This window comes from Corticibacter populi, from assembly GCF_004217315.1.
GTDB classification, from domain to species: domain Bacteria; phylum Pseudomonadota; class Gammaproteobacteria; order Burkholderiales; family Burkholderiaceae_C; genus Lampropedia; species Lampropedia populi.
On sequence record NZ_SGWR01000001.1, the window covers coordinates 401,817 to 459,487 of the forward strand.

The 57,671-nt window shown below is 64.9% G+C and carries 48 protein-coding genes (2 of these 48 cut by a window edge); 23 read left to right on the forward strand and 25 right to left on the reverse strand.

The annotated features are described in order from the left end of the window. The 4 genes from EV687_RS01740 to EV687_RS01755 form a co-directional block, all read right to left on the reverse strand. Positions 1-970 carry the 5' portion of a monovalent cation/H+ antiporter subunit D gene (locus EV687_RS01740; protein WP_122226165.1) on the reverse strand. Its footprint begins 761 nt before the window's first position, so the window shows 970 of its 1,731 coding nt (coding positions 1-970); it begins with the start codon at positions 968-970; the stop codon falls past the left edge of the window. Next, entirely contained in the window at positions 967-1,332 is a 366-nt protein-coding gene (locus tag EV687_RS01745) for a Na+/H+ antiporter subunit C (protein ID WP_122226166.1), read from the reverse strand. Before EV687_RS01745 ends, EV687_RS01740 begins: the two co-directional genes overlap by 4 nt. Beyond that, complete coding sequence (locus EV687_RS01750) at positions 1,323-4,352, reverse strand: monovalent cation/H+ antiporter subunit A (RefSeq protein ID WP_122226167.1); 3,030 nt, start codon at positions 4,350-4,352, stop codon at positions 1,323-1,325. The genes EV687_RS01745 and EV687_RS01750 overlap by 10 nt, the downstream gene beginning before the upstream one ends. Positions 4,353-4,742: 390 nt before the next feature. After that, on the reverse strand, positions 4,743-5,879 hold the full coding sequence (locus tag EV687_RS01755) for an aromatic ring-hydroxylating oxygenase subunit alpha (protein WP_122226168.1): 1,137 nt from the start codon (positions 5,877-5,879) through the stop codon (positions 4,743-4,745). Positions 5,880-6,301: 422 nt separating this feature from the next. On the opposite strand from EV687_RS01755, the gene xseB reads away from it, so the two are divergent. The 4 genes from xseB to EV687_RS01775 all read left to right on the forward strand — a co-directional run bounded on the left by xseB (position 6,302) and on the right by EV687_RS01775 (position 10,008). After that, positions 6,302-6,544: an exodeoxyribonuclease VII small subunit gene (gene xseB / locus EV687_RS01760; RefSeq protein ID WP_122226169.1), complete on the forward strand. Its 243-nt coding sequence runs from the start codon at positions 6,302-6,304 to the stop codon at positions 6,542-6,544. A gap of 145 nt (positions 6,545-6,689) precedes the next feature. Beyond that, positions 6,690-7,616 carry a polyprenyl synthetase family protein gene (locus EV687_RS01765; RefSeq protein WP_122226170.1) on the forward strand — a complete coding sequence of 309 codons (927 nt, stop codon included), beginning with the start codon at positions 6,690-6,692 and terminating at the stop codon, positions 7,614-7,616. Between the two features lie 88 nt (positions 7,617-7,704). Next, positions 7,705-9,627, forward strand: coding sequence for a 1-deoxy-D-xylulose-5-phosphate synthase (gene dxs, locus EV687_RS01770; protein ID WP_122226171.1), 1,923 nt, complete (start codon positions 7,705-7,707; stop codon positions 9,625-9,627). Between the two features lie 108 nt (positions 9,628-9,735). Next, complete coding sequence (locus EV687_RS01775) at positions 9,736-10,008, forward strand: putative hemolysin (protein WP_122226172.1); 273 nt, start codon at positions 9,736-9,738, stop codon at positions 10,006-10,008. A gap of 63 nt (positions 10,009-10,071) precedes the next feature. On the opposite strand, the gene EV687_RS01780 is transcribed toward EV687_RS01775, so the two are convergent. Then, positions 10,072-11,574 (reverse strand): Ppx/GppA phosphatase family protein, encoded by a 1,503-nt coding sequence (locus tag EV687_RS01780; RefSeq protein WP_122226173.1) that lies wholly within the window; start codon positions 11,572-11,574, stop codon positions 10,072-10,074. A 108-nt stretch (positions 11,575-11,682) separates the two neighbouring features. After that, entirely contained in the window at positions 11,683-12,846 is a 1,164-nt protein-coding gene (locus tag EV687_RS01785; RefSeq protein WP_122226174.1) for an iron-containing alcohol dehydrogenase, read from the reverse strand. A 253-nt stretch (positions 12,847-13,099) separates the two neighbouring features. Between EV687_RS01785 and EV687_RS01790 the strand changes: the two genes are divergently transcribed. Further along, a complete protein-coding gene (locus EV687_RS01790) occupies positions 13,100-14,071 on the forward strand; it encodes an alpha/beta hydrolase (RefSeq protein ID WP_242612408.1) in 972 nt (323 codons plus the stop codon). 105 nt (positions 14,072-14,176) lie between these two features. On the opposite strand, the gene ppsR is transcribed toward EV687_RS01790, so the two are convergent. Further along, complete coding sequence (ppsR, locus tag EV687_RS01795; RefSeq protein ID WP_122226176.1) at positions 14,177-15,013, reverse strand: posphoenolpyruvate synthetase regulatory kinase/phosphorylase PpsR; 837 nt, start codon at positions 15,011-15,013, stop codon at positions 14,177-14,179. A 439-nt stretch (positions 15,014-15,452) separates the two neighbouring features. Between ppsR and ppsA the strand changes: the two genes are divergently transcribed. Continuing rightward, positions 15,453-17,867: a phosphoenolpyruvate synthase gene (ppsA, locus tag EV687_RS01800; protein ID WP_122226177.1), complete on the forward strand. Its 2,415-nt coding sequence runs from the start codon at positions 15,453-15,455 to the stop codon at positions 17,865-17,867. 158 nt (positions 17,868-18,025) lie between these two features. Here the strand turns inward: ppsA and EV687_RS01805 are convergent, their stop codons facing one another. Further along, the gene (locus EV687_RS01805; RefSeq protein ID WP_122226178.1) at positions 18,026-19,003 is read right to left on the reverse strand and encodes an NADPH:quinone oxidoreductase family protein; all 978 of its coding nucleotides are present in this window, start codon (positions 19,001-19,003) and stop codon (positions 18,026-18,028) included. A gap of 559 nt (positions 19,004-19,562) precedes the next feature. Between EV687_RS01805 and clpB the strand changes: the two genes are divergently transcribed. Continuing rightward, on the forward strand, positions 19,563-22,154 hold the full coding sequence (gene clpB / locus EV687_RS01810; RefSeq protein ID WP_122226179.1) for an ATP-dependent chaperone ClpB: 2,592 nt from the start codon (positions 19,563-19,565) through the stop codon (positions 22,152-22,154). A gap of 145 nt (positions 22,155-22,299) precedes the next feature. Here the strand turns inward: clpB and EV687_RS01815 are convergent, their stop codons facing one another. After that, positions 22,300-22,920: a phosphoadenosine phosphosulfate reductase domain-containing protein gene (locus EV687_RS01815; RefSeq protein WP_122226180.1), complete on the reverse strand. Its 621-nt coding sequence runs from the start codon at positions 22,918-22,920 to the stop codon at positions 22,300-22,302. A 288-nt stretch (positions 22,921-23,208) separates the two neighbouring features. Between EV687_RS01815 and EV687_RS01820 the strand changes: the two genes are divergently transcribed. Both EV687_RS01820 and EV687_RS01825 read left to right on the forward strand, forming a co-directional pair. Further along, entirely contained in the window at positions 23,209-24,036 is an 828-nt protein-coding gene (locus EV687_RS01820) for an SDR family oxidoreductase (protein ID WP_122226181.1), read from the forward strand. Positions 24,037-24,072: 36 nt separating this feature from the next. Then, positions 24,073-25,056 (forward strand): quinone oxidoreductase family protein, encoded by a 984-nt coding sequence (locus EV687_RS01825; protein WP_122226182.1) that lies wholly within the window; start codon positions 24,073-24,075, stop codon positions 25,054-25,056. Positions 25,057-25,139: 83 nt separating this feature from the next. Here EV687_RS01825 and EV687_RS01830 read toward each other — a convergent pair whose 3' ends face one another. From EV687_RS01830 to EV687_RS19110, 8 genes are all read right to left on the reverse strand, one after another. Continuing rightward, entirely contained in the window at positions 25,140-25,883 is a 744-nt protein-coding gene (locus EV687_RS01830) for an SDR family oxidoreductase (RefSeq protein ID WP_122226183.1), read from the reverse strand. A gap of 15 nt (positions 25,884-25,898) precedes the next feature. Further along, entirely contained in the window at positions 25,899-26,948 is a 1,050-nt protein-coding gene (locus EV687_RS01835) for an NAD(P)-dependent alcohol dehydrogenase (protein WP_122226184.1), read from the reverse strand. A 30-nt stretch (positions 26,949-26,978) separates the two neighbouring features. After that, positions 26,979-27,296 carry a metallophosphoesterase family protein gene (locus EV687_RS01840; protein WP_122226185.1) on the reverse strand — a complete coding sequence of 106 codons (318 nt, stop codon included), beginning with the start codon at positions 27,294-27,296 and terminating at the stop codon, positions 26,979-26,981. Between the two features lie 55 nt (positions 27,297-27,351). Beyond that, positions 27,352-27,921 carry a cyclophilin-like fold protein gene (locus EV687_RS19100; RefSeq protein ID WP_242612409.1) on the reverse strand — a complete coding sequence of 190 codons (570 nt, stop codon included), beginning with the start codon at positions 27,919-27,921 and terminating at the stop codon, positions 27,352-27,354. 22 nt (positions 27,922-27,943) lie between these two features. Then, positions 27,944-29,077 (reverse strand): MFS transporter, encoded by a 1,134-nt coding sequence (locus EV687_RS01850; protein ID WP_207226387.1) that lies wholly within the window; start codon positions 29,075-29,077, stop codon positions 27,944-27,946. Positions 29,078-29,282: 205 nt separating this feature from the next. Further along, entirely contained in the window at positions 29,283-30,389 is a 1,107-nt protein-coding gene (locus EV687_RS01855) for a CocE/NonD family hydrolase (protein WP_122226187.1), read from the reverse strand. A gap of 48 nt (positions 30,390-30,437) precedes the next feature. Then, complete coding sequence (locus tag EV687_RS19105; RefSeq protein ID WP_242612411.1) at positions 30,438-30,698, reverse strand: SDR family oxidoreductase; 261 nt, start codon at positions 30,696-30,698, stop codon at positions 30,438-30,440. Between the two features lie 153 nt (positions 30,699-30,851). Beyond that, positions 30,852-31,088 (reverse strand): Rossmann-fold NAD(P)-binding domain-containing protein, encoded by a 237-nt coding sequence (locus tag EV687_RS19110; RefSeq protein WP_242612412.1) that lies wholly within the window; start codon positions 31,086-31,088, stop codon positions 30,852-30,854. A 205-nt stretch (positions 31,089-31,293) separates the two neighbouring features. Here EV687_RS19110 and EV687_RS01865 point away from each other — a divergent pair, with 205 nt between their 5' ends. Continuing rightward, positions 31,294-32,217: a LysR family transcriptional regulator gene (locus EV687_RS01865; RefSeq protein ID WP_122226188.1), complete on the forward strand. Its 924-nt coding sequence runs from the start codon at positions 31,294-31,296 to the stop codon at positions 32,215-32,217. 298 nt (positions 32,218-32,515) lie between these two features. On the opposite strand, the gene EV687_RS01870 is transcribed toward EV687_RS01865, so the two are convergent. Then, positions 32,516-32,782, reverse strand: a complete 267-nt coding sequence (locus EV687_RS01870; RefSeq protein WP_122226189.1) for an SWIB/MDM2 domain-containing protein — start codon at positions 32,780-32,782, stop codon at positions 32,516-32,518. A 534-nt stretch (positions 32,783-33,316) separates the two neighbouring features. Between EV687_RS01870 and EV687_RS01875 the strand changes: the two genes are divergently transcribed. The 4 genes from EV687_RS01875 to EV687_RS01890 all read left to right on the forward strand — a co-directional run bounded on the left by EV687_RS01875 (position 33,317) and on the right by EV687_RS01890 (position 37,437). After that, a complete protein-coding gene (locus tag EV687_RS01875) occupies positions 33,317-34,300 on the forward strand; it encodes a siderophore ABC transporter substrate-binding protein (RefSeq protein WP_122226190.1) in 984 nt (327 codons plus the stop codon). A 73-nt stretch (positions 34,301-34,373) separates the two neighbouring features. Beyond that, a complete protein-coding gene (locus EV687_RS01880; RefSeq protein WP_122227093.1) occupies positions 34,374-35,393 on the forward strand; it encodes an ABC transporter permease in 1,020 nt (339 codons plus the stop codon). A 15-nt stretch (positions 35,394-35,408) separates the two neighbouring features. Beyond that, a complete protein-coding gene (locus EV687_RS01885) occupies positions 35,409-36,455 on the forward strand; it encodes an iron chelate uptake ABC transporter family permease subunit (protein ID WP_122226191.1) in 1,047 nt (348 codons plus the stop codon). Between the two features lie 223 nt (positions 36,456-36,678). Next, positions 36,679-37,437, forward strand: coding sequence for an iron ABC transporter ATP-binding protein (locus EV687_RS01890; RefSeq protein WP_122226192.1), 759 nt, complete (start codon positions 36,679-36,681; stop codon positions 37,435-37,437). Between the two features lie 30 nt (positions 37,438-37,467). On the opposite strand, the gene EV687_RS01895 is transcribed toward EV687_RS01890, so the two are convergent. Beyond that, complete coding sequence (locus EV687_RS01895) at positions 37,468-37,650, reverse strand: hypothetical protein (RefSeq protein WP_122226193.1); 183 nt, start codon at positions 37,648-37,650, stop codon at positions 37,468-37,470. A gap of 454 nt (positions 37,651-38,104) precedes the next feature. On the opposite strand from EV687_RS01895, the gene EV687_RS01900 reads away from it, so the two are divergent. Next, complete coding sequence (locus tag EV687_RS01900) at positions 38,105-38,752, forward strand: DUF6806 family protein (protein WP_122226194.1); 648 nt, start codon at positions 38,105-38,107, stop codon at positions 38,750-38,752. 42 nt (positions 38,753-38,794) lie between these two features. On the opposite strand, the gene murI is transcribed toward EV687_RS01900, so the two are convergent. Together murI and EV687_RS01910 are read right to left on the reverse strand one after the other, a co-directional pair. Continuing rightward, positions 38,795-39,631, reverse strand: coding sequence for a glutamate racemase (gene murI / locus EV687_RS01905; protein ID WP_122226195.1), 837 nt, complete (start codon positions 39,629-39,631; stop codon positions 38,795-38,797). 110 nt (positions 39,632-39,741) lie between these two features. Then, entirely contained in the window at positions 39,742-40,566 is an 825-nt protein-coding gene (locus tag EV687_RS01910) for a PP2C family protein-serine/threonine phosphatase (RefSeq protein WP_122226196.1), read from the reverse strand. 189 nt (positions 40,567-40,755) lie between these two features. Here EV687_RS01910 and yoaA point away from each other — a divergent pair, with 189 nt between their 5' ends. Further along, positions 40,756-42,873: a DNA repair helicase YoaA gene (gene yoaA / locus EV687_RS01915; RefSeq protein ID WP_122226197.1), complete on the forward strand. Its 2,118-nt coding sequence runs from the start codon at positions 40,756-40,758 to the stop codon at positions 42,871-42,873. 120 nt (positions 42,874-42,993) lie between these two features. Here the strand turns inward: yoaA and EV687_RS01920 are convergent, their stop codons facing one another. Continuing rightward, positions 42,994-43,797: an outer membrane protein assembly factor BamD gene (locus EV687_RS01920; RefSeq protein ID WP_122226198.1), complete on the reverse strand. Its 804-nt coding sequence runs from the start codon at positions 43,795-43,797 to the stop codon at positions 42,994-42,996. A gap of 235 nt (positions 43,798-44,032) precedes the next feature. Here EV687_RS01920 and dnaE point away from each other — a divergent pair, with 235 nt between their 5' ends. The 5 genes from dnaE to EV687_RS01945 all read left to right on the forward strand — a co-directional run bounded on the left by dnaE (position 44,033) and on the right by EV687_RS01945 (position 50,304). Next, positions 44,033-47,575 (forward strand): DNA polymerase III subunit alpha, encoded by a 3,543-nt coding sequence (gene dnaE, locus EV687_RS01925; RefSeq protein ID WP_122226199.1) that lies wholly within the window; start codon positions 44,033-44,035, stop codon positions 47,573-47,575. A 112-nt stretch (positions 47,576-47,687) separates the two neighbouring features. Beyond that, on the forward strand, positions 47,688-48,302 hold the full coding sequence (locus tag EV687_RS01930; protein WP_122226200.1) for a DUF1415 domain-containing protein: 615 nt from the start codon (positions 47,688-47,690) through the stop codon (positions 48,300-48,302). Continuing rightward, on the forward strand, positions 48,299-49,246 hold the full coding sequence (locus EV687_RS01935) for a class I SAM-dependent methyltransferase (protein ID WP_122226201.1): 948 nt from the start codon (positions 48,299-48,301) through the stop codon (positions 49,244-49,246). The genes EV687_RS01930 and EV687_RS01935 overlap by 4 nt, the downstream gene beginning before the upstream one ends. Before the next feature lie 45 nt (positions 49,247-49,291). Further along, positions 49,292-49,570 carry a DUF4282 domain-containing protein gene (locus EV687_RS01940; RefSeq protein ID WP_122226202.1) on the forward strand — a complete coding sequence of 93 codons (279 nt, stop codon included), beginning with the start codon at positions 49,292-49,294 and terminating at the stop codon, positions 49,568-49,570. A gap of 26 nt (positions 49,571-49,596) precedes the next feature. Next, the gene (locus EV687_RS01945) at positions 49,597-50,304 is read left to right on the forward strand and encodes a transposase (RefSeq protein ID WP_122226203.1); all 708 of its coding nucleotides are present in this window, start codon (positions 49,597-49,599) and stop codon (positions 50,302-50,304) included. Between the two features lie 31 nt (positions 50,305-50,335). Here the strand turns inward: EV687_RS01945 and gspF are convergent, their stop codons facing one another. After that, on the reverse strand, positions 50,336-51,556 hold the full coding sequence (gene gspF, locus EV687_RS01950; protein ID WP_122226204.1) for a type II secretion system inner membrane protein GspF: 1,221 nt from the start codon (positions 51,554-51,556) through the stop codon (positions 50,336-50,338). A gap of 270 nt (positions 51,557-51,826) precedes the next feature. Here gspF and EV687_RS01955 point away from each other — a divergent pair, with 270 nt between their 5' ends. Continuing rightward, positions 51,827-54,268, forward strand: coding sequence for a YgiQ family radical SAM protein (locus EV687_RS01955; RefSeq protein ID WP_122226205.1), 2,442 nt, complete (start codon positions 51,827-51,829; stop codon positions 54,266-54,268). A 462-nt stretch (positions 54,269-54,730) separates the two neighbouring features. Here EV687_RS01955 and EV687_RS01960 read toward each other — a convergent pair whose 3' ends face one another. Continuing rightward, positions 54,731-55,831: a 3-deoxy-7-phosphoheptulonate synthase gene (locus EV687_RS01960; RefSeq protein ID WP_122226206.1), complete on the reverse strand. Its 1,101-nt coding sequence runs from the start codon at positions 55,829-55,831 to the stop codon at positions 54,731-54,733. A 114-nt stretch (positions 55,832-55,945) separates the two neighbouring features. Continuing rightward, the gene (locus tag EV687_RS01965) at positions 55,946-56,518 is read right to left on the reverse strand and encodes a thermonuclease family protein (RefSeq protein WP_122226207.1); all 573 of its coding nucleotides are present in this window, start codon (positions 56,516-56,518) and stop codon (positions 55,946-55,948) included. Positions 56,519-56,814: 296 nt separating this feature from the next. Here EV687_RS01965 and EV687_RS01970 point away from each other — a divergent pair, with 296 nt between their 5' ends. After that, positions 56,815-57,671, forward strand: the 5' portion of a protein-coding gene (locus EV687_RS01970; protein ID WP_122226208.1) for a Re/Si-specific NAD(P)(+) transhydrogenase subunit alpha. Its footprint extends 274 nt past the window's final position; only the first 857 of its 1,131 coding nucleotides appear in the window; its start codon is at positions 56,815-56,817; the stop codon falls past the right edge of the window.

Sequence of the window (57,671 nt, forward strand, 5' to 3'; positions counted from 1 at the left end):
AGGAGACGATGGCGCTGTAGCCGGCCATGTTGCCGAGCTTCTGCGAGCTCATCACGCCCAGCGAGCCGACGGCGATCGTGGCCATGCCGCCGTAGATCAGCCATTGGCTGCCATATTGGGTGGAAATGCCGGCGTCATAGCCGAAGATCATGGTCCAAAGACGCAGGATGGCGTAGATGCCGACCTTGGTCATGACGGCGAACAAGGCCCCGGCGGGAGCCGTTGCGGCACTGTAGGCCGGCACCAGCCAGAAGTTGAGCGGCCAGACCGCGGCCTTGATCAGCACCGCCACGCCGAACACGCCTGCCGCGACATGCAGCAGCGCGCGGTCCTCCTCCAGCACGTGCGGCACGATGCGGGCCAGGTCGGCCATGTTCAGGGTGCCGGTGATGCCGTAGAACATCGAGATGCTGATCAGCAGCAGCGAGGAGGCGGCCAGGTTGATCGCAATGTAGTGCAGGCCCGCTTGCACGCGCGGGCGGCCCGAGCCATGCAGCAGCAGCCCGTAGGAGGCGGCCAGCAGGATCTCGATGAAGACGAACAGGTTGAACAGGTCGCCGGTCAGGAAGGCGCCGTTGAGGCCCATCAGCTGCAACTGGAACAGCGAGTGGAAGTTGACGCCGGCGCGGTGCCAATGGGCCGAGGCGTAGACCGATGCGGCCACGCTGAGGATGCCGGTGAGCACCAGCATCATGGCCGAGAGCCGGTCCAGTGCCAGCACGATGCCGAAAGGCGCTGGCCAGTTGCCGGCGAGGTACACGCCCATCGAGGTGGGGGCGGCCTGCTGGTGGGTCCACCGCATCAGGAAGATGGCGATGCCGAGGCCGGCGATGCTGCCGAAGATGTTCAGCAGCATCTTGACGCGCTGGCGATCCTCCTTGAGAAACAGGATGATGGCCGCCGTGAGCATTGGCAGCAGGATCGGCGCCAGCATCAGGTGCGGCATGAGCGAGCTGAGCCAGGTGGTCATGATGCCTCGTTCTTTTCGGCCGAGCGGCTGCCATCGACGTGGTCGGTACCCGACATGCCGCGCAGTGCCAGCAGCACCACCAAGAACAGCGCGGTGGTGGCAAAGCCGATGACGATGGCCGTCAGCACCAGCGCCTGCGGCAGTGGATCGGCATAGTGCATCAGGTCCTGCGGCAGACCGGGCTTGAGCACGGGCTCCTTGTCGACGGCCAGCCCCAGGCGGCCCATCGAGAAGATGAAGAGGTTGACGGCATAGCCGAGCAGCGCCAGACCAATGATGATCTGAAAGGTGCGTGGCCGCAGCAGCAGCCAGACGCCGGCTCCGGTCATCACACCGATGGCGATGGCAAGCACTATTTCCATGGGCTTCCTTCGGTGTTGGAGTGAACGTTGAATCGGGCCACCGCCTCATAGGCGGCGCGGGCCCGCGCATAGTTGCTGGCGGCAGCTTCCTTGGCCTCGGCCTCTTCCTCGAGCTTGCGTGCGTGGTAGCGGTGTCCGCGCACCGATTGGTGAGCCAGTGCGGTGAGGATCAGCAGGGTCGAGCCGACCACCACGGTGAACACGCCCAGATCGAAGAACATCGCGCTGGCCACGTGGATCTCGCCCAGGTAAGGCAGCGTGAAGTGGGCCGTGTGCGTGGTCATGAACGGGTAGCCCAGGTACATCGAGCCGGCTCCGGTGGCGATGGCGCAGATCAGCCCGAAGCCGATCCAGCGGCGTGGATAGAGCGCGAGATTGGCCTCCACCCACTGGGTGCCCGAGACGATGTACTGCAGCAGCAGGCCCAGCGAGAAAACCAGCCCGGCGACGAAGCCTCCACCGGGCTCGTTGTGCCCGCGCATGAAGAGGTAGATCGCCACCAGCGTGGTGATGGGCAGCAGCAGGCGCACCAGCACCGCCGGCACCGTCAGGTAGCCGATGGCAGTATCCTTGGCCTGGCGGGGGTTGAAGAGGTCGGTGATCAGATCCTTGGGCAGCACGCGCTGCTGCATCGGCAGGTCCATGGTTTCACGGGCCGGGCGGAAGCGCCGCAGCAGCGCGTATACCGTCAGCGCCACGATGCCCAGGACCACGATCTCGCCAAAAGTGTCGAAGGCGCGGAAGTCCACCAGCATCACATTGACCACGTTGGTGCCGCCACCCTCGGTGTAGGCGCGCTCGAGGAAGAAGGTCGAGGTACTCTGCGGGAATGGCCGGCTGAGCATGGCGATCGACAGCAGCGTGATGCCGACGCCGGCCACCACTGCAATGATCAGGTCGCGCGCACGGCGTGCCTGCGCCATGCTGTGGTCCATCGACCAGGAGGGCAGGCGGATGGACTTGTCGCGCTGCGGCAGCCAGCGCAGACCCAGCAGCAACAGGATGGTGGTAACGATCTCCACTGCCAGTTGCGTCAGGCCCAGGTCGGGTGCCGAGAACCACAGGAAGGTGATGCACACGCACAGGCCGGTCGCGCCCAGCATCACCATGGCGGCCAGGCGGTGGAACTTGGCCTGCCAGGCCGCCGCGATGGCACAGATGCCGCCGATCAGCCACAGGATCGCAAAGGCCGGCGAGAGCGTCTGCGTCGGCCGGTCACCGATGTTCAGACCGCCATACCAGAGCGGCACTGCCACCGCCCCGAAGGTCGCGATGACCAGCCAGAACATCTGCCACTGCAGCCGGCGGGTGGTCAGCAGCACGCGCAGGAAGCGCGAGAACAGCGTCAGCGACGCCAGCAGGTATTCGAAGATGCGCTTGCCCGTCAGCGTCCATGTGAAGGCATAGTCGACGAAGTAGTTCCTGCCACGGATGAAGCGTGCGATGACAAAGAAGATCAAGCTGCCTAGGCCCATGGCCAGCACACTCATGATGAGCGGCTTGTTGATGCCATGCCAGATGGCCAGGCTGTAGTAGGGCAGCTCGCCGCCCACCACGGGCGTGGCGGCGAGCGCCAGCACCGGGCCGACCACCAGATTCGGGGCAACGCCAACGGCCAGGCAGATCACCACCAGCAGGCCCACAGGCACGATCATCCAGATTGGCGGATCGTGCGGGGTCTTGGGCAGGTCCTTGGCGGGCTTGCCGAAGAACACGTCATAGCCGAAGCGCAGCGAGTAGATGGCGCTGAAGATGCCGAACACCACCGCCAGCAAAGGCAGGCCGGCCTGGATGTAGCCCGGCGCGTGCACCAGCACCGACTCCGAGAAGAACATCTCCTTGGAGAGGAAGCCATTGAGCAATGGCACGCCGGCCATCGCCGCGGCGGCCACCAGGGCCAATGTGGCGGTGATCGGCATCATGTGCCGCAGCCCCGAGAGGCGCCGGATGTCCCGCGTGCCGGTTTCATGGTCGACAATGCCCACCGCCATGAAGAGCGAAGCCTTGAAGGTGGCGTGGTTCATGATGTGGAAAACGGCGGCCACAGCGGCCAGTTCCCGGTTCATGCCCAGCAGCAGTGTGATCAGGCCCAGGTGAGAGATGGTCGAATACGCCAGCAGGCCTTTGAGATCATTCTGGAACATCGCCGTGTAGGCGCCGAACAGCAGGGTGGTCAGCCCCACGCCGCTGACGATCCAGAACCACTCCTCGGTGCCGCTGAGCACCGGCCAGAAGCGCGCCAATAGAAAGACGCCCGCCTTGACCATGGTGGCCGAGTGCAGGTAGGCCGACACCGGCGTTGGCGCCGCCATGGCATTGGGCAGCCAGAAATGGAACGGAAACTGTGCGCTTTTGGTGAAGGCCCCCAGCAGGACCAGAATCAGCACCGGCAGGTACAGGCTGTGGCTTCTGATCTGCGCACCGGCTGCGAGCACGTTGTCGAGGTCGTAGCTGCCGACGATGTGGCCCAGCATCAGCATGCCCGCCAGCAGGCACAGGCCGCCGGCACCGGTGACCGTGAGGGCCATGCGGGCGCCGCGACGCGCATCCTTGCGATGGTGCCAGTAGCCGATCAGCAGAAACGAGAAGATGCTGGTCAGCTCCCAGAAGAAGGCCAGCTGGATGATGTTGCCGGACATCACCACGCCCGCCATCGAACCCATGAAAGCCAGCAGGAACGAGAAGAAACGCGGCACCGGGTCCTGTGGCGACATGTAGTAGCGTGCGTACAACACCACCAGCGCGCCAATGCCATAGACCAGCAGCGCGAACATCCAGGCGAAGCCATCGAGCCGCATCGACAGGCTCAGCCCCAGTGACTGCAGCCAGGCGAATTCCTGCTCGTGAACGTCGCCACTGGCGATGGCGGGGTAATACAGGGCGAGTTGCACCGCGCAGAACACGGCGATCAGACCGGCCAGCGTGGACTCCAGATTGCGTGCATTGGAGGGCAGGACACTGGCGATGACACTGCCAATGAACGGAAGCAGAATGATGGTGCTGAGCGCAACGGGGTCCATAGGGCGGAAATTCTACGGCAAGCCCTTGTTTTCAGCGGACAAAGCCCTGCAATATCCCGTCATTTGACGCCAACTTTCAGGCATTGTCTGACAAGGCGATTTCGCCAAATTCGTGCGATTTGGCGACTTTTGATGCGGTTTCCGCCCGATTTCGGCGTGCGCCCGTCCAGCAGGGGGAGAAGTACCCTTTTTGAAAAGGGATTGTTACAAATTGTGGGTCATCCGCTTCCCGGGAAAAGGCGGCGCGGGCAGGCAAGCTTGGCCAGGCTTGCGATGGGTTGGCCCAGTGACAAAACGCAGCGGCCGCCACATGGCCGGGAGGTGATGCGAGGGATCGAAATCCGCTGCGCGGCCTGGCAAATCAGCGCCAGGTGCGGCGCTTTCGTTGATTCAGGTCGCGGCTTGGCCGCCCATTGCGCGGCGATACCACTCATGGAAGTGCTGCATGCCGTCTTCCATCGGGCTCTGGTAGGGGCCGACCTCGCTGTCGCCACGCTCGAACAGGGCGCGACGACCGGCATCCATGCGCTCGCCGATCTCGTCATCCTCGATGGCCGTTTCCATGTAGGCGGCACGTTGCGCCTCGACGAACTCGCGCTCGAAAGCGACGATTTCCTCCGGGTAGTAGAACTCCACCACGTTCATGGTCTTGTCCACGCTGATCGGGTGCAGCGTCGAGACCGTTAGTACGTGCGGATACCACTCGACCATGATGTGCGGGTAATACGTCAGCCAGATCGCACCGTGCTCGGGCAGGCGGCCCTCGTTGTAGCCAAGCAGCACATCGTGCCAGCGCTTGTAGATATCGCTGCCCGATTGCTTGAGCGCATTGGCGATGCCGACGGTCTGTACCGAGTAATCCCTGCCGAACTCCCAGCGCAGGTCATCGCAGGTAACGAAGTTGCCCAAACCCGGGTGGAATGGACCGACGTGATAGTCCTCCAGATAGACCTCGATGAAGGTCTTCCAGTTGTAGTTGCACTCGTGCATCTCGACGTGATCGAGCGCAAATCCCTCGAAACTCAGCGCCGCGCGGGGGCCCATGCCGGCCAGATCGGCGACGATGTCGCGGCCGTTGTCTTCGAACAGCAGGCCATTCCATTCGCGCAGGCCATACTGGTTGAGGTTCAGGCAGGGGTCTTGCGGGAAGTGCGGCGCGCCCAGCAGCTCGCCGGCCTCGCTGTAGGTCCAGCGGTGCAGAGGGCAGACGATGTTGCCACCCGCGCTGCCCTTTTGCACCTCCAGCAGATTGCCGCGGCCACCCAGCATGATGGCCTGGCGGTGGCGGCAGACATTGGAGATGAGCTTGATGCTGCCATCGCGCTGGCGCACCAGTGCGCGGCCCTGCCGCTCCTGCGGCAGGGCATAGTAATCGCCGACTTCGGGGACGGCCAGTTGGTGCCCCACATAGCGGGGCCCGGCCTGGAAGAGGATTTCCAGCTCGCGTTGGAACAACGCTTCATCGAAGTAACTGGGAACTGGAAGTTGGCTTGTGGCCGGCTGCAGTTGAAGACTTAAATCAGACATGGTTATCCTGACCTAAAGACCCCCCACAGGGGCGCGCGCTGGCGCAGATGGGAAAGATGGAAAAAGACAAAGCCGGCCTGATGCATGGGCACCGCCGGCTGACTACGGTTGGCAATTCTACCAGTGCTGTGCCGGGCGGGGTTAATTCCGAGCGGTCGCAGCGAGTATTGGGCCGCTTTCGTCCACCATCGACCGTACCCGCAAGGGCCGGTTTCACCTTGCCTTAGAATCGGCAGGCCCGGCGTGACCGGAGCCTGCGCCTTTTCGGGGGAAACGCGAGGGCAGACCTGCTGCCCGTGTTGGTCTGTTTGCATGCCGAGCGAGGCATGGCCGCGCATTCCCGCGTTTTCCGCGATTGATTCATTCACGCCATCGATTGGCATCTTGCCGGTGCCATGCGGCGCCACCCACTTTTTCAACACATGTCCGCCAAACCAAAGAAAAGCTCGCCCGGTCAGCCCGCCAGCTATGAGGATGCGATGCAGGAGCTGGAGCAATTGCTGATCCAGATCGAGTCGGGTGGCCTGCCACTGGAGCAACTGCTCAATGGCTACCAGCGCGGCGCGGAATTGCTGGCATTTTGCCGCACACGCCTTCAGGCAGTGCAGGAGCAGATTCAGGTGCTCGAAGGCGAGGCCGTGGTGCCGCTCAAGGAGGCGCCCTGAGCCCTGGCCCGTGCCTTTGGCGCTTCGCCTGACCTGGCAAGGGCGGGTTGCCACGAACCACCGAAAGTGATCTCCGGAAAGAAACCCCCACGTGTCGCAAGTACCTCCCTCCATCGCTGACCACGCCGAAACCTTCGAGACGTGGATGCGTCGCCATCTGGCGCTGCTCGAACAGGCGCTCGATGCCTTTGTCGCGCCGGGCGCACCGCCTGATCTGGCGGCGGCCATGCGGTATGGAGTGCTGGGTGGCGGCAAGCGCCTGCGGGCCCTGTTGGTGCTGGCAGGCCAGCAGTGTGTTGCCGCCGCCACGCCGGATGGACTGGCTGGACAGGAGCTGGCCTTGCGCGCGGGCTGCGCCGTCGAACTCATCCATGCCTATTCGCTGATCCACGATGACATGCCCTGCATGGACAACGACGTGCTGCGGCGTGGCAAGCCCACCGTGCATGTGCAGTTTGGCGAGGCAGCCGCCTTGCTCGCAGGCGATGCCATGCAGGCGCTGGCCTTCGAGCTGCTGACGCCAGGTGCCGTGGAGCACGATGGTGAACCGGCTGGCCCGCATTCGACCATGGATGCGGCGCTGGTCATTCAGGCGCGCCTCTGCGCGACGCTCGCTCGCGCTGCGGGCCCTTGCGGCATGGCGGGCGGGCAAGCCATCGATCTGGCTCATGTGGGCAAACCCATGGCCGCCGATGCGCTGCGCCGTATGCACCGCCTCAAGACCGGCGCGCTGCTGCAGGCGAGCGTGGTGCTGGGCGCGCAATGCGTGCCACAGGCCAGTGCGCAGGCTCTGACCGCGCTGAGTCAGTATGGCAGCGCCATTGGCCTGGCCTTCCAGGTGGTGGACGACGTGCTCGACGCCACCGCCGACTCGGCCACGCTGGGCAAGACCGCCGGCAAGGACGCCGCCGACGAGAAACCCACCTACGTCTCGCTGATGGGTGTCGAGGCTGCGCAGGCCTATGCAGGGCAATTGCACGCCGAGGCGCTGGCCGCGCTGGCGGCCAGCGGACTGGCGGACACCCGCCTGCTCGGCGGTCTGGCCGATCTGGTGGTGCGGCGCCGGCATTGACATCGCGTTGGCTTGCGCCAGATCGACCTGCGCAAATGGTCCGCCTCCGACAGGCCGGCGGCCACGACTGAAGTACAGTAGAAGCACCATGACGACAAACGGCAACGCCTCCGATTCCTATCCGATCCTCCGCCTGGTGGAAAGCCCGGCGGACCTGCGCAAGCTGCCGCGCGAGCAGTTGCGGCCGCTGGCCGACCAGTTGCGCAGCTTTTTGCTGCACAGTGTGGCGCAGACCGGCGGCCACCTCAGTTCCAATCTCGGTACGGTGGAGCTGACGGTGGCGCTGCACTACGTTTTCAACACCCCCGATGACCGGCTGGTCTGGGACGTCGGGCACCAGACCTACCCGCACAAGATCCTCACCGGCCGGCGCGAACGCATGGCCACGTTGCGCCAGTTCGGCGGTATCTCGGGTTTTCCGCTGCGCAGCGAGAGCGCGTACGACACCTTCGGCACCGCGCATTCCAGCACCAGCATCTCCGCGGCTTTCGGCATGGCACAGGCCGCGCGCCTCAAGGACGAGGACCGTTGGTCGGTCGCCATCATCGGCGATGGCGCCATGACCGCCGGCATGGCCTTCGAGGCACTCAACAACGCCGGTGTGGCCGAGGACGGCAGGCTGCTGGTCATCCTCAATGACAACGACATGAGCATCAGCCCTCCGGTTGGGGCGCTCAACCGCTACCTGGCGCAGTTGATGAGTGGCCAGTTCTACGCGGCGGCCAAGAATGTCGGCAAATCGGTGCTCAAGCCGGTGCCGCCGCTCTTCGAGCTGGCCAAGCGCTTCGAGCAGCATGCCAAGGGCATGGTGGTGCCGGCCACGCTGTTCGAGAAGTTCGGTTTCAATTACATCGGCCCGATCGATGGTCACGACCTCGAATCGCTGATCCCCACGCTGGAGAACATCCGCAACCTCAAGGGTCCGCAGTTCCTGCACGTGGTCACGAAGAAGGGGCAGGGCTACCGGCTGGCCGAGGCCGACCCGGTCGCCTACCACGGTCCTTCGAAGTTCGATCCGGCCGTCGGCATCACCAAGCCGGCCGCGCCGCCGCGCCGCACCTTCACGCAGGTGTTCGGGCAATGGCTGTGCGACATGGCGGCCGAAGATGAGCGGCTGGTGGGCATCACTCCAGCGATGCGCGAGGGCTCGGGCATGGTCGAGTTCCACCGGCGCTTTCCCGATCGCTATTTCGACGTCGGCATTGCCGAGCAGCATGCCGTGACCTTTGCCGCGGGCCTGGCCACCGAAGGCCTCAAGCCGGTGGTGGCGATCTACTCCACCTTCTTGCAGCGCGGTTATGACCAGTTGATTCATGATGTGGCGCTGCAGAACCTGCCGGTGGTGTTTGCACTCGACCGCGCCGGCCTGGTCGGCGCAGACGGCGCGACCCACGCCGGTGCCTATGACATCGCCTATGTGCGTTGCATTCCGAACATGAGCATGGCCTGTCCCGCCGATGAACGCGAGTGCCGCCAGTTGCTGTCGAGCGCCTACGCGCAGCAGCACCCGGTCTGCGTGCGTTATCCGCGCGGCGCCGGCGTGGGCGAGGAGCCGCTGGCCGATCTGGTGCCGCTGCCGTTCGGCAAGGGCGAGTTGCGCCGCCAGGCCCAGGCCGCACCCGCGGGACAGCGGGTTGCGGTGCTGGCTTTCGGCACGCTGCTGTATCCGGCGCTGCAGGCCGCCGAGGCGCTGGACCTCTCGGTGGTCAACATGCGCTGGGCCAAGCCGCTCGACGAGGACTTGCTGCGTGAGGTGGCCTTGGCACACGACGCGCTGGTGACTCTGGAAGAGGGCTGTGTGATGGGCGGCGCCGGCAGCGCGGTGCTCGAGTCCCTGCAGCGTCTGCAACTGCAGCGGCCCGTGCTGCAGCTGGGTTTGCCCGATGCCTTCATCCCGCACGGCGATCCGGCCAGGCTGCTGGCTCTGCAAGGCCTCGATGCCGAGGGCATCGAGCGGCAGATCCGCGCGCGCTTTGGCTTCTGGCCAGGGACCGCTGCGGTGCAGGCATAGACCATACCGGCCCGGATGGAGCGTTCCTCAATGCAAGGCCGGCCCCCGAGGGTGATGGCGCATGCGGGGCACAGATGTCCGGCCACCATGTTTCAACAGGAGATAGCGATGAAAAAACAGACCTTCATATGGATGGGCAGTGCGGTGCTGAGCCTGGCTGGCTGTGCCAGCAGCCAGGGTGGTGGCGCGGCCGCCGGGGGTGCGGACAGGACGGCAGTTGGCATGGCCAACCCGGCATCGGTGTATTGCCAGAGCCTTGGCGGCCGCTCGGAGCCGGTACAGGGCGCCAATGGCGTCTACAGCATCTGCCATTTGCCCGATGGCACGCAGATCGAGGAATGGGAGCTGTACCGCCGCGACCATCCGCAAACGCCGCGCTGAATGGCGTCCCCGCGCATGACGTGCCGCGAGCTCACGCGCAGGACGGCGACTTGACCTGCAGCTTCACTGAGGCGTGAGCTTCAGATGGAAACCCAGCTTTTCCCAGGCTGCGATTTCTTCTTGCAGCAGGTAGTAGGACTGCGGATGGCGCTCGGGCCAGTCACCATCGATGCCTAGGCGCAGGTTCTGGTTTTTCACGGCCGACCAGTGCAGAGCGGAGAGCTCCGGCTCCCGGCGGGCATTGCACAGCAGCAGCGCCAGTCGCAGGCACAGCAGCTGCCAGGCGAATATCGGATCGGCATCGATCTGCGCAGCCACCTTCTTGAGCTTGCCGCGATGGCCGACGATCAACTGCGCCAGCCGGCTGCGCTCGGAGGGCAGAAAGCCCGGGCAATCACCATGCTCGATGATGTAGGCGCCATGGTGGTGGTAGCGCTCATAGGCGATGCTGATGCCGATTTCGTGCAATTGCGCAGCCCACTGCAGAATCTGCAAATCCTGCCCGGTGGCCTTGGGCAGCTTCCAGGCTTGCCAGATGCTGCGGGCCGTGCGGGCCAGCCGGTCACCCTGCAGCCGGTCGTAGCCAAAGCGATTGAGCAGGCTGTCCACCGATTTCTGGCGGATGTCGCGCTGGGCATCGCTGCCATCGGCCTCGCGCTGGATCAGGTCCAGCAGCGCGCCCTGGCGCAGCGCGCCATCCGAGACCTTCAGCTCGGCAAAGCCGAGCATGTCCATCAACGAGACCAGGATGCACACACCGCCGCTGATGACGGCCCGCCGGTCCTCGCGCAGGCCGGGCAGTTCGATGCGATCGATGTACTGCATGTCGATCAGCATGGCCCTGAGCTGCGCCAGACCCTTGCGGGTAACGGTTTTCTCAGGCCCGCCCAGCTGGTGCAGCACTTGGGCGACGGCGGCCATGGTGCCCGAGGCACCATAGACGTGTTCGCGCGAATGGCCGGCGAAGCGGTCCAGCCATTCCTCGATCTGGGCATTGGCGGCAACCTCCGCCTTGGCAAAGGCCTTGGCGGTCAGCTTGCCGTCCGCGAAGAAGCGCTGCGACCATGACACGCTGCCCTGTGCCAGCGAGATCGCCTCGCGCGGCGTCTGCCCGACGCCGGCGATGATCTCCGTGGAACGCCCGCCAATGTCGATGACCAGGCGTTCCTCGGCTTCGTTGAGTGGCAGCAGGTAGGAGACGCCCTGGTAGATCAGGCGTGCTTCCTCCTGTCCGGAGATCACCTCGATCGGGTGGCCGAGCAGCTGCTGGGCCTTTTGCAGGAAAGTGGCGCGGTTACGGGCTTCGCGCAGGGTCTGTGTGGCCAGGGCCCGCACCTGCTGGGGCTTGAAGCCCTGCAGGCGTTCGCCAAAGCGTGCCAGGCATTGCCAGCCGCGCTCCATGGCTTCCTCGGTGAGCATGCCGTCGGCATCGAGGCCACCGCCCTGGCGCACCGTCTCCTTGATGTAGTCGACCCGTTGCAGGTGACCATTGTTGTAAATGCTGATTTCGAGTCGGAAGCTGTTGGAGCCAAGGTCCACCGCCGCCAGGCGTTCGCCGTCTTTCATGAGTCAGGGTTTCCAGTGTTTCCCCGCATTGTAGAGGGGCATTGGCGGGGCCAACTGTCAACGATATCCCTGCATCATGAAGGAATCATGACAGATGTGCTGCGCAGCCTACATGGATTCCTCCAGCATCTGGCGGTAGTCGGCCGCACTGGCCAGGCGCGGGTTGGTGGCATGGCAATGGTCGGCCATGGCACGCTCGATGATGGTCTCGAACTGTGCCTGGCACACTCCCATGGCAGCCAGCCCGATGGGCATGCCCAGTTCGGCATTGCGGTCGCGCACGGCCTGGGCCAGTTGTCCGGCCACGGCGCTGGCGTCGGCACCTTGGGCAACCTCCAGGCCCATGGCGTGGGCCATGCGGTGCAGGCGCCGTTGCTGCTGCACCGATGGGGCTTGCGCGTTGAAGCGCAGCACCGCCGGCAGGAAGAGGGCGTTGAGCGTGCCGTGGTGCAGGCGCGGGTCAATGCCGCCCAGGCTGTGGCTGAGCGAGTGCACGCAGCCCAGTCCCTTCTGGAAGGCCATGGCGCCCTGCATGCTGGCGGCCATCATGTTCAGGCGTGCGTCGCGGTCCTGGCCGTCTCGGGTGGCTGCCGCGATGTGTTGCCAGCCGCGCCCGAGCCCGTCGAGGGCAATGCCGTCGGCCGGCGGATTGAAGGCTGCGGACATGAAGGTTTCCATGCAGTGCGCGATGGCATCCATGCCGGTGGCCGCCGTCAGGCTGGCAGGCAGGTCCAACGTCAACGCCGGGTCGCAAATGGCCACGCGCGGTACCAAATGCCAGGAGTGAAAGCCCAGTTTGCGGCCGTCGTCGACGATGATGATGGCGCCGCGCGCGACTTCGCTGCCGGTGCCGCTGGTGGTCGGGATGGCGACGAGCGGTGCGACGGCAGCCGTGATGCGCGCCGAGCCGCCTTCGATGGTGGCGTAGTCCCTGAGTGGCCCCTGGTGCGTGGCCGCAATGGCCACGCCCTTGGCGCAGTCGATCGAAGAGCCGCCGCCCAGCGCGATCAGGCCGTCGCAACGGTGCTCGCGGTAGAGTGCGGCGGCGGCGCGCACGGCCGCTTCGGTGGGGTTCGAGGGTGTTTGTTCGAACACCGCGCAGAACCGCTCGCCGAGTTGCTGGCGGGCTTGCCGCACGATGCCGGCGGCGGCCACGCCGGCATCGCTGACGATCAGCGGGCGGGCGATGCCGATGCGCTCGCACTCCTGCGGCAGCAGCGCGAGGGCGCCGAAGTCGAACTGGACCTGGGTGACGTATTGAATGAGGGCCATGTGAAGTCTCCTGCGCGTTGTCCTGAATGCCTTTTGCAAACTTTATCGGCACAACGGCCGGCCGGTCTTATGGCAAGCCCTGAGAAAGCCGCCAATTTCGGGCATTGACCTGCCCGACCGCCGCGTTGGCGACAGGCATTGCCGTGGTGGCTGCACGCGCAGCGAGTTGCCGGCACAATACCGGCCGCGAGCACTACCCGACACTGCGGCACAGTGACAGTGCCGCAATACCAAGGACACAGGCACCAACACCATGAGCACACCGACACATGAACCCTGGTGGGCGGAGTTGACGCCGGCGATGCGCAGCGTGCTCGAACGCATGGCGCGCGCCGGCCATCCGCCGCTCTACACCCTGAGTGCGCAGAAGGCGCGGCAGGCCTACAGCCTGGGCTCCCAGGTGCTGGAGGAGACAGCACCAGAACTGGCGCGCACGCTCGACACCCGGATTCCTGCCCGCGACGGTCATGCCATGCCGGTGCGCCTGTATGTTCCGCAGGCGGCCACAGGCCAGGCCTTGCCGGCGGTACTGTATCTGCATGGCGGCGGCTTCACGATCGGCGGAATCGGTACCCATGACGTGCTGTGCCGGCGCCTGGCCCACAACACGGGGGCCGCCGTGGTGTCGCTCGAATACCGGATGGCGCCTGAACACCGTTTCCCCACCGCCGTCGACGATACCTGGGATGCGCTGGCGTGGCTAGCTCGGCATGGCCGCGCATGGGAACTGGATGCCGGGCGCCTGGCCGTGGCGGGTGACAGCGCCGGCGGCACGCTGGCTGCGGTGCTGGCCCTGCTGGCCCGCGATGCTGGCCTGCCGCTGCATGCCCAAGTGCTGATCTATCCCGGCACCTGCGCGCATCAGGACACACCCTCACATCGGTGCTACGCCAACGGGCCGGTGCTGAGCAAACCGATGATCGACTGGTTCTTCGACCAGTACATTCCGCAGGCACAGCGCGAGGACTGGCGCTTCGCACCGCTGCTGGCGCCCGAACTCGATGGTGTGGCGCCAGCGCTTTTCGTGCTGGCCGAGTGCGATCCGCTGGTGGATGAGGGCATTGCCTATGCCGACCGCCTGCGCATGGCGGGCGTGCCGGTGCAACTGGAACTGTTTCGTGGCGTAGCGCATGAATTCATCAAGATGGGCCGCGCGCTGCGCGAGGCCCAGCAGGCCCATGCGGCCATCGGCGCGTTCCTGCATGAAGCGTTTGCGCAGGAGTGAGTCTCAGAGCGTGTCCATATAGTCTCGCCACGCAGTTGCATGGCAGCGCCATGCTCCTCGGTTTTCAGGCACAACGGCAAACGCGCCGAGGCTTTGAACACGCTCTCAAGCGTAGCGGCCCGTGCCGATGCCATTTTGCGGCTTGAGCACCTGGAGGATGGTGGTCGAGATCTCCTCGATCGACTTGGTCGTCGTCGACAGCCAATTGATGCCATGGCGGCGCATCATGGCTTCGGCCTCGGCCACCTCCATGCGGCAATTGGCCAGGCTGGCATAGCGTGAGCCGGGGCGTCTTTCGTTGCGGATTTCGGACAGACGCTCGGGCTGGATGGTCAGCCCGAACAGTTTCTTCTTGAGCGGCACCAGCGCGGGCGGCATCTGGTTGCGGTCGAAATCCTCCGGAATCAGCGGGTAGTTGGCTACCTTCAGGCCGTATTGCATGGCCAGGTACAGGCTGGTGGGCGTCTTGCCGCTGCGGCTGACGCCGATCAGGATCACGTCGGCGCTGGAGAGGTCGGTGTTGGACTGCCCGTCGTCATGCGCCAGCGTGTAATTGATGGCCTCCATGCGGTCGGAGTATTCCTTGCTCTTGCTGATATCGGTGAAGCGCCCGACACGGTGGTGCGACTTGGCGCCCAGTTCTTCCTCCAGCGGGTGAACGAAGGTGCCGAACATGTCCATGACCATGCCCTTGCAGTGCTCGACGAAGGTGGCCTGGATGTCCGGGTTGACCAGGGTGGTGAAGACGATGGGCTTGCGCTTTTCCAGCTCGAACGTGTGGTTGATCTGGCGCACCGCCTGGTGGGCCTTGTCGACCGTATCGATGAAGGGCAGGCGCAGCTTGCGCACGCTCAGGTCGAACTGGGCCATGATGGCGTTGCCGAAGGCCTCGGCGGTGATGCCGGTGCCGTCGGAGACGAAGTAAACGGTTCGGTTGTGCATGAATGGGGTTGGGCTGGATCGGAGGGCACAGGCGATCGGGCCGGCGGGCCCGTCGCAGCCCGCATCATAGTGGCAAGCCGCGTGGCGACCCTGGCGTTCGTCAAGCTGCTCGGCCTTGCCGCCATGACGCGGCCAAAACCCCTACAATATCCCGTCGGCATTGACGCCTGCGCCTTGTACCTCATATGCATTGGGTGATTTCGGGGTTCCAGCCCCTTGATCGGTTTGCTCGTGCGAGATGCGGAGCACACGGCCTGCCAGATATTCTTCACTTCCTGATACCTCATCCTGCCCCATCTGCCATGCTGCTGGTCGTCCCACAACCAGAACAAGCAAAGCGCCCGCAGCCAGGCCTGCGGCAGGATTCGTCGTGCGCGCGCCCAGGCCCCATGGCTGGTCGGGCCCGCCGCCACCGGTTTTTTACTTCTGGAGTCTTCCCATGTCCGAGCGTTTTGATGCGGCCGCCCTGGTCGTACCGTTTGAAAACCTGAGAATGAGCGACGTCGAGGTCGTTGGCGGCAAGAACGCCAGCCTTGGCGAGATGATCTCCCAGCTGCCGCAGGGCGTGCGCGTGCCCACCGGCTTTGCCACCACTGCCCACGCCTTCCGCGAGTTTCTCAAGTACGATGGCCTGGCCGACAAAATCAGCCAGCGCCTGGCGAAGCTGAATGTCGATGACGTGCGGGCTCTGGCCGAGGCTGGCGCCGAGATCCGCCACCTGGTCGAGTCGCAACCGTTCCCGCCGGAACTGGAGAAGGCCATTCGCGAGGCCTTTGCGAAGCTGAGCGAGGGCAATGACAAGGCTTCCTTCGCCGTGCGCTCCTCGGCCACCGCGGAAGACCTGCCCGATGCCTCGTTCGCCGGCCAGCAGGAGACCTTTCTGAACGTGGTCGGCATCGACGACGTGCTGGCCAAGGCCAAGGAAGTCTTCGCCTCCCTCTACAACGACCGCGCCATCAGCTACCGCGTGCACAAGGGCTTCGCGCATGACGTGGTGGCCTTGTCGGTGGGCGTGCAGCGCATGGTGCGCTCGGACACCGGCGCGGCCGGCGTGATGTTCACCATCGATACCGAATCCGGTTTCGAGGACGTGGTCTTCATCACCGCCAGCTATGGCCTGGGCGAGACGGTGGTGCAGGGCGCCGTCAACCCCGACGAGTTCTATGTGCACAAGCCCAGCCTCAAGGCTGGCAAGAAATCGGTGATCCGGCGCAACCTGGGCTCCAAGCTGATCCAGATGGTGTTCTCCTCGCCCGAGGAAAAGGCCGCCACCGGCAAGCTGGTGCAGACCGTGGACGTGCCGCACGAGCATCGCAACCGCTATTCGCTTGGCGACGCCGACGTCGAGCAACTGGCCCAGTACGCGCTGGTGATTGAGCAGCACTATGGCCGCCCGATGGACATCGAGTGGGGCAAAGACGGCACCGACGGTCACATCTACATCCTCCAGGCCCGCCCGGAGACCGTCAAGAGCCAGTCCAAGGGCAAGGCCGAGCAGCGCTTCAAGCTGCTGGGCACCGGCACGGTGCTCAGCGAGGGCCGTGCCATCGGCCAGAAGATTGGCACGGGCCCGGTGCGCCTGGTCCATGACATTGCCGAGATGGACAAGGTCCAACCCGGCGACGTGCTGGTCACCGACATGACTGACCCGAACTGGGAGCCGGTGATGAAGCGCGCCAGCGCCATCGTCACCAACCGCGGCGGGCGCACCTGCCACGCCGCCATCATCGCGCGCGAGCTGGGCATTCCGGCCGTGGTGGGCACGGGCGACGCCACCGACCGCCTCAAGGAAGGCGCGCTGGTGACGGTGAGCTGCGCCGAGGGCGATACCGGCCGCATCTATGATGGCCTGCTCGAGACCGAGGTGGTCGAGGAACTGCGTGGCGAGATGCCCGAGATCCCGACCAAGATCATGATGAACGTGGGCAACCCCCAGCTGGCCTTCGACTTCGCCCAGATGCCCAATGACGGCGTGGGCCTGGCGCGGCTGGAATTCATCATCAACAACAACATCGGCGTGCATCCCAAGGCCATCCTGGACTACCCGAACGTGGCGCCGGACCTCAAGAGCGCCGTCGAGTCGGTTGCGCGCGGGCATGCCTCGCCGCGCGCTTTCTACGTGGACAAGGTCGCCGAAGGTGTGGCCACCATCGCCGCTGCGTTCTATCCGAAGCCGGTGATCGTGCGCCTGTCGGACTTCAAGAGCAACGAATACCGCAAGCTCATCGGCGGCAGCCGCTATGAGCCGGAGGAAGAGAACCCAATGCTGGGCTTCCGCGGCGCGACCCGCTACATCAGCGAGGACTTCCGCGAGGCCTTCGAGATGGAGTGCGCGGCCTTGAAGCGCGTGCGTGAGGAAATGGGCCTGACCAATGTCGAGATCATGGTGCCCTTCGTGCGCACGCTGAAGCAGGCCGCCGCAGTCGAGGAATTGCTGGCTGCCAACGGCCTCAAGCGTGGCGAGAACGGCTTGCGCCTGATCATGATGTGCGAGGTGCCGAGCAACGCCATCCTGGCCGACCAGTTCCTCGAGTATTTCGACGGCTTCTCGATCGGCTCGAACGACCTGACCCAGCTGACGCTGGGCCTGGACCGTGATTCGGGCCTGGAGCTGCTGGCTGCCGACTTCGACGAACGCGATCCGGCGCTCAAGTTCATGCTCTCGCGCGCCATCGCCGCCTGCAAGGCCCGGGGCAAGTATGTGGGGATCTGCGGCCAGGGTCCCAGCGACCACCCGGACTTCGCACTCTGGCTGGCGGAGGAAGGCATTGCCTCGATCTCGCTCAACCCCGACAGCGTGGTGAACACCTGGCAGCAATTGGCGGAGCAAGCCAGCAAGGCGGCCAAGGCCTGATCGGCCTACGCACCGTTATGGGTACCTGCTGCGGCAGGGGGCCCGTGGAAGGTGCCTGATGCCGGATGCGCAAAGCGGGGTGACCTCTGGCAGGTCAACCCGCTTTTTCGTTGGCGATGACCGATCAGGCCTCGCCAGGTCTTGCCCTGCAGCCGCGTCTATTCGTTGACCAGCACCAGCTTGCCGCGCACGGCGCGCTGGCCCATGCGCTCGTAGGCCTTGTGCAACGCGCGCATCGGCAGCGTGCCATCCATCACCGGCTTGATGCGGCCCTGCACATACCAGTGCGCCAGCTCCTGCAGCATGGCGGCATTGGCGGCCGGCTCCTTTTGCGAGAAGGCACCCCAGAACACACCGACGATGGAGGCGCCCTTGAGCAAGGGCAGGTTCAGCGGCAGTGCCGGAATCGGCCCGGCGGCAAAACCGATCACCAAGTAGCGGCCGCGCCAGGCGATGGAGCGGAACGCGGGTTCGGCGAAGTCGCCGCCCACCGGGTCGTAGACCACATCCGGCCCGCGGCCATCGGTGAGGGTCTTGATGGTTTCGCGCAGATCCTCGCGCTGGTAGTTGATGGTGGCATCGGCACCGATTTCGCGGCACAGCGCGCATTTGTCGTCGGTCGAGGCGGCGGCAATCACCCGCGCGCCCTGCGCCTTGGCGATCTGGATGGCGGCAGTGCCGACACCACCGGCGGCGCCCAGCACCAGCACCGTCTCGTCCGCCCGCAGTGCGCCGCGGTCGATCAGCGCATGGTAGGAAGTCGCATAGGTCATGATGAAGGCTGCCGCATCCTCGAAGCTGAAGGCATCCGGCAGCGGCATGCAGAGCTTGGCCGGCACCAGGGTGTGCGTACCAAAGCCGCCGGTGCCGCTGAGTGCCGCGACGCGCTGGCCGATCTGCAGGTGCTGCACGCCTTCACCGACCGCCTCGATGACGCCGGCATATTCCGATCCCGGCACGAACGGCAGCTCGGGCTTCATCTGGTACTTGTTCTGCACGATCAGCAGGTCAGGGAAATTGAGGCTGGCGGCATGGATGCGCACCAGCACCTCGCCCTTGCCGGGCGTGGGGGTGGGCAGCTCGGTCCAGCGCAGATTGTCCACTCCGGTGGGGTCGGTACATAGCCAGGCGTGCATGGGGTCTCCTCGATGTGTGGCGCAAGAAAGGGATGGGCAGGCCCGATGGCACAGGGCACACCCGCAGTCCGTGCATTGAAGCGCAGATCGGCGCCGCAGGCAGTAACCAAGGCAACAGCGCGTCGGCATACACTAGGGCGCGTCATCAGTCACCAAGGGGATCGCGTTGGAGCCCCAAAGGGCTGAGCGCGAGGCGGCAACCGCAGCAAGGCTCGATGCCTTGCGAGGATTGCCAACGCTGCGGGCGGCGCTTTGGGGCTCCAACCCGCAGGGCGAGCGGAGAAAATCGCCCCACTCGTCGTTGCACACCTTGCGCGTATCGACATACGCGCTGCGCTGTGCGCCTAGATTGGAGCGATTTTCTCCGCTCGCGCGACCACTTGGCGACTGATGACACGCCCTAGGGCGTGAGCAGGTTCCAAGGCCGCTTTGGGCCCGGCCGATGGCCGCCCATAGCACCATTCGCAGGGGTGGATGCAACGCAAAATTCGTTGGCACATCTGCTTGAATTTGACGAATCACACCTCAGATCATCACCAGTCAGGAGGATTTTTCATTCATGCGACTCGATAAACTCACTACCAAATTCCAGGAAGCGCTGGGCGACGCCCAGTCGCTGGCACTGGGCAACGACCACGCCTACATCCAGCCTGTGCACCTGCTCGCCGCCATGCTGGCCCAGCAGGATGGGCCGCGTTCGTTGCTGCAGCGCGCGGGCGTCAATGTCAATGCGCTCGCGCAGGCCGCCGATGCGGCCATCGCGCGTCTGCCGCAGGTGCAGGGCCAGGGCGAAGTGCAGGTCGGCCCCGATCTCGCGAAGGCCTTGCAGGCCACCGAGAAGGAAGCCATAAAACGCGGCGACCAGTTCATTGCCAGCGAGCTGTTCCTGCTGGCGCTGGCCGACAGCAAGGACGAGGCTGGCCGCATTGCCCGCGAAAACGGCCTCTCCCGCAAGAGCCTCGAGACGGCCATCGACGCCGTGCGCGGCGGCGAGAAGGTCGACAGTGCCGACGCCGAAAGCCAGCGCGAGGCGCTCAAGAAGTACACGCTGGACCTGACCGAACGTGCCCGCAGCGGCAAGCTCGATCCAGTGATCGGCCGTGACGACGAAATCCGCCGCGCCATCCAGGTGCTGCAGCGGCGCAGCAAGAACAACCCGGTGCTGATCGGCGAGCCGGGCGTGGGCAAGACCGCCATCGTCGAAGGGCTGGCGCAGCGCATCGTCAATGGCGAGGTGCCAGACACCCTCAAGGACAAGGAAGTGCTGGCGCTGGACATGGCGGGCCTGCTGGCCGGCGCCAAGTACCGTGGCGAATTCGAGGAACGCCTCAAGGGCGTTCTCAAGGAGGTGGGGCAGCAGAACGGCCGCGTGATCCTCTTCATCGACGAGATCCACACCATGGTGGGTGCCGGCAAGGCCGAGGGCGCCATGGATGCCGGCAACATGCTCAAGCCCGCGCTTGCGCGTGGCGAGCTGCACTGCATCGGCGCGACCACGCTGGACGAATACCGCAAGTACATCGAGAAGGACGCCGCGCTGGAGCGCCGCTTCCAGAAGGTGCTGGTCGAGGAGCCGTCGGTGGAGGACACCATCGCCATCCTCCGCGGCCTGCAGGAGAAGTACGAGGTGCACCACGGCGTGGACATCACCGATCCGGCCATCGTCGCCGCGGCCGAGCTGTCGGCGCGTTACATCACCGACCGGTTCCTGCCCGACAAGGCCATCGACCTGATCGACGAGGCCGCCGCCAAGATCAAGATCGAGATCGACTCCAAGCCCGAGGTGATGGACAAGCTCGACCGCCGCATCATCCAGCTCAAGATCGAGCGCGAGGCGATGAAGAAGGAGACCGACGAGGCCTCGCAGAAGCGCCTTGCGCTGATTGACGAGGAGCTCTCCAAAGCCGAGCGCGAGTACGCGGACCTCGAGGAAATCTGGAAGAGCGAGAAGGCCAGCGCCCAGGGCACGGACGAGATCCGCAAGCAGTTGGAGCAACTGCGCTTCGAGATCCAGGAGGCCACCCGCAAGGGCGACTTCAACAAGGTCGCCGAGCTGCAGTACGGCAAGCTGCCTGCCCTGGAAAAGCAGTTGCAGGAAGCGCAGGCCAAGGAAGATGCCGCCGATGGCACCGCCTCGGCGCACAAGCTGCTGCGCACGCAGGTCGGTGCCGAGGAGATCGCCGAGGTCGTCAGCCGCGCCACCGGCATCCCGGTCGCCAAGATGATGCAGGGCGAGAAGGAAAAGCTGCTGCATATGGAAGAGGCGTTGCACCGGCGCGTGGTCGGCCAGGACGAGGCTGTCGATGCGGTGGCCGATGCGATCCGCCGCTCGCGCTCGGGCCTGTCGGATCCGAACCGGCCGCTCGGCTCCTTCCTGTTCCTCGGCCCCACCGGCGTGGGCAAGACCGAACTATCGAAGGCGCTGGCGGGTTTCCTGTTCGACAGCGAGGATCACCTGATCCGCATCGACATGAGCGAATTCATGGAAAAGCACTCGGTGGCCCGCCTGATCGGCGCGCCGCCGGGCTATGTGGGCTACGACGAAGGCGGCTACCTGACCGAGGCCGTGCGCCGCAAACCCTACAGCGTGGTGCTGCTCGACGAGGTGGAGAAGGCCCATCCGGATGTCTTCAATGTGCTGTTGCAGGTGCTTGATGATGGCCGCCTGACCGATGGCCAGGGCCGCACGGTGGACTTCAAGAACACCGTCATCATCATGACCAGCAACATCGGCTCGCTGCGCATCCAGGAAATGGCAGGCAAGCCGTACGACGAGGTCAAGGACGCGGTATGGCAGGAGCTGAAGAACTACTTCCGCCCCGAACTGCTCAACCGCATCGACGAAACGGTGGTGTTTCATGCGCTTGATGCCAAGAACATCGAGGCCATCGCCCGAATCCAGCTGCACACGCTGGAGCAACGCCTCGAGAAGATGGACCTGCACCTGGATGTCAGCGAACCGGCACTGGCCGAGCTGGCCAAGGTTGGCTTCGACCCGGTGTTTGGCGCGCGGCCGCTCAAGCGGGCCATTCAGCAACGCATCGAGAACCCGCTCTCGAAGGCCTTGCTGGAAGGACGCTTCCCGCCCAAGAGCGTGATCCACGTCAGTGTGGATCCGGTCAAGGCGCCTGGCGAATTCCAGTTTGCCTGATTGAGAGACGAGACGGCCGTTTAAGAAAAGAAGCCGGTGGGCTGTATCAGCCCACCGGCTTCTTTTTCTGCGAAGTGTCTACGCTGGTCAATGCCTGAGCCAGCATACGCATGGACATCGCTTGGTGCCGAATCCCTGGTGGCCCTCAATGCGCCAGGTGCAGTCCGCATTCGCGGTGCTCTTCACCTTTGGTCGGATCGAAGTAATCGAAGTTGTTTGGCAGGTCGTGGGCCTTGAGGTAGTCGTTCATCTGCTTGGATGACCAATGCAGCAGCGGGGCGACTTTGAGGATGCCGTCCGGGTTCAGGCTCACCGGCTCCATTTGCGCGCGCAGCGCGGTGTCGCTGGCGCGCAGTGCGGTGAACCAGACTTCGGGCGCCGTCTCGCGCAGCGCGCGGTTGAAGGGCTCGAGCTTGACTTCTTCGGTGAAGGCGGCGTGGCGTGGATCGTCCAGCGCCGGCACCGGGCCATCGACGGCCTCGCGGTGCGCGCGCGAGCGGCGCGGCAGGTAGATGTGCAGGTTCAGTCCCAGCCTCCGGGTGACTTCGTCGGCGAAGCGGTAGGTCGCCTCGGTGTTGTAGCCGCTGTCCATCCAGACGATGTCGGTGTCGGGTTTGGCCTGTGTGACCATGTGCAGGATCACCGCTTCGAAGGGACGGAAGTTGGTGGTGCAGATGGCCTTCTTGCCAAGGTTGAGTGCCCATTCGACCAGGCGCTGGGCATCCTGGCCGAGTTCGGCATTGACGGTGTTGAGGTCGAGTGACATGGCGGGCTCCGGTGGCGGGGTGGATGGTGCGGCATGGGCCGGGGCACATGAGCCTCGCCCGTTTGCGCGCGCACTTGCCGAGTCGTGCGATTGTACCGGGCAGGGCCCTGGCGCACCGGTGCGACAGTCAGCTCCCCAGGCTGTCCGCAGGGAAATGCCACCAGCGGATTTCACATGCACAATATGCTGCGTTTGCCACGCACGGACGCTGGCACGACCGTGCCGCCGTGTCTGCATGTCAGCAGGGGCGGGCCACCGGAAAAGCAACACCATTTTGAGGATACGACGATGAAACTGGGAATCGAAGGGCGCTGGGCGCTGGTCTGCGGCTCGAGCGCGGGCCTGGGACTGGGCTGCGCGCGGGCGCTGGTGCAGGAGGGGGTCAGCGTGGTCATCAATGCGCGCGGTGCCGTCAAGCTTGGAAAGGCGGTGGATGAACTGCGCCAGCTCTCGCGCAAGTATGCCCAGCAGGCACCGGAGCAGGCCGCGCCTGTGGTGCTGCCGGTGGCGGCGGACATCACCACGCCGGCCGGGCGCGAGGCGGTGTTCCAGGCTGACGGCGGGCCGGGCAAGGCTTTCGACATCGTGGTCAACAACGCTGGCGGGCCACCGCCAGGCGACTTTCGGCAGTGGGGCGAGAAGGAATGGCTGGCGGCGCTGCAGGCCAATATGCTCACGCCCATCGAGATCATCCGCGCAGTGGTCGATGGCATGGCCGAGCGCGGCTTTGGCCGCATCGTCAACATCACATCCAGCGCGGTAAAGGCGCCCATCGACATCCTCGGGCTTTCGAATGGTGCGCGCAGCGGCCTGACGGGCTTCGTGTCCGGACTGGCCCGCTCGCCCTTGGCTGGCAAGGGGGTGACCATCAACAACCTGCTGCCCGGCAAGTTCGATACCGACCGGCTGCGCGGCACCTTTTCGGCTACGGCCGAAAAGAGCGGTCGCAGCCTCGATGAGGTGCGGACGGCGCAGGCCGCCCTCATTCCGGCGGGACGCTTTGGCACCCCCGACGAGTTTGGCGCCATCTGCGCGTTCCTCTGCAGCCAGCAGGCCGCCTACGTGACCGGCCAGAACTGGCTGGTCGATGGCGGTGCCTATCCGGGTACATTCTGAATTCCGACATACCGACCAGGCAAGGAGACCAGCACCATGGCACGCGCAGTGGAAATTAGGCAGTTTGGTGGCGCTGAGCAGATGCAGCTCGTCGATGTGGCGGTGCTTGCACCGGGGCCGGGTGAAGTGCGCATTCGCCAGCACGCGATTGGCGTCAATTTCATCGATGTGTACCAGCGCACGGGCCTCTATCCCAATACCTTGCCGCTGCGCTTGGGCATGGAGGCGGCTGGCGAGGTGTTGGCCGTTGGTGCAGGTGTCACGCATCTGGCGGTGGGGGACCGGGTGGCCTATGCGGGCTTTCCGCCCGGCAGCTACTGTGACGAGCGCAGCATGCCGGCCCAAGGCGTGTGCCGGCTGCCCGATGGCATCGGCTACGAGACGGGGGCGGCGATGATGCTCAAGGGCCTGACGGCGCAGTATCTGCTCAAAAGCTGCAAGCCGGTCGAGGGGCTGGAGCCGGGGGACCATGTCCTGCTGCATGCGGCCGCCGGTGGCGTGGGGCTGATTGCCTGTCAGTGGGCCAAGGCGCTGGGGCTGCGGGTGATCGCGACGGCAGGCAGTGACGACAAGTGCGCGCTGGCCCTGGCCAACGGGGCCAGCCACGCCATCAACTACCGTCGCGAAGATTTTGCCCAGCGGGTGCGTGAAATCACGGCGGGAGAGGGCGTGAAGGTTGTGTACGACTCGGTGGGCAAGGATACCTGGGAAGGCTCGCTCGACTGCCTGCGGCCGCTGGGCCTGATGGTGAGCTTTGGCAACGCCTCGGGGCCGGTGCCGGAATTTGCCCCGGCGCTGCTGGCTGCCAAGGGCTCTCTGTATGTGACGCGGCAGACGCTGTTCGTCCATACCCGCACGCGCGAGCGCGTGCAGCGCATGGCCGATGATCTGTTTGCCGTTGTGCAAAGCGGTGCGGTGAAGATCCACATCGACCAGCGTTTTGCGCTCGCCGATGTGCAGCAGGCACACCGCAGCCTGGAGGCTCGCAAGACCACCGGATCGAGCATCCTGCTGCCCTGATTGGATCTGGCGGGAACTGATCAGTACTTGCTTTCCTCCAGCAATCGGCCGGCATGCCATGACCTTGCCATGATTTCCATGATTTACCAGGGCTGATTCGCCGGGCCAACCGTGAATTCGTTGATCGTCGTGTCCTCGGGCTGGTCGATGGCGAATGCGACGACGCTCGCGATGCGCTCTGGGGCAATGCCGTATCTGTCGTAGGTGCTCTGCATCTGGCCGAGCGTTCTCTTCTCGCTGATCGTCTTCAGCAACTCGGTGTTGATGGCGGCCGGGTAGATCGTCGCGGTGCGGATGTGGGTGCCTTCCATCGCGGACTCGATGCGCAACACCTCCATGAAGTCGCGCACGAACCACTTCGTGCCGCCATAGACGGCGCCACCGGGATAGGCTTTGAGGCCGGCTACCGAGGACGTCGCGATGACGTGGCCGGACTTCTGCGCCAGGAACACCGGCAGCACGGCCGCAACGCCGTTGAGCACGCCCTTGACGTTGACATCGACCATCTGGTGCCAATCGTCGGTCTTGAGCGCCGACAAAGGCGAGTTCGGCATCAGGCCGGCGTTCAAAAAAACGACGTCCAGGCGCCCGAAAGTTTCTTTGGCGAGCTTGACGATGGCGTCGTTGTCTTCCTGCTTGATTACGTCCAGAACCTGGTAAATCACCTGTCCGCCACTTTGCGTGATCTCGTTCGCGATGCGCTTGAGGTGGTTTTCGCGCCGTGCGCCAAGCACGACCTTGGCGCCCTGGTTGGCAAGCAGCTTGGCGGTCGCTTCGCCGATGCCCGACGATGCGCCGGTGATGATGACAACTTTGTCTTTGATCATGTCGTTTCTCCTGGTTCAAGCCGCGAGCGATGCGTTGTCGATCACGAAGCGGTATTTCACATCGCCCTTGAGCATGCGCTCGTAGGCACCGTTGATGTCCTCGGCGCGGATCAGCTCGATGTCCGCGACGATGCTGTGCTCGGCGCAGAAGTCCAGCATCTCCTGCGTCTCGGGGATGCCGCCGATCATGGAGCCGGCCAGGCTGCGGCGCTTGCCCACGAGGTTGTGTGGCTGCGTTGCCGGATGCGGCGAGGCCGGGGCACCCACCAACGTCATCGTGCCATCGCGCTTGAGCAGGACCAGGAAGGCGTCGAGGTCGTGCGGCGCGGCCACGGTGTTCAGGATGAAGTCGAGGCCCCTAGAATGTGCGGCCATCTCGCCAGGATTGCGCGAGACCACCACTTCATCAGCGCCCAGCGCCTTGGCGGCTTCGCGCTTCGATTCCGAGGTGGTGAATGCCACCACGTGCGCGCCCATCGCGTGCGCCAGCTTGATGCCCATGTGGCCCAGGCCACCGATGCCGACCACGCCGACCTTCTGGCCTGGCCCGACCTTCCAGTGGCGCAGCGGCGAGTACGTGGTGATGCCCGCGCACAGCAGCGGCGCAACGGCCGCCAGTTGATCCTCGGGATGGCGGATGTGCAGTACGTAGCGCTCATGGACCACGATCTGCTGCGAGTAGCCGCCAAGCGTGTAGCCGGGCGCGTCCGGCGTGGGGAAGTTGTAGGTGCCCACCATGTCGTCGCAGTAGTTCTCCAGCCCGTCGTTGCAGTCCTCGCAGTGCTTGCAGCTATCGACGATGCAGCCGACGCCGACCAGATCGCCGACCTTGACGCCCGAGACGTGGGCGCCGACGGCCGAAACGCGGCCCACGATCTCGTGGCCCGGCACGCACGGATAGCGCGTGCCCGCCCATTCGGCGCGCACCTGGTGGATGTCGGAGTGGCAGACGCCGCAGTAGGCAATGTCGATCTGCACGTCATGCGCGCTTGGGGTGCGTCGGGTGATGTCGATGGGTTCGAGGGGAAGATGGCTTGCGTAAGCGCCGTAGGCTTTGGTGTTCATGTGTGTGTCCTTTGAAAATGGGTTGGCCTGTCAGGCGGCGGGAACCAGGTTGACGACCTGGACCTCGTTGCGTGAGCCCAGGCGCATCCACGACCCGAAAGTTCCGGCGCCTTGCGACACCAGCAGCGTGAGCCCGTCGATCGGGTGGCGGCCGCTGGGCATGGGAAGCCATACTTCACGAGGAACGTGCCTGGGAAGAATTGGCCCGTGTGCGTAGAAGATCAGCATGTAGCCGCCGAGCACGGCTGCAGGCAGCAGGGCCAGCGGCCATGCCCGATTCAGGCCCAGCAGGCTCTTCAGCCGAAACTGCACGTACCAGACGGCGAAGGTCATCAGCAGCCAGACCACGATGGGACGATGACGTCAGGCTTTTGCACGGGAATCTCCTGTCTTGCACCGTTGGCTAGTTCTTGGAAAAGACCACCCGCACGTCGCCACGCCCGAGCCCTCGGGCCAGGCCGGAGGGGTCGTCCAAGCGGCCGACGCGGGTGTATGAGTACGGGGAATCGAAGGTCTGATAGAAGACGACCGCGGTACGCGAGCCCCACAGCAGGAGATCGCCATTGCGGATCGTGCCGGGCCGGCTCGCATCGGTTGGAAGCGCCTTGGGCAGCTCACCGTGTTTCTCGTTGCCGTTGAGTTCCTCCATGTCCAGCGCCAGCGGCAACAGCGCGACAAAGGCGCGAGCAGCCTCGGTGTCGGCCAAGGTGATGGCAAAGCGGCGTTCGCCGACGGTCATCCACATGCGTGACTCCTCTGTTCTTTGGGAAGCTTGGGCAGCTCCTGCTGCGGCATCTGCGTGTGCCGCCGGGGTGGAAGGCTGTGCGGCGGTACTGCCGCACAGAGCGAGAAGCAGCGGCAGGCCGAGGCGTCGCATGGTCTGCAAATGGCAGCGCAGGGGGCGGCGCCGGTCGATGCTGGGCGTCGTGGCGGGCGCGCTGCGCGTGCCGGCATCAAAGGTTTCGTAGACCATGAGGTTCTCCTTGCCGCGACTGTCAAACGGCGTTTTGACGTGCCTGTGCTCGTGACGTCTGAAAACTCAGGAAAGCGCCGATCAGCAGCACGACCGCGCTGGCGACGAAGGTGCTCTGGTAGCCGCTGGCATCGAACAGCATGCCGCCCACGGTCGATCCCAGGGCGATGGCGAACTGGACGACCGCCACCATCAAACCACCGCCTGCCTCGGCGTTGTGTGGCATGGCTTGTGCGACCCAGCTCCACCACCCCACCGGCGCAGCCGTGGCCATCAGGCCCCACAAGCCCAGCAACACGGCCACCGGCATGACCCAACCACCTACGGGGATCAGCGATACGGCGATGACCGACATGAGGACGGGAATGGCGATGAGGGGGCCGTACAGTCCCCGCTTGAGAAGCGAGCCGATGATGACGGTGCCAACAAAGCCCGCGACGCCGATCACCAACAGCAGCAGCGACAGCGTGGACACGCTGACGTGCGCCACCGTTTCGAGGAAAGGACGCAGATAGGTGAACAGCGCGAACTGCCCCATGAAGAAGGCCCCGCACGCGGCCATGCCATAGGCGACAGTGCGATTCTTGAGCACCGTAAACACGTTGCCGGAGCCCGGTGCCCGCGCGTCCGGCTTCATCGACGGCAAGGCGATCCATTGCCAGGCCAGGGCGATCAACGCCACGGGAACCAGGCCAAAGAAGGCCCCACGCCATCCGATGATCGAGCCGAGATAGCTTCCCAGTGGCGCAGCGATCACCGTCGCCAGCGCGTTGCCACCGTTGAAGATGGCCAGGGCCTTGGGCACCTGGCTGGAAGGTACGAGACGCATGGCCATGGCCGCCGACATCGACCAGAAGCCGCCGATCACCACGCCGATGAGGGCGCGTCCGGCCATGTAGGTCAGGTAGTTCGGGGCCAAAGCCACGATGGCACCGGAAACGCCCATCAGGACGGTCAGCACCAGAAGCAGTTGCTTGCGATCCATGGTGCCGGCCAGTGTCGAGATCGACAGGCTGGTCAGCACCGCAAATGCGCCGGAGATCGCGATGCCTTGGCCTGCCATCCCCTCGGTGATCCGAAGGTCGCCGGCGATGGGCGTCAGCAGGCTCACAGGCATGAACTCGGATGCCACGAGTGCGAAGACGCACAGCGACATGGCGAAAACCCCGCCCCAGTAGGCAGGTTGTGCGGCGGACTCGTCGGAGACCGCAGGGTTGCCCTTCAGGGCATTGGTTGCAGGATCAATCATGGAGTGTGTTCTTCTTCTACGCCCACAGGCTCAAAAAAAGCCGCACCATCCGGCTGGATGGTGCGGCCAGGACAGGACACTGAGATGACTCAGTCCATGGAGACGCGACCGCTCAGGCCAGGTATTGCTTGAAGAAAGCGGTCAGCTTGTCGAAGGGGATCTTTTCCAAGTTGTCGTAGAGGTCTACGTGGACGGCTCCCGGAATGATCATGAGTTCCTTCGGCTCGGCCGCCGCTGCATAGGCGGTTTCACTGAAATAGCGCGAGTGCGCGTTTTCGCCGTGGATGAAGAGGATCGGCCGCGGCGAAATCTCCTTGATGTAGGTCAGGATCGGCATGTTCATGAACGACAGCGGCGTGGTGATCGTCCAGGCGTTGCCAGAGTTGACGGCTCTCGGGTGATAGCCGCGCGGCGTCATGTAGTAGTTGTGGTAATCAACCAGGAACTGCGCCTCGCCGCCCTTCAGTTCGTTGTAGGCTGGCTGGTAGGCGGGCTTGCCAGCTTCCGCATCCTTCCAGCGCTGCTGGCTCAATTGCTCCAACGTCTGCGTCCGTTGCTCCAAGGTGACGCTGTCGTTGTAGCCCTTGGACATCACGCGGGTCATGTCGTACATGGTGCTGGCGGCCACGGCCTTCACGCGCTTGTCCACGGCGACTGCATTGAGCACCATGCCGCCCCAGCCGCAGATGCCGATCACGCCAATGCGCTCACGGTCCACATTCGGCTGCAGGCCCAGGCAGTCCACGGCGGCGCTCACGTCCTCGGTGTTGATGTCCGGCGAAGCGACATTGCGGGGTTCACCCCCACTTTCGCCGGTGTAGGACGGATCGAAGGCCAGCGTCACGAAACCGCGCTCGGCCATGGTCTGCGCATACAGGCCCGAGGACTGTTCCTTGACGGCGCCGAAGGGGCCACACACCACCAGGGCGGCCTGCCTGCCGCTGACGCCCTTGGGCTGATACAAGTCAGCTGCCAAGGTGATGCCATAACGATTCGTGAAGGTGACCTTCTTGTGATCCACCTTGTCGCTCTTGGGGAACACCTTGTCCCATTTGTCGGTGAGCGTCAGGCGCGTCTGCGCGACAGCGGGGCTGGTGGCGACAGCTGCCACGCCAAGGCCAGCGATCCCGGTGGCCGTCATTTTCAGCACGTTGCGCCGACTTTGGTTGGCGCCATCTTGGCGGACGAGAGCGTCGCCAGCTTCTTGATTGTTTTCCATGGTGCAGTTCCTTTCATGATCGTATTCGGAGATATGAGATAGGGAGGGTCAGACGGTTTGTCCGCCATCGACGACAAGGTTGGCGCCTGCGGTGAAACCAGCGTCCCCGGAGCACAGATAAAGTACGGCTGCTGCGATCTCCTCGGGCTTGCCGGGGCGGCCTACGGGTTCGTTGGCGATGACGGTCTGGAGGCCTTCTTCCGTACCTCCGGTGAAGCGGGCCATCATCGGCGTGTCGATGAAGCCTGGGGAAACGACGTTGACGCGGATGCCTTTGCGGGCATAGTCCAGCGCTGCAGCCTTGCTCATGCCGGTGAGGCCTCATTTGGTCGCGCAGTACGCCGCTTGGCCGGCGAAGCCCTTGACGGACGGCTGCGCCGGAGCAGGTGTTGACGATGGCACCGCCAGAGCCCTGTTTGAGCATTTGCGCGATCTGGTACTTCATGCTGAAAAACACGCCGCTCAGGTTGGTGCTGATCTGGCGCTCCCATATTCAGCACTGGAGATATCGGCCAACGCAATGGCTCCATGCCCCACGCCTGCGTTGTTGAAAGCGGCGTCGAAGCGGCCGAGCGTGGCAACGGTCTTGGTGACGGCGGCGCCGGCCTTTGCGAAGGCGATGGCCGTTGCGCGCCCGATTCCGGTGCCGGCGCCGGTGACAAAAGCAACTTTGCCCGTGTAATCGAATTGGATAGCCATGAGAACTCCTTCTGCAGTCTTGCTGGAAAGACATGGAAGGAGAGAGCATCAGCTCGTGCAGTCGCCGGCGGCCTTGATGGCCGAGGCGCAGACCTTCCATCGGTATGCAGCGAATTTTCCCGCGCGGGCCTTTCCTTGACTAGCTAATGAATTCTTAAAATAGTTATAAGATTAGCTAATTAATAGGTCATGAGAGACTGAAAGTATGGCCAGACGTAACCTCAACGATCTACTCTCCTTCGTCACGGTCGCGCGTGAGGGGAGTTTCACGCGCGCTGCGGCGCATCTGGGCGTGACCCAATCGGCGCTGAGTCAGGCCATCAGCGGATTGGAAGCGCGTCTGGACATTCGCCTGCTGACACGAACCACGCGCAGTGTGTCGCCTACGGCCGCCGGGGAGCAGTTATTGCAGGCAATCGGGCATCGCTTCGATGAGATCGAGGCGGAGCTGGACCAGTTGTCGGAACTGCGCGACAAGCCAGTCGGGACAGTACGGATCACCTGTGGAGATCATGTGCTGCGGACGACGCTGCAGCCCAAGCTGGCACCCCTGCTGCGGCAGTATCCCGACATCAGGGTGGAGTTCGATGTGAACTACGGCTTCCGCGACATCGTGGCCGACCGCTTCGATGCCGGCGTGCGGCTTGGCGACACCATCGACAAGGACATGATCGCCGTCCCCATCGGACCGCAGCTACGCATGGCGGTCGTTGCCTCACCTGACTATTTCTCAAAACACCCTAGGCCGAAGAACCCCCAGGACTTGATGAAGCACAACTGCATCAACATGCGGATGCAGTCCGGTGGCGGGCTGTACGTCTGGGACTTTCAGAAGCGCGGCCGACAAGTCAACGTGCGTGTTGATGGGCAGCTTGTTTTCAATACCTCTCCCAACATGGTGGATGCGGCGCTCGACGGTCTGGGCATCGCATGGCTGCCGGAAGAGGAATTTGCGCCACACATTGAGCAAGGGCGGCTGGTTCGCGTGATGGAGGATTGGTGTGCTCCGTTTGCCGGCTACTACCTTTACTATCCCAGTCGACGGCAACCTTCTCGAGCCTTTTCGCTTGTCGTGGATGCTCTGCGCTACACGAAGCCGAACGGAGTCAAGACGTCGGCTACAGCTTAGCCACTTCCTTGCGCAGCCGCGCCATCTCCGCGTCCTCTCGTGCACGTCCAGGTCCTTGCCCGCTTGGGCCATCGCCATCCCCGCGCTCGGTGACCAGTTTGACCGTTTCAAGCTTGAGCTGATGTCTGAATTTCCTTCTCGTGACCATCAGCCACCTTCCAATTTCATCTCCCACCTTAACAAGGTGTCTTTGAAACTGGCAGCAGCTCAATGAAAAAAGCCGCTGTCATCGACAGCGGCTTTTTCATGCGGTGGGCCGCGACGCAACGGCATGGCCGGTGCGTCTGCCTGGCGGAGTTCAGCTTACGTGCTTGCCGATCAGGCCGGCCAATTCGAACATGGAAACCTGATCCTTGCCGAAGATGGGTTTGAGCTTGGCATCGGCGTTGATGTTGCGCTTGTTCTTCGGGTCCTGCAGGTTGTTGGCCTTGATGTAGTCCCAGAGCTTCTTCACGATCTCGGTGCGTGGCAGCGGCTCGGCGCCGACCACGGCTGCCAGCTGGGCATTCGGTTTCAGCGGCTTCATGAAAGCGGCGTTGGGCGTACGTTTCTTGGCTGTGGCCATGGAGAAATTCCTTTGTTCAAAGGGTGGTTGCTATAAGTCTTGCCGGCGTTGCCGCAAGGGGCAGCAGGCCCGGCTGGACGCTGTTCGATTCTACGGGAACACCGCCGCACGGGGCGGTATGCGCCGGAAAGGCGGCCATCGAACGAAATCGGCCGAGTGACGCACCAAACTGTCAGGGCGTCCGCAGCCGCCTAGCCGGACATGGCCGCAATGCTAGCGAAAAAAAGCGCCTGCTACCGCGATCCTGCGGAAAATTCCGTACTTTCCCGCCGATGCTATCGTAAACATCTGTTGCGCCATGGCTTCAGAGCCTGTTCATGGTGTCGTTGATCGGGCGGAGAACGGGCCGATGCCGCTTTCGTGCCATGATGCGGGCCCGCGCCTGTCATGGCCGTGCCTCACCAAAATAGATAGAGGGGCCAGCCGCGCGCGGTCATTGGACGAAGCCCGGCCCTGAAGCGCTTACAATGCACGGCTGACAATCATTATCATTCATTGGCCCCTCGCGAGGGCGGCCGCTTCGCACTTTCGAGTATGACCTCTCCATCCGTTTTTCCCCGTTCCCTGCGCGCCGGCTCTGCCGCGCTGGCTATGCTGGCTGTCTGCTGGACCGGGTTGGTGCCTGCGGCTGCGGCTGCGGCTGCGGCAGAGGTGACCAATGCAGCTGCCACCAAGGTGATCGAGCATGCCAAGGGACGCGCCGAGGTGCCGCTGCATCCGCAGCGGGTGGTGGTGTTCGATCTGGCCACGCTCGATACGCTCAGTGCACTGGGGGTGGATGCGATCAAGGGCGTGCCAGCCTTCAAGATGCCCGAGCATCTCAAGCAATACGAATCGGCCGACTTCACCAAGGTCGGTAGCCTGTTCGAGCCGGACTACGAGGCCATTCGTGCCTTGCGGCCGGATGTGATCTTCATCGGACGCCGCTCGGAAGCGCGCTATGCCGATCTCGAGAAGCTGGCGCCCACCGTGGACATGGCCATCGATGAAGACCACCCGGTGCAAAGCATTTTTGCCAATGTGCGCATGCTCGGCGAACTGTTCGGCAAGCAGCAGCGCGCGGAGGAACTGGTCGCTGAGACCGAGGCATCGATTGCCGAACTGAAGAAGGTCACGCCCGATGCCGGCAAGGCCTTGCTGCTGCTGGTGAGCGGCGGCCGCATCAACAGCTACGGGCCGGGCTCGCGCATGGGCATGGTCTTCGACGTGTTCGGCGTTCAGCCCGCGCAGGCTGCCGGTAGCCATGAGCGGCATGGCCAGTCGGTTTCGTTCGAATACATTCTGCAGGCCAACCCCGATTGGCTGCTGGTGCTCGACCGCGATTCGGCCATTGGCCGGGAGGGTGAAGCGGCCAGGCAACTGCTGGACAATGCCCTGGTCAATGCGACGAATGCGGCCAAGAAGCGCCAGATCGTCTACCTCAATGCGATGAACTGGTATGTGCTCGATGGCGCGGGAATCACCGCGCTGCAACAGAACGTGCAGCAGCTCTACCAGGTCTTCAGCCGCAAGCCATGAGGGCATGCGCCATGGTGGGCTGCGGCTGCAGCCATGTAGTGGCAGCGGCTGGCGGCGCCGGGGTGCACGCCGCATGAGATCCGAGGCGGGTTCCATCGGTCCGGCCTCTGCGCTGCCCTGGTGGAAGGGCGTGGGGGGCATTGTGGTATTGATCGCGGCGCTGCTGGTGCTGTCGCTGTGCAGCATCCTGGTCGGGGCCAGCCAGATCGACCTGCGCAATGTGTTCGATGCCGATTCGGATGACATTGTCTCCAAGGTTCTTTTTACCAGCCGGATTCCACGCACACTGGCCTTGCTGCTGGCGGGCGCCAGCATGGCGGTGGCCGGCATGATCATGCAGATGATTGCGCGCAACCGTTTCGTCGAGCCGGCCACCGTTGGCACGGTGGGCTCGGCCAGCCTGGGCATGCTGGTGGTCGCGCTGGTCTCGCCGGGTCTGCCGATGATCGGCAAGATGCTGGTGGCGGCACTGTTCGCACTGGCCGGCACCGGGCTTTTCATGCTGATACTGCATCGGCTGCCGCTGCGCACGGCGCTGCTGGTGCCGCTGGTCGGACTGGTGTTTGCCGGCATGATCGAGGCCATCACCAGTTTCCTGGCCTACCGCTTCGAGATGCTGCAGGCGATCCGAGCCTGGACGACGGGGGACTTCTCGGCCGTGCTGCAGGGCCGTTATGAGCTGCTGTGGATCTCGCTGGCGCTGACGGTGGCAGCCTTCTTTGCCGCAGACCGCTTCACGGTGATCGGCATGGGCGAATCGGTGGCGACCAATCTGGGCGTCCACTACGGGCGCTGGATGCTTGTAGGCCTGGTGATCGTGGCGATGGTCACGGCCTCGATCGTGGTGACGGTGGGCACCATTCCTTTTCTCGGGCTGATCGTGCCCAATCTGGTGAGCCTCTGGATGGGTGATCGCATGCGCCGCTCGGTGATCTGGGTGGCGCTGTGCGGAGCCGCCCTGATGCTGTTGTGCGACATCGTCGGGCGGCTGGTGATCCACCCATACGAGATTCCGATCGGCACCATCATGGGGGTGCTGGGCAGCTCGCTGTTTCTGGTGTTTCTCTGGCGCAAGCGCGCCGAACTGGGCTGAGGGCAGGGCAGGTACATGCGTCACGATGCCGCGCCGCCAACGGCGCCTACTGCGTCCCCTGCGCTCACCGCTTCCGAGAAGGCCGGCGATATCGGACTGCCCTGGCAGCGCCGCCTGACACCGCCGCGGCGCCTGGCGCTGCTGGCCGTTCTGGCGCTGGCTTGTGCGCTGCTCTTCATGACCGTGGGGGTCAAGACCGACTGGGCCTTTGCGCTGCAGTTCCGGGGCAAGAAGCTGCTGGCGATGCTGCTGGTGGCCTATGCCATCGGCGTCTCGACGGTGTTGTTCCAGACCATCACGCACAACCGCATCCTGACACCGGCCATCATGGGTTTTGATGCGCTGTACCTGTTGATCCAGACCCTGCTGGCCTTTCTTTTCGGCATGCGGGCGGTCAATGCCTTCGATCCGACGCTCAAGTTCCTGTCCGAGACGCTGCTGATGGTGCTGCTGGCGTGGCTGCTCTTCAGAAGCCTGTTCTCCGGCGCGGTGCGCAGCCTGCACCTGATGCTGCTGGTGGGGGTGGTCATGGGGGTGCTGTTTCGTTCGCTCACCAGCTTGCTGCTGCGACTGATCGATCCCAATGAGTTCGGCAGCCTGCAGGATCGTTTCTTTGCCAGCTTCAACCTAGTGGCCACGCACCTGATCGTGGCCGCGGCCGTCGTGCTGGCGGCCACGAGCTGGTGGCTTTGGCGCCTGCGCCACAACTTCGACGTGATCGGCCTGGGGCGCGACATGGCCATCAACCTGGGCGTGGACTATCCGCGCGTGGTGATGCAGATTCTGGTGTGCATCGCCATCATGGTTTCGGTCTCGACGGCGCTGGTGGGGCCGGTGACATTCTTCGGCCTGCTGGTGGCCAACCTGGCCTACCAACTGATGGGCGACTCGCGCCACCGCAACACGCTGCCGGCGGCCGTGCTGCTGGGCGTGGTGGCATTGCTGGGCGGGCAGCTGCTGCTCGAGCGTGTCTTCGAATTCAATACAGCGCTGAGCGTCGTCATCGAATTCGTTGGCGGGCTGGTCTTCATTGCACTGCTGCTGGGCGGCAAAGGCCGATGAGCAGGCCGGGGAATAGACACATCGCCAGGACTGGTGTCGTGAATTGGAAGTTCGTTGAATAAACAAAGATGTCGAAATCGTTGTCAGGCAAGGCGCAAACTGCAGTGATAGCCATCGCTATCATGAGGATTTGTAACGCAGCATGGCGGCGATTCTCGGCATCTTTATGAGACGAACTTCCAATTCACGACACTAGGCTGCAAGGGCAGAACGGAACACCACCATGATCGAAGCACAATCCGTCAGCAAACGCTATGGCCAGACGCTGGTGGTCGATGACGTTTCGCTGCGCATACCGCGTGGCGGCCTGACCTCCATCATCGGTCCCAATGGCGCCGGCAAGTCGACCATGCTGTCGATGATCAGCCGGCTGTTGCCGATGAGCGCAGGGACAGTGCTGGTCGACGGCCAGGACATCCACACCACGCCCAGCCACGTGCTGGCGCGCAAGCTGGCCATTCTGCGTCAGGACAACCACATGGCACTGCGCCTGACGGTGCGGGATCTGGTGGCGTTCGGCCGCTTTCCACACAGCCAGGGGCGCCTGAGCCGCGATGACGAGGCCCGCATCGACGCGGCGCTCGCGCACCTGCATCTGCAGACGCTGGGAGGGCGTTACCTCGACGAAATCTCCGGTGGCCAGCGCCAGCGTGCTTTCGTGGCCATGGTGATGTGTCAGGATACCGACTACGTGCTGCTGGACGAGCCACTCAACAACCTCGACATGCACCATGCGGTTGCGATGATGGGCTTGCTGCGCTCGCTGGCCGACGAGCATGGCAAGACCGTGGTGGTGGTGGTGCACGACATCAATTTCGCTTCGACCTATTCGGACCACATCGTTGCGATGAAGCACGGCAGGCTGGCCTGCCAGGGTAGCCCCACCGAACTGATCCAGGAGGACGTGCTGCAGTCCCTCTACGAAATGGCGGTGCGGGTGCACGAGATCGCCGGGCAGCGCATTTGCGTGTATTACCGCTGAGTGTTCTGCGCGCCCCGCCATGCTGCCGGCTCAGGCCGACAAGGTGCTGTTGCACTTGCCCTTGGCGCTGGCACCGGCGCGCAGGAACAGTGGCAGGCTTTTCTGCCGGATGCGCTCGAAGGTCTGGCGAATGTCGGTCTGATCGGCCGGCACATAGCGAAACTGCGGGTTGGACAAGGAATAACGGGGCTCCGACGATTTGAGGTGTTTCATCTCTGAATCCTTTCGCTGTGGGTGTCGGCAAGAGCTTATGTGGCGCGATTGCGCGGCCGCGTAGGACAAACGGCGCTGCACCTGTCACCCAGGAACTGAAAGCCCATGTGTCCCGGCCCGCCATTGGGCAGTTCCGGTGAGGGTGGTGACGCTGATGCCTGTGACCTCGCACGAGGCTGTCGATTCCAGGAAGGAGATCGACAGGTGCGATGGTTTACAATTGCAGCCCCTTGTCCACCGCCAGTGTCCTGTTCACCGAAGCATTGGCTGGCTGGTCGACGCGCGCCGTGCCTTGACGGTCATCCGCCTTGGGCCGGGCCTGTCGCAGCATCTGCCCGCCGGGCGCGCAGCTGCTTTCCAGAACTCCACATCTTTACCGCCACCTTGCGCATCGCGCTATAGTGTCGAGCATGCAGGCTCGGTCTGTTGCCGCCTGCACTTGAGATTGCCTCCCATGACAAACCATAACGAAGCACCCTTTGAAATCCATGTCCACGGGCAAGTCTTTGTCCGGCCGGAAGTTGGCTTTTCGGATATCGAGGAGGCATTGAAGCCGCTGTGGCGTTACGCCGGTGCGCGGTCGCTGACTGCCGGATCCGGCAGTGCCTATGACGAGGAGCCGGGCATCGAATTCGTGGCCCGCGAGCACGTGCTGCAGATCTGCTGGACCGTGAGCGGCGACGAGGATTTCCGCCAGGTCATCGATGAGGTTTGCATGAATCTCAACGAGTTGGCCAATCGCGGCTGCGTGCTGGAAGTCACTTTCTACGACCGTGCGTTCGACGACATGGACGAGGATGAGGATGACGACGCGGAGGAACTCTCTGAAGAGGATTCCCGCGACGACTTCTTTCTGTTGTTCATCGGCCCCACGCCCTCGGCCATCATGCAGATCCAGCGCGACCTGCTGGTGCAGGACGTCATCAGCCTGATGGAGCGCCATTTCGATGCCAGCGAGCTGACCGGTGTGGTCAAGGAGGTTGACCGCCTCTTCACCGACCGTTTCGATGCGCTGGTCAATTCGCTCGAGTTGGGACGCCCGCCGCGGGGCGAGTCCGGCTCCGGCGGCCATGGCGGGCGCCGCCCGCGCCATCTGCACTGAGTCTTTGGAATCCCGGCGCTGGCCGTGTCCCGGTCGGGCCCGTCAATGAAGCTGGGCTTCGGACTGGCGCTGCTGTGATATGGCCGCATCGCCGATGTGCCGCGCCAGCATGGCGTGCAGCAGCTCGGCATTGCCGCTGCAGCGCGGCACGATGCGGCCGACGACGGCAGCATCGCCCGCATGCAGAAGGCCCTGGCTGGACAGGCGCCGGATGGTCTGGGCAGCCACCGCAACGGCGGGGTCGAGAAACCGCACACTTGGCGGAGCAAGCGCCTGCAGTACCGGCAGCACGAACGGGTAATGCGTGCAGCCCAGCACCACCGTATCGATGGCCGCGGTCCCCTCCACAGGTCGCTCGCGCACCGGCGCCAGGTAGAGATTGCACAGTTCGTGGATGGCCTCGGTGTCATCACGCTCGATCGCTCCCGCCAGGCCATTGCAGGCGATGTTCAATACCTGGGCCTCGCCATGGCAGTGCTGCAGAAGCTGTCTGTACTTGTCGCTCGCGAGCGTGCGCTGTGTGGCCAGCACCGCAACGCGGCCACTCCGGCTGCATAGCAGCGCGGGCTTGACGGCCGGCTCCACCCCGATGATGGGCATGCCCGGATGGGCTTGGCGCAGCATGTGGATGGCCGCTGCCGTGGCGGTGTTGCAGGCCACCACCAGCGCCTTGATGCGATGCTCGTGGAGCAGTGTTTCGGTGATGGCGCTGCTGCGGGCGGTGATGAAGGCGTCATCGCGCTCGCCATAGGGCGCATGGGCGGCATCGGAGAAGTAGACGAAGGATTCCGCCGGCAAGGCTTGGCGCAGCGCCCGCAGGATGCTCAGCCCTCCAACTCCGCTGTCGAACACGCCAATCGGCGCATCGCTCTCGCACATACGCAACACCTGTTTCCTGCCCGTGGATGAAACCCGGTCGAGTTCGACGCGGCCGGCCGCAAAGAGCGGATTATTCCACGCTGGCGGCTTTTCGTCCCGGGCCGTGCCCTTCAGATCACGGCGTTGTCGGCGCCAGCGCTGGCTGACGGCGCGTCCGTCGGCGCCTGGTCGGCGGCGCTTTGCAGCGGCTCGATCTTCAGGATCGCCATTGAGAGGTTGTCGCCACCGCCGTTGGCGCGCTCGCGCGCCTTGTTGGTGAGGAACATGGCGGCGTCACGCGCGCCCAGCATTTGCACGGTCTGTCCCAGTTCCTGTGGCGTAAAGTGGGCCCACAAGCCGTCGCTGCAGGCCAGCACCACGTCGCCGGGCTCCAGCTTCGCGACGCTGTGTATGGTCGCAGGGGGTTCGACCTCGCTGCCCAGGCAGCCCACCAGCACGTTGGAGTTGGGGTGGCCGATGGCTTCCTCCTCGCTGATTTCGCCGCTGTCGATGAGCGATTGCACATACGAGTGGTCGCGGGTGCGGAAAACCATGCGGCCCCACTGGAAGTGATAGATGCGCGAGTCGCCGGCATGCACCCAGTGGCACTGGCCGCGTGGCGTCACGAGAAATGCCGCGATGGTGCTGTGAGGCTCCTGCTCGGCGGAGATCGCCGTCAGGCGAATGACGAGGTGCGACTCCTTGACGATGCCCTGCAGAAAGGCGGTGGGATCGTCGGTTTCGGGGTCGAAACGCTCGAACATCTGGCGAGCCGTCAGCAGCACCTGGTCGGCCGCCTTGCGGCCGCCGCTACGCCCGCCCATGCCATCGGCGACCACACCCAGAATGCAACCCTTGTTGCGGGGGTGCTGAAGAATGGCCACCTGGTCCTGCTGGTATTGCCGATCGCCTTTGTGGATGCCGGTGGCGGCAGTCAGTCGATAATTGGTGCCCATGACGCGTCGATCTCTGAACAGAAGGAAAAAACCGGCAATGCCTTGCCTCATCAGGTCGGATTATGGCCTGCCGGATCCGTTTCGTACATTTTCTAACAGCGCCGGGGCGCATCCGGGCATCGAAACCGGCACAGGATGGGGCCGGCCGGGTACTGTTTCCCGACGCGCCGGGCAGGGCTGGCGCTGAGCATGCAGTTTTCCGAACACATCGCCGCGACCTTCGGCACGCATGGGGCACTGGCGGAGGTCAATCCCGATTTCAAGCCCCGCAGCGGCCAGAGCGAGATGGCCCAGGCGGTGGCCGAGACCATCGAGCAGGGCGGCGCGCTGGTTGTCGAGGCGGGCACGGGCGTCGGCAAGACCTATGCCTACTTGATACCGGCGCTGCTGAGCGGCGAGCGCGTGCTGGTGTCGACGGCCACCAAGGCGTTGCAGGACCAGATTTTTTTTCGCGACCTGCCTTTTCTGCGCAAGGCGCTGGGCATTTCGCTGCATGCGGCGCTGCTCAAGGGGCGTTCCAGCTATCTGTGCCCCTACCGGCTGGAACTGGCCGAATCCGAGCTCGATGGCGCCAGGCCCGAACAGATCCACTGGTTGCAGCAGGTGCGGCGCTGGGCCGCCACGACGCAAAGCGGCGACATGTCCGAGATGCCGAATTTCCAGGAGCGCTCGCCCCATTTGCCGCTGGTGACCTCCACGCGCGAGAACTGCCTGGGCTCGCAGTGCCCGAGCTTTGGCCAGTGTCATGTGAACAAGGCCCGCAAGCAGGCGCTGGCGGCAGATCTGGTGGTGATCAACCACCACTTGTTCTTTGCCGATTTGCAGGTGCGCGAAAGCGGCATGGCCGAGCTGCTGCCCAGCACGCGCGCTGTCATCATCGACGAGGCGCACCAGTTCAACGAGACGGGCGTGCAGTTCCTGGGCGTGCAATGGGGCAGCCAGCCGCTCATCGACTTCGCGCGCGACATGCTGCGCACCGCCACGGCGCTGGCGCGTGGCATGCAGGATTGGCAACCGTTGGCCCATGCCATCGACACGGCCTGCCGCGACTGGTTGCGCCTCATGCCGCAGACCTTGGCCCAGCCACGCCTGAACTGGGCGGGGCGGGCGCCTGAGAGCATCAATGAAGCAGCCTGGCTGCAGGCGCTCGATGCGCTGGGCGCAGTGCTGGACAGCGCCCTGCAGGCCCTGCAGAGCGTGCAGGAGATGGCGCCCGAGCTGGCGCGCCTGACCGAGCGCTGCGCCGACATGCTGGAGAAATGCAGGCTGTTCCAGGGACTGGCCGATGCGCCGCGCGTGCGCTGGCTGGAACTGGGCAGCTTGTCGATGCGGATTTTCGAGAGTCCTCTGGACATTGCTGCCGAGATGCGTGCTCGCTGGCAGCTGGCACCACCGGAGCCGCCATCCGAAGCGGCGCAGCAGCAGGCCTGGCTGGATTCGCACGCCGAGCTCGTATCACCGGCGAATGCCGGGACAGCTGCACCGCCAGAGCGCCAGCATGCCTGGGTGTTCACCTCGGCGACGCTGGGCTCGGACGCCGGGCTGAGCCTTTTCACGCATGCCTGCGGGTTGGAAGGGGCGCGCATTCTGCGCGTGCCCAGTCCGTTCGACTATCCACGCCAGGCGGCCCTGTATGTGCCCGAGGACCTGCCCGATCCGCGCGAGGCCGAGGCGCACGGCCTTGCGGTTGCCCGGCTGGCGGGTGCGGCGGCGCAGACGTTGGGCGGACGCACGCTGGTGCTGACGACCACGCTCAAGGCCCTGCGATTGATCGGAGGCACCTTGCGCGAGCAGTTCGGCGGGGCGGAGAGCGGGGGGAGCAACAGCGATGGCGTGCAGGTGCTGGTGCAGGGCGAGCGCTCCAAGCAGCAGCTGATGGAGTGGTTTCGCGCGCCGCCAGCGGGCGTCAAAGGCTATGTGCTGGTGGCTTCAGCCACCTTCTGGGAGGGCTTCGACGTACCCGGCGATGCGCTGGAACTGGTGGTGATAGACAAGCTGCCATTTCCGCCGCCCAACGATCCGGTGGTGCAAGCGCGCGCGCGCCGGATCGAGGAAACCGGGGGCAGCCCATTCCGGGAGCTGTTCCTGCCCGAGGCGGCAGTGGCCCTCAAGCAGGGTGCCGGGCGGCTGATCCGTCGCGAGAGCGACCATGGCTTGTTGGTACTGGGCGACCGGCGTCTGGTGCAGAAGTCCTATGGACGGCAGCTGCTGGCCAGCCTGCCGCCGATGCGCCGCCTGCAGGACCGTGCGCAGTTCGATGCGGCACTTCAGGAACTGGCGGTGCAGCGTGTGCCGCGCCCAGCCTGAGGCTTAGGGGCCGCGATGCCTGCGGCCTCGGAACCTGTCCGCAATGATCTTTTCATGGGCCCACGAAAAGATCGTGAACAGGTTCGCAGCAGGGGCCATGGATGGGGCGGAACGGGTGCGTCAATCCCAGAAACGCCACCAGGAGCTGCGGCTGCCTGCGCTGGCCTGCGGGCTCTGGCCTTCCGGGAACGAGGCGGCCATGATGCGGCGCGTGTCGTCGCGCAGCTCGGTCATGCCCAGCGCGTCATACGAGCGCTCTAAAATCTCCAGCGCCTCGGGCAGTGCTGGCGCATCCTTGTAGTCCTGCAGGGCCAGCTGGGCGCGGTTGATGGCGGCCACGTAGGCGCCGCGCGAATAGTAGTAGCGCGCCACATGCACTTCATAGGCGGCCAGCGAGTTGACGATGTAGACCATGCGCTGGTGGGCGTCCGGCGCGTACTTCGAGTCAGGGAAGCGCTCGACCAGTTGCTTGAAGGATTCGAACGACTCCTTGGCGGCCTTCTGGTCGCGCTCGGAGAGATCGCGCCGCGACAGCCAGGCGAACAGGCCCAGGTTGTCGTTGAAGTTGATGATGCCCTTGAGGTAGAGGGCATAGTCCATGGCCGGGCTGGTCGGGTGCAGCATCATGAAGCGGTCCAGCGTGGCAATCGCCTGGGCCCGCTCGCCGTCGCGGTACTGAGCATAGGCCTTCTCCAGCTGTGCTTGCTGGGCCAGCACGCTGCCGGCCGCGCGGCCTTCGAGGCGCTCGAGCAGTGGCACGGCCTTCTCGTAGTTGGCGGCGCTGATCTCGCTGCGCGCTTCCGAATACAGCTTGTCGGCGGGCCAGTCGGCACTGGGATCCTTGCCGCTGCTGGCACAGCCGGCCAGCACGAGGACGGAGATCGCAGTTGCGCCCAGGCGCAGGAAAATGGTTTGGCTTTTCATAGATCGCGTTGAGCTTTCAGATCCGGGGAACGCGGGAAGTCGGATATCCAAGCCGGCCATTGTATCTGCCGGCCGTGCAGCGGGCGGGTAACAAGGATGCAAAGCCGCGCACGCACTGCGGATGCCGCTGTGTATGACACAGGGATGGGCGTGGCGGATAGAGAAGGTAAGAACCTGTTCAGGCGCAACGCGCAAGCGCACTGAGGCTTTGGACACGCTCTTACAATGGCGGGCTATGTTCATCCACCTGCGCCTGCACTCCGAATTCTCCGTCATCGATGGCACGACCCGCATCGACGAGGCCGTCAAGAAAGCTGCTGCCGATGGCCAGCCGGCCCTGGCCATCACCGACCTCAACAACCTTTTCGGGGCGCTCAAGCTCTACAAGGATGCGCGCAAAAAAGGCCTCAAGCCATTGCTGGGCACGGAACTGACGCTGCAGGGGATTGGCGACGACGCACCCAGCCGCGTGGTGGTGCTGGTGCAGGGCTGGCAGGGCTATCTCAATCTCAACGAGCTGCTGGCACTGGCCTGGACGCAGAACGTCCACCAGTTCCCACAGCCGCTGGTGACCTGGGCGCAGCTGGAGCAATACAACGAAGGGCTGATCGTGCTTGCCGGCGCGCAGGCCGGACCGGTGGGCCAGAGCCTGCTGCGGGGCGACGATACGCAGGCGCATGAACGTGCCGCCCGGCTGGCAGCGCTGTTCCCGCAGCGTTTCTATATTGAGCTGCAGCGCGCCGGGCGGCGCGACGACGAGCGCCATGTGCAGGCCGCCGTGCGCCTGGCAGCGGCACTGGGGCTGCCGGTCGTGGCCACGCACCCGATCCAGTTTCTCGAGCGCGAGGACTTCGAGGCCCACGAGGCGCGCGTGTGCATTGCTGAAGGTGAGATTCTGGGCGACCAGAAGCGCCAGCGGCGCTTCACCGAGGACCAGTATTTCAAGACCACGGCCGAGATGCAGGCGCTGTTTGCCGACATCCCATCGGCCCTCGAGAACACGCTGGAAATCGCCCGGCGCTGCAATCTGACGCTGGTGCTGGGCAAACCACAGTTGCCCAACTTCCCGATTCCCGATGGCCTGAGCATCGAGCAGTACTTCCGCAAGGTCTCGCAGGAAGGCCTGGAGCAGCGTCTCGAACTGCTGTACCCGGACCCGGCCAAGCGCGATGCCGAGCGGCCGCGCTACCAGGAGCGGCTGGAGTTCGAGCTGGAAACCATCCTGAAGATGGGCTTCCCGGGCTACTTCCTGATCGTGAGTGACTTCATCCAGTGGGCCAAGGAAAATGGCTGCCCGGTCGGGCCGGGCCGCGGCTCTGGTGCCGGCTCGCTGGTGGCCTACGCGCTCCTGATCACCGACCTTGATCCGCTGCAGTACAACCTGCTGTTCGAGCGCTTCCTGAATCCGGAGCGGGTGTCGATGCCCGACTTCGACATCGACTTCTGCCAGACCAACCGCGACCGCGTCATCGAGTACGTCAAGGGCAAGTACGGGCGCGACGCGGTCAGCCAGATCGCCACCTTCGGCACCATGGCCGCGCGCGCGGCCATCCGCGACGTCGGCCGCGTGCTGGACTTCAGCTACACCTTCTGCGACAGCGTCTCCAAGCTGATCCCGAACAAGCCCGGCAAGCCGGTGACCATCGCCCAGGCCATCGAGGAAGAGCCGCTGCTCAAGTCGCGCCTGCAGAACGAGGACGAGGTGCAGACCCTGCTGGCGATGGCGCAAAAGCTCGAGGGCCTGACGCGCAACATCGGCATGCACGCCGGAGGCGTGCTGATCGCGCCGGGCAAGCTCACCGACTTCTGTCCACTCTACCAGCAGCCGGGCAGCGAGTCGGCCGTCAGCCAGTACGACAAGGATGACGTGGAGGCCATCGGCCTCGTCAAGTTCGACTTTCTGGGGCTGGCGACGCTGACCATCCTGGAGCTGGCGCGCCAGTTCATCGTCGCGCGCCACCCCAACCAGAAGGACTTCGCGTTCGAGACCATTCCGCTCGACGACCGGCCCACCTACAAGCTGTTCCAGGACGGCAAGACCGAGGCGGTGTTCCAGTTCGAAAGCCGCGGCATGCAGGGCATGCTCAAGGAGGCCAAGCCGAGCCGTCTGGAAGACCTGATCGCCCTCAACGCCTTGTATCGTCCCGGCCCGATGGACCTGATCCCGACCTTCGTGGCGCGCAAGCACGGCATGGAGCCGGTCGAGTACCCGCATCCGCTGGTCGAGCCCGTGCTCTCCGAGACCTACGGCATCATGGTCTACCAGGAGCAGGTGATGCAGACCGCGCAGGTGTTGGGCGGCTACTCGCTCGGTGGCGCCGACATGCTGCGGCGCGCCATGGGCAAGAAAAAGGCCGAGGAGATGGCCAAGCACCGCGAGATCTTCCGCAAGGGGGCTGCGGAAAAGGGCATCGGCCAGGACAAGGCCGACGAAGTCTTCGACCTGATGGAGAAGTTCGCCGGCTACGGCTTCAACAAGTCGCACGCGGCCGCCTACTCGCTGCTGGCCTACCACACGGCCTGGCTGAAGGTTCACTATTGCGCCGAGTTCTTCTGCGCGAACATGACCATCGAGATGGACGACACCGACAAGCTCAAGGTGCTCCTCGAAGATGCGCAGAAATTCGGCATCCGCTTCGAGCCGCCGGACGTCAACACCGGCGCCTACCGTTTCGAGCCGATCGAGAACAAGGTCATCCGCTATGGCCTGGGGGCCGTCAAGGGCACCGGCCAGGCGGCCATCGAGGCCATCATTGCCGCGCGTGAAGGCCGTGGCGAAGGCGAACGCGGCAAGGAGCACGGCCCGTTCAGAAGCCTCTTCGACTTCTGCCTGCGGGTGGACAAGCACAAGATCAACAAGCGCACCGTCGAGGCGCTCATCAAGGCCGGCGCCTTCGACAGCATCGAGTCGAACCGCGCCGCGCTGCTCGCTTCGCTGGATCTGGCGATGGAATGGGCGGCCACCACGCTGGCCAATGCCAATCAGGGCGGCCTGTTCGACATGCTCGGCGACGACGCCGTCGGCTCCAGCCAGCAGGAGCCCGAACTGGTGGCGACGCCCGCCTTCGGGGTACGCGAGCGCCTGCTGCAGGAGAAGACGGCGCTGGGTTTCTTCCTCTCAGGCCACCTGTTCGACGAGTACGAAGCCGAGGCGCGCCGTTTCGTCAAGACGCCGATCGCCGACTTGCAGGATACCCGCGACACCCAGCGGGTAACCGGCATCGTCGGCGAGATCCGCACCGTCAACGGCCAGCGCGGCAAGGTCACCATCTTCAAGATCGACGACAAGAGCGGCACCATCGAGGCCGTGGCCGACGAGGCCACCATGGAGGCTTGCGGCGCCGCGCTGCAGGAAGATGCGTTGCTGGTGCTCAATGTGCGCTACCAGGCTGGCCGCAATGGTTTCGAGGCGCGTCTCAATGTCCAGGAAATGATGGATCTGGCCACCGCGCGCTGCGCCTTTGCGCGCCATCTGCGGCTCGACTGGCTCGAACGGGGGGCCAATCAGCCACGGCAACAGCAGTTGCAGCAATTGCATGGCTGGCTGCAGGCCTATGCGCCACCCGCAGCCGAACCGCAGCCCGAGGACGAGTACGACGCCGCGCCGCGCCGGCGTGGCGTGCGCCTGCGCATCAGCATGCTGTGCCATGGCGAGCAGGGCAGCGCCCGTGCCGATGTGGTGCTGGCACCCGAGCAACTCGTCTACCCCAGCGACGAAGCCTTGCACGAGCTGCTGCGGCACAATGGTGGCGCCGGCGTGCAACTGGTATACCCGTGATGCAGGCGCGCGGCTGCGCCAGTGCCAGTGTGCCCCCGCCCCTACATCCGCCCCGGTTGCCCATTTCCCCAGAAAATATCCCCCCGATGTCCGCCATGCCCCGCATACCCCGATGAGCACCGAATCCAACACTGCGGCGACTGATGCCGCCATCATCGCCGCGACCCGCCGCTGGGTCGACGTGGCCGTGATCAGCCTGAACCTCTGTCCCTTTGCCAAGGCCGTGCAGCACAAGGGGCAGGTGCACTACGCCGTCAGCCACGCGCAGAGCGAGGATGCGTTGCTCAAGGACCTTGCGCGCGAGTTGCTCGCGCTCGCCGACGCCGAGCGCGCCGTGCGTGACACAACCCTGCTGGCCGTGCCCGACATGCTGCAGGATTTTCTCGATTTCAACGACTTTCTGGCGCTGGCCGACGAACTGCTCGAACGCCTGGGCCTGGCCGGCGAGCTGCAGGTGGCCGATTTCCACCCGCACTACCAGTTCGCCGGCACCGAGCCCGATGATGTGGAGAACTGCACCAACCGCGCTCCATACCCGACGCTGCACCTGTTGCGCGAGAGCAGCATCGACCAGGCCGTCGAAGCCTTTCCCCAAGCCAGCGACATCTTCGAGCGCAACATCGAGGTGCTGCGCGCGATGGGCATGGAGGGGTGGCGCGCGCTGGATGTGGGGCCGGCCGTCCAGCCATCCACATCCACCAATTCCCCCAGGGAGGCACGCGAATGAACGCCCCGGTGCCGGTGCAGGATCGGTCCATCATCCCGCCGGCGCCGCGCCGGCGCCGCGGCGCCGGCCGCTCGGATGCGGTCCAAGGCAGCCAGAGCGTGCTGGCCGAGCTGGGCGTCCCGGAAGACCTCTCCATCCGCCTGCTGCAAGAGCTGCACATCCTCACCCGCGAAAGCCGGCTCAACCAGGATTCGCGCCGCAAGCTCAAGCAGGTGCTGCACCTGGTGCAGTTCATCGAACCGTTGATCCAGGCCTTCGCGCAGGAGGGCGAGGGCACGCACGCGCCGGTGCTGGTCGACCATGGTGCCGGCAAGTCCTACCTGGGTTTCATTCTCTACGACCTGGTGCTCAGACCCCTGGGCCGGGGCAGGGTGGTGGGCGTGGAGTTCCGTGCCGAGCTGGTCGAGCGTTCGCAGGCACTGGCGGCGCAGCTCGGCTTCGAGCGGATGGACTTCCTGCCCTTCGCGGTGGCTGAATCCACCCGCCATCCGGCCCTGCCGGCGCAGGTCGATGTGGTCACGGCCCTGCACGCCTGCGACACGGCCACCGACGATGCCATCGCCTTTGGCCTGGCCAAGCAGGCGAGGGCCATGGTGCTGGTGCCCTGCTGCCAGGCGGAAGTGGCGGCCTGCCTGCGCGCCAACAAGGCACTGAGCCTGGCGCGCACGCCACTGGCCGAGCTGTGGCGTCACCCGTTGCACACCCGTGAGCTGGGCAGCCACCTCACCAACGTGCTGCGTTGCCTGTACCTGGAGGCACAGGGCTATCAGGTCACGGTGACCGAGCTGACCGGCTGGGAGCACAGCATGAAGAACGAGCTGATCATTGCCCGCCACACCGGTCACAGAAAGCACAGTGCCCGCCTGCGGCTCGAGGAGATCATGCGGGAAACGCAGCTGGAAGCGCTGCTGGCGCAGCGGTTTCCATTTTCGGATGGCATATGATTCGCATTTCCTGAGGCATTTCCACAACCCAACGAAAGGCGAACCATGCGTCAATTCCTTTATTTCGACACCATGCTGGCTCCCAAGCTCATCACGGTGGTCTATTGGCTGCAGCTGGTGCTGTACCTCTTCTCGGGGGTTGTCGCGTTCTTTGGTGCCATGGTGGGAGGGCGCGGTTTCCTCGGCACGATCTCCGGCATGGTCGGGGCCGTCATCCTGACCTTCCTGGCCTGCCTGTTTGCCCGCATCCTGGCCGAAGTGCTGATCGTCATCTTCAAGATCAACGACAACATCAAGAAAATCGCCGACCGGTCCGGCAGCTGATACTGTTTTCCTGCCGCTGCCGCACCATGGCCCGCCTGCCTCGCCTGACCATCCCCGGCATGCCACACCACGTGGTGCTGCGCGGCAACAACCTGCAGCCCATCTTTCTGCAGCCGGGAGACTACCAGTCCTTTCTGGACGTGCTGGCCGAACAACTGCGGCAGAACTCCGGCCTGGCACTGCACGCCTACGCCTTGCTGGAAAACCGCCTGCACCTGCTGGTGACACCGGCCGATGAGCGTTCGCTCAGCCGCTTCATGCAGGGCTTGGGGCGCCAGTACGTGCGCCTGTTCAACCAGACGCACCAGCGCAGCGGTACGCTCTGGGAAGGGCGCTTTCGTTCGGGCGTATTGCAGCCGTCGCCCTACGTGCTAGGGGTGATGACCTACCTGGACTGGCTGCCGGTGCGCGACGGGCTGGCGCAGCGGCCGGCCGACTATGCGTGGACCAGCCACCGCAACTTCGCGGGGCTGGAGCACAGCCGCTTCCTGACACCGCATCCGCTCTACTGGGATCTGGCCGACACGCCTTTCGGCCGTGAGGCCGCTTACCGCGAACTGGTCGATGCGGGCATCGGCAGCAGCATGCTCGAGCAGATCCACCGCAGCGCCATGGGCGGCTGGGCACTGGGCAACGAGCGCTTTCTGCAGGAACTCGGCGAGCAGACCCAGCGGCGTCTGCAGCCAGGCAAGCCGGGACGGCCACGCAAACGCAGTGCCGATGGAGGTTCTTGAAGGGCTTGGGTTGCTTTGGTGATGCGGGTCCTCAACGCACCCACTGGTTCATCTGGATGATGGGCAGCAGCACCGCGAGCACGATGATCATCACCGCCACGCCCATGGCGACGATCAGCAGCGGCTCCAGCAGCGTGGCCATGCGCACGGCGCGACGCTGCACCTCGCCCTGCATCTGGCGGGCGGCGCGCTCGAGCATCAGCGGCAACTGGCCGGTCTGCTCGCCCAGTCGCGCGAACATGGCCAGCAGCGCCGGATAGCGTTTCTTCTGACCCAGCGCGGCGGCCAGCGGCGCGCCCTCGCGTACCAGCACCAGCGCTTCCATGGCATCGCGCCGCATGGCCAGGTTGCCCACTGTTTCGGCTGCCGCCTGCAGGGCCTTGAGGATGGGCACGCCCGCGCCGCTGAGCATGGCCAGAGTGGATGCAAAGCGCGCCGCGTTGTATTGCGCCGCCAGGCGGCCCAGCACCGGCAGCCGCAGCCAGGCCGCGTCGAAACGCTCGCGCTGCGACGGAATGCGCAGCCACCAGCGAAACACCAGCGCAGCCAGCACCAGCGCGGCCAGCAGCCACCAGCCATACTGGCGCAGCAGGGCGCTGATGCGCATCAGTATTTCGGTCAGCAGTGGCAGGCTGCGGTTGCCGCCGCTGAACACGCTGGCGACCTGTGGCACCACGTAGCTGAGCAGGAAGGTGACGATCAGGATGCCGACGCCGGTGACGATGGCCGGGTAGAGCGCTGCGCCGACGACCTGCGACTGCAGAGCCTGGCGATTCTCCAGCTCGTCGGCCAGGCGTTCGAGCACCATGCCGAGGTCACCGCTTTGCTCGCCGGCGCCCACCACGGCAACGTAGACCTCGGAGAACTCGCGCGGCCAGGCCGCCAGCGCCCGCGCAAAGCTGGTGCCGGCATTGACTTCGGCGCGCAAGGCTGCCACCAGGCGTTGCTGGCGCTCGTCCTCGGCCTCGTCGGCCAGCATGGCCAGCGCGCGCTCGATCGGCAGGCCGGCGGTGATCAGGCCGGCGAGCTGGCGCGTCCAGATGGTCAGGCCCGTGCTGTTGAAGGCACGGCGGCGCCACAGGCCCGCGCGGCTGGCAGTCGCATCGGCCTCGGCCTGGACGCTCTCGACGCTCAGTGGCACCAGCCCCTGCGCGCGCAGCAATGCACGTGCCGAGCGCGCGGTGTCGGCATCGATCATGCCCTTGCGCGACTGGCCCTGGTCGTCGATGGCGTCGAAGGAAAAGGCTGGCATGCGGCGTTTGGCGTCAGGAAAAGAAGCAGAAGAGACCGCTGCTGTTGCGGCAAAGCACGCATTGTGCCGCATTGCATGGCGGCTTCATGACGGTGGCAGTCCTGGGACCAGGATTGGACGGACGGACGGACGAACGAATGGATGGAAGGACGGATGCGGCAAGGCATCAGCGGATGCACCGCGTGGCGCAAGGACATGCCTTACTCCATACAATGGCGGGATACCCCCACGAATCCCCAGCCTGTGCATGCCGCTGCCCGGGCCCACGCCATGAACGCCCCAGTCGACGTCTCCTTCTTTCCGCGCAATGCCAAGCCGTTGACTGCCTACCGGCCGTATTGGGCCAAGCGCTTCGGCACCGCGCCCTTCCTGCCCACCAGCCGTGCCGAGATGGAACAGTTGGGCTGGGACAGCTGCGACGTCATCATCGTCACCGGTGACGCCTATGTCGATCACCCGAGCTTCGGCATGGCGGTGATCGGCCGGGTGCTGGAGGCGCAGGGTTTCCGCGTCGGCATCATCGCCCAGCCGGACTGGCAGAGCGCCGAACCTTTGCGTGCATTGGGGCGGCCCAACCTGTTCTGGGGCGTGACGGCGGGCAACATGGATTCGATGATCAACCGCTACACGGCCGATCGCAAGATCCGCAGCGATGATGCCTACACGCCGGGGGATGTGGGCGGCAAGCGGCCCGATCGCGCTGCGATAGTCTATTGCCAGCGCTGTCGCGAGGCCTACAAGGACGTGCCCATCGTCCTCGGCGGCATCGAAGGGAGCCTGCGCCGCATTGCCCACTACGACTATTGGAGCGACAAGGTGCGCCGCTCCATCGTGGTCGACAGCAAGTGCGACCTGCTGCTCTACGGCAATGCCGAGCGCGCGCTGGTCGAGGTGGCGCACCGGCTGGCCCGGCGCGAGCCGGTCGAGCAGATCACCGACGTGCGTGGCACCGCTTTCGTGCGCCGCGCCCAGGATGAGGGCCGCACCTGGTGGGAGCTCGACTCCACCGACGTGGACACACCCGGGCCCATCGAGCCGCACATCAACCCGTACCTGACCACCAGCGAACAGGCCGAGCAGGCCGGATCGAGTTGCAGCAAGGAGCAGCAGGCTCCGGCGCAAGGCGAGGCAGATGGTGCGATTGGTGCGGTGGGTGCGGACGCCGGTACCGAAGCGAACGCGGGCTTGCCATCGCAGGGCTTCGACTTCAAGCCGGTGCACATCGTGGCCAACCCGGCGCTGCGCGGCCGCAATGCGCGGGCGCTGCCGCCACGCGAGCAGACCGTGATCCGCCTGCCATCCTTCGAGCAGGTCAAGAGCGACCCGGTGCTGTATGCGCATGCCAATCGCGTGCTGCACCTGGAGACCAATCCCGGCAACGCCCGCGCGCTGGTGCAGCGCCACGGCGAGGGCGCGACGGCGCGCGACGTCTGGATCAACCCGCCGCCGATCCCGCTCTCGACCGCCGAGATGGACCACGTGTTCGGCCTGCCGTATGCGCGCAGCCCGCATCCGAGCTATGCCGATGAGACCGGCAGCCACGACGGCGCCACACGCATTCCGGCCTGGGAGATGATCCGCACCTCGGTCAACATCATGCGCGGCTGCTTTGGCGGCTGCACCTTCTGCTCGATCACCGAACATGAAGGACGCATCATCCAGAGCCGCTCGGAGGACTCCATCATCCGCGAGGTCGAGGAAATCCGTGACCGCGTCGCCGGCTTCACCGGTGTGATCTCCGACCTGGGAGGCCCCACCGCCAACATGTACCGGCTCGGCTGCAAGTCGCCCGAGATCGAGGCGGCCTGCCGCAAGCCCAGTTGCGTTTTCCCCGGCATCTGCTCGAATCTGCACACCGATCACGGCCCGCTGATCAAGATCTACCGGCGCGCGCGCCAGCTTCGGGGCATCAAGAAGATCCTGATCGGTTCGGGCCTGCGCTACGACCTCGCGGTGGAGTCTCCCGAGTACGTCAAGGAACTGGTGCAGCACCATGTCGGCGGCTACCTGAAGATTGCCCCCGAGCACACCGAGAACGGACCGCTCTCGAAGATGATGAAGCCCGGCATCGGCAGCTACGACCGCTTCAAGCGCATGTTCGAGCAGTATTCGGCCGAGGCTGGCAAGAAGCAGTTCCTGATTCCGTACTTCATCGCCGCGCACCCGGGCACCAGCGACGAGGACATGATGAACCTGGCGATCTGGCTCAAGACCAACGGTTTTCGTGCCGATCAGGTGCAGACTTTCTACCCCAGCCCGATGGCGACCGCCACCGCCATGTACCACAGCGGGCGCAATCCGCTCAAGCGGGTGCGCCGCTACATGCGCGACAAGGAGGAGGAGCAGGTCGACATCGTGCGCGGCGAAAAGCGCCGCCGCCTGCACAAGGCCTTCTTGCGCTACCACGACCCGAACAACTGGCCACTGCTGCGCGATGCGCTCAGGGAAATGGGCCGCGCCGACCTGATCGGCAACGGCAAGCAGCACCTGATCCCGACCTGGCAGCCGCTCACCGATGGCAGCTACAAGAGCGCGCGGCGCACCAACTCCACGGCCTCCGGCAAGGCAGGCAAAGCCGGTGAAGCCAAGACCTTCGCGCGCGCCGGCAAGCCGGTGGCGGGCCGCATCCTGACCCAGCACACCGGCCTGCCGCCGCGCCCGGGCGTCAATGCCGCCAAGAAGGCGGCGAAGTCGCCGAAACGACCGCGCTGAACCAGCACCGGCCCGGCCAGCGCCTGCCCCGGCATGGACCAGCCTCAGCACACCCACTGGCTCACATCCAGGCCCAGCAGGGCTGGCAGTTTGGCGCCCCAGAGGTTGAAGGCGAACGTCACCGACCAGGGCTGACCGGACAGCAACAGGTTGGCCACGCGCAATCCTGCGAGCGCCAGGCATGCCCACCGCAACGGCCAGGGGCGCGCCCAGAGACGTGTGGCTGCAGGCATGGCGTGGGCTGCCAGCGGGTGGGCGGTGCAGTGGCGCGACGATGCTGCGCTTGCGCTGCTCCCAGGCGCATGCCAGCAGTGCCACGGCAGCCAGGCCCAGCCATTGCAGCCTGCAGCAGCATCAGGACCAGGGTGGTGAGTGCGACCGGGGCGTCGATGGCTGCGCCGCGCCCAGGCGCCTATCTTCCTTGCATGACCGCCTGGCGGCGCGGCGGCCTCGCCGGAAGGCTCACTTCTGGCGGCGTGTCCGCACGGCGGCCGCGAGGCCCTGCAGCACCGGAATGGTCTGTTCCATGCTGATGCAGGCATCCGTCACCGAGACGCCATAGGCCAATGGCTGGCCGGCCACGATGTCCTGGCGGCCTTCGTGCAGATGGCTCTCGATCATCACGCCGATGATGCGCCGGTCGCCTGCGGCGACCTGACCGGCCACATCCTCGGCCACGGTGATCTGCCGCTGGTGCTGCTTGCTGCTGTTGGCGTGCGAGACGTCGATCATCACCTGTTCGCGCAGGCCGGCCTTGCGCAGCAGTTCGCAGGCCGCATCCACATGCGCGGCGCTGTAGTTGGGCTCCTTGCCGCCGCGCAGGATGACGTGGCAATGCTGGTTGCCGCGCGTCTCGAAAATGGCGGACTGGCCCATCTTGGTTATGCCCATGAAGGCATGCGGCGCCTGCGCGGCCAGGATGGCATCGGCGGCAACCTTGATGCCGCCGTCGGTGCCGTTCTTGAAGCCCACCGGGCAGGACAGGCCGCTGGCGAGCTGGCGGTGGCTCTGGCTCTCGGTGGTGCGCGCGCCGATGGCGCCCCAGCTCACCAGCTCGCTGATGAACTGGGGCGAGAGCAGATCGAGGAATTCGGTGCCCACCGGCAGGCCCAGTGCCAGTACCTCCAGCAGCAGCTCGCGCGCCATCTCCAGGCCTTCGTTGATCGCGAAACTGCCATCCATGCGCGGATCGTTGATGTAACCCTTCCAGCCCACGGTGGTGCGTGGCTTCTCGAAATACACCCGCATCACCACCAGCAGATCGTCCTGCAGCGCATCGGCCTGCACCTTGAGCTGGCGCGCATAGTCCATGGCCTGTGCGTGGTCATGGATGGAGCACGGCCCGACCACCACGATCAGGCGATCGTCCTGGCCATCGAGCACCTGGTTGATGGCGGTGCGGCTGCGTTCGACCAACTCGCGCGCCGAAGCGGAGGCGGGCAGCCATTCCTGCAGCAGCGCCGGCGTGATCAGTGGCCGCACGGTGTTGATGCGGGTGTCGTCGATGCGCTGGCTCTCGGCCGGATTGAGCGGGGTGGCGGTACGGGCTTGTGACGGGCTCATGGTGTGTGCGGGCGGCGACGCGCCCGGTCTCGCTGGTTCGGGTTCGGATTCGGGGGAGGGAGGGTGCTCGGGTCGGGAATGGAGGTTTCTGGCCGTGCATTCTGCAACATGTTTTCAGCGCTGGCGGCTTTGTCGCCATTGCCAGGGCGGCGTGGGGTTGGCGTCTCCCCACAGGCCCTTGCCGCTGCGGCGCGCCTGCTGCTCCAGGCGCACCAGGCGCGGATAGTCATCGGCGGTGGCGCGGTAGTACCATGCCAGGCCTGCGCCCACCATGTGCTCGCCGGCATCGGTCTGCTGGCAGCGGACATCGGCGAGCACGCGGCCATAGCGGTCGCGTGGCGGGCGCAACGGCAGTTCGATGCGCTGGCCTAGGCACAACCGCAGCAGGGCCTGGCGCGCGGTCTGGCCATGGCGCTGGCGCAGTTCCGGCGCATCGATGCTCCGCAGACGCAAGCGCTGCAGCGTGGGCTGGCCACGGCCCTGGCAACGTGCCTCGAGCGAATCGCCATCGGGCACACGGGAGATGGTGCAGCTCTGGTTGCCAGCCTGCCCTTGCGCAGGGGCATGGCCGCAGCCGAACAGCAGCGTGGCGATGAACAGCAGGAAGGCCGTGGCCCGGCCGCAGTGGCGACGGGGCAGCTGGCTCGTCGTGCTTGCCCGCTGGTGGGAGGGAACAGAAAAACGCATGAAGGGGATGCAGGGGAGCGAAAGAAGATCAACCCGCTGGCACAGGATGGGGCGATGGTAGCGGCTTTGTCACCATGCTGGTGCTATATTGCCACCAGACATGGCGGCAGACGTTCCCATGTCTGGACGCCCGATGGACCACCGAGGCGAGTGGCATCAGGCGAGACAAAAGAGCACGTATCCCCGCGAATCGGCCGATTGACTGTCCGGGGCGGTGCGGCCCATGAATGGAGCGGAAACAGGTTTCAGGCCGGACGGCAGGTCCGGCCCATTTCATCCAGCGGAGGGAAATTGGCATGCGAATAGGAGTTGCTGCGGAAACGGCAGCGGGGGAGCGCCGCGTGGCGGCCACGCCGGAGACGGTGAAGAAACTGGTGGCCCAGGGCCATGCAGTGCTGGTGCAGGCGGGCGCGGGCGAGGGCGCCTCGGTCACCGACGCGGCCTATCAGGCTGCCGGCGCCGAGATCACCGATTCCGCGGGCGCACTTGGCGCCGAACTGGTGCTCACGGTCAGGTCGCCCGATGCGCAGGCACTCGCGCTGATGAAACCTGGCTCGGTACTGGTCGGCATGCTCGACCCGTTCGATCGCGACGGGCTTGCACGCCTGGCGGCGGCCGGCCTCACGGCCTTCGCGCTGGAGGCGGCGCCACGCACCACCCGCGCGCAAAGCCTGGACGTGCTGTCCTCGCAGGCCAACATCGCGGGCTACAAGGCCGTCATCATTGCCGCCAACATCTATCAGCGTTTCTTCCCGATGCTGATGACGGCGGCCGGCACCGTGAAAGCGGCGCGGGTGGTGGTGCTGGGCGTGGGCGTGGCCGGGCTGCAGGCAATCGCCACGGCCAAGCGCCTGGGCGCCACCATCGAGGCCAGCGACGTGCGTCCCAGCGTGAAGGAGCAGGTGGCTTCGCTGGGTGCCAAGTTCATCGACGTGCCCTACGAGACGCAGGAAGAGAAGGATGCCGCAGAAGGCGTGGGCGGTTATGCCCGGCCCATGCCGGCGAGCTGGCTGCAACGCCAGCAGGCCGAGGTGGCCAAGCGCGTGGCGCAGGCCGACGTGGTCATTGCCACCGCGCTCATCCCCGGCCGCGCTGCGCCCACGCTGATCACCGAGGAGATGGTGCGAAGCATGAAGCCCGGCTCGGTCATCGT

Coding starts and splice junctions, on each gene's coding strand:
- EV687_RS01890 (WP_122226192.1), top strand. CDS start 36,679: ATGATCGAAGCACAATCCGTCAGCAAACGCTATGGCCAGACGCTGGTG.
- EV687_RS01870 (WP_122226189.1), bottom strand. CDS start 32,782: ATGGCCACAGCCAAGAAACGTACGCCCAACGCCGCTTTCATGAAGCCG.
- EV687_RS19110 (WP_242612412.1), bottom strand. CDS start 31,088: ATGGCTATCCAATTCGATTACACGGGCAAAGTTGCTTTTGTCACCGGC.
- EV687_RS01785 (WP_122226174.1), bottom strand. CDS start 12,846: ATGGCCCTCATTCAATACGTCACCCAGGTCCAGTTCGACTTCGGCGCC.
- EV687_RS01885 (WP_122226191.1), top strand. CDS start 35,409: ATGCGTCACGATGCCGCGCCGCCAACGGCGCCTACTGCGTCCCCTGCG.
- EV687_RS01835 (WP_122226184.1), bottom strand. CDS start 26,948: ATGAACACCAAAGCCTACGGCGCTTACGCAAGCCATCTTCCCCTCGAA.
- EV687_RS01965 (WP_122226207.1), bottom strand. CDS start 56,518: ATGCGTTTTTCTGTTCCCTCCCACCAGCGGGCAAGCACGACGAGCCAG.
- murI (WP_122226195.1), bottom strand. CDS start 39,631: ATGTGCGAGAGCGATGCGCCGATTGGCGTGTTCGACAGCGGAGTTGGA.
- EV687_RS01825 (WP_122226182.1), top strand. CDS start 24,073: ATGGCACGCGCAGTGGAAATTAGGCAGTTTGGTGGCGCTGAGCAGATG.
- EV687_RS01850 (WP_207226387.1), bottom strand. CDS start 29,077: ATGTCGCTGTGCGTCTTCGCACTCGTGGCATCCGAGTTCATGCCTGTG.
- EV687_RS01920 (WP_122226198.1), bottom strand. CDS start 43,797: ATGAAAAGCCAAACCATTTTCCTGCGCCTGGGCGCAACTGCGATCTCC.
- EV687_RS01940 (WP_122226202.1), top strand. CDS start 49,292: ATGCGTCAATTCCTTTATTTCGACACCATGCTGGCTCCCAAGCTCATC.
- EV687_RS01900 (WP_122226194.1), top strand. CDS start 38,105: ATGACAAACCATAACGAAGCACCCTTTGAAATCCATGTCCACGGGCAA.
- EV687_RS01935 (WP_122226201.1), top strand. CDS start 48,299: ATGAACGCCCCGGTGCCGGTGCAGGATCGGTCCATCATCCCGCCGGCG.
- yoaA (WP_122226197.1), top strand. CDS start 40,756: ATGCAGTTTTCCGAACACATCGCCGCGACCTTCGGCACGCATGGGGCA.
- EV687_RS01830 (WP_122226183.1), bottom strand. CDS start 25,883: ATGATCAAAGACAAAGTTGTCATCATCACCGGCGCATCGTCGGGCATC.
- EV687_RS01865 (WP_122226188.1), top strand. CDS start 31,294: ATGGCCAGACGTAACCTCAACGATCTACTCTCCTTCGTCACGGTCGCG.
- EV687_RS01765 (WP_122226170.1), top strand. CDS start 6,690: ATGCGTCGCCATCTGGCGCTGCTCGAACAGGCGCTCGATGCCTTTGTC.
- EV687_RS19105 (WP_242612411.1), bottom strand. CDS start 30,698: ATGAGCAAGGCTGCAGCGCTGGACTATGCCCGCAAAGGCATCCGCGTC.
- EV687_RS01875 (WP_122226190.1), top strand. CDS start 33,317: ATGACCTCTCCATCCGTTTTTCCCCGTTCCCTGCGCGCCGGCTCTGCC.
- EV687_RS01880 (WP_122227093.1), top strand. CDS start 34,374: ATGAGATCCGAGGCGGGTTCCATCGGTCCGGCCTCTGCGCTGCCCTGG.
- gspF (WP_122226204.1), bottom strand. CDS start 51,556: ATGCCAGCCTTTTCCTTCGACGCCATCGACGACCAGGGCCAGTCGCGC.
- EV687_RS01815 (WP_122226180.1), bottom strand. CDS start 22,920: ATGTCACTCGACCTCAACACCGTCAATGCCGAACTCGGCCAGGATGCC.
- ppsA (WP_122226177.1), top strand. CDS start 15,453: ATGTCCGAGCGTTTTGATGCGGCCGCCCTGGTCGTACCGTTTGAAAAC.
- EV687_RS01745 (WP_122226166.1), bottom strand. CDS start 1,332: ATGGAAATAGTGCTTGCCATCGCCATCGGTGTGATGACCGGAGCCGGC.
- EV687_RS01910 (WP_122226196.1), bottom strand. CDS start 40,566: ATGGGCACCAATTATCGACTGACTGCCGCCACCGGCATCCACAAAGGC.
- dnaE (WP_122226199.1), top strand. CDS start 44,033: ATGTTCATCCACCTGCGCCTGCACTCCGAATTCTCCGTCATCGATGGC.
- xseB (WP_122226169.1), top strand. CDS start 6,302: ATGTCCGCCAAACCAAAGAAAAGCTCGCCCGGTCAGCCCGCCAGCTAT.
- EV687_RS19100 (WP_242612409.1), bottom strand. CDS start 27,921: ATGGTCTACGAAACCTTTGATGCCGGCACGCGCAGCGCGCCCGCCACG.
- EV687_RS01960 (WP_122226206.1), bottom strand. CDS start 55,831: ATGAGCCCGTCACAAGCCCGTACCGCCACCCCGCTCAATCCGGCCGAG.
- EV687_RS01750 (WP_122226167.1), bottom strand. CDS start 4,352: ATGGACCCCGTTGCGCTCAGCACCATCATTCTGCTTCCGTTCATTGGC.
- EV687_RS01930 (WP_122226200.1), top strand. CDS start 47,688: ATGAGCACCGAATCCAACACTGCGGCGACTGATGCCGCCATCATCGCC.
- EV687_RS01945 (WP_122226203.1), top strand. CDS start 49,597: ATGGCCCGCCTGCCTCGCCTGACCATCCCCGGCATGCCACACCACGTG.
- EV687_RS01805 (WP_122226178.1), bottom strand. CDS start 19,003: ATGCACGCCTGGCTATGTACCGACCCCACCGGAGTGGACAATCTGCGC.
- ppsR (WP_122226176.1), bottom strand. CDS start 15,013: ATGCACAACCGAACCGTTTACTTCGTCTCCGACGGCACCGGCATCACC.
- EV687_RS01895 (WP_122226193.1), bottom strand. CDS start 37,650: ATGAAACACCTCAAATCGTCGGAGCCCCGTTATTCCTTGTCCAACCCG.
- EV687_RS01955 (WP_122226205.1), top strand. CDS start 51,827: ATGAACGCCCCAGTCGACGTCTCCTTCTTTCCGCGCAATGCCAAGCCG.
- EV687_RS01775 (WP_122226172.1), top strand. CDS start 9,736: ATGAAAAAACAGACCTTCATATGGATGGGCAGTGCGGTGCTGAGCCTG.
- dxs (WP_122226171.1), top strand. CDS start 7,705: ATGACGACAAACGGCAACGCCTCCGATTCCTATCCGATCCTCCGCCTG.
- EV687_RS01820 (WP_122226181.1), top strand. CDS start 23,209: ATGAAACTGGGAATCGAAGGGCGCTGGGCGCTGGTCTGCGGCTCGAGC.
- EV687_RS01790 (WP_242612408.1), top strand. CDS start 13,100: ATGAGCACACCGACACATGAACCCTGGTGGGCGGAGTTGACGCCGGCG.
- EV687_RS01855 (WP_122226187.1), bottom strand. CDS start 30,389: ATGGAAAACAATCAAGAAGCTGGCGACGCTCTCGTCCGCCAAGATGGC.
- EV687_RS01755 (WP_122226168.1), bottom strand. CDS start 5,879: ATGTCTGATTTAAGTCTTCAACTGCAGCCGGCCACAAGCCAACTTCCA.
- clpB (WP_122226179.1), top strand. CDS start 19,563: ATGCGACTCGATAAACTCACTACCAAATTCCAGGAAGCGCTGGGCGAC.
- EV687_RS01780 (WP_122226173.1), bottom strand. CDS start 11,574: ATGAAAGACGGCGAACGCCTGGCGGCGGTGGACCTTGGCTCCAACAGC.